Origin of the sequence: Pseudarthrobacter phenanthrenivorans (assembly GCF_000813845.1) — a bacterium.
GTDB lineage: Bacteria > Actinomycetota > Actinomycetes > Actinomycetales > Micrococcaceae > Arthrobacter > Arthrobacter phenanthrenivorans_B.
This window is the reverse complement of the sequence record NZ_JWTB01000023.1, coordinates 1-57671: the sequence shown is the minus strand read 5'-3', so window position 1 is coordinate 57671 and position 57671 is coordinate 1. Positions and strand designations below refer to the sequence as shown.

Annotated in this window: 57 protein-coding genes and 1 pseudogene (1 of these 58 running past the window's edge); 39 read left to right on the top strand and 19 right to left on the bottom strand. The window is 65.1% G+C overall.

The window, feature by feature from the left end; all coding sequences use genetic code 11:
• Positions 1-882, bottom strand: the start of a protein-coding gene (gene pknB / locus RM50_RS12485; protein WP_043453099.1) for a Stk1 family PASTA domain-containing Ser/Thr kinase. Its footprint begins 1221 nt before the window's first position; the window shows 882 of its 2103 coding nt (coding positions 1-882); it begins with the start codon at positions 880-882; its stop codon lies off the left edge, out of view.
• Positions 883-983: 101 nt separating this feature from the next.
• Positions 984-2381 (bottom strand): lytic transglycosylase domain-containing protein, encoded by a 1398-nt coding sequence (locus RM50_RS12480; RefSeq protein WP_043453097.1) that lies wholly within the window; start codon positions 2379-2381, stop codon positions 984-986.
• Positions 2382-2630: 249 nt separating this feature from the next.
• Here RM50_RS12480 and RM50_RS12475 point away from each other — a divergent pair, with 249 nt between their 5' ends.
• Complete coding sequence (locus RM50_RS12475; RefSeq protein WP_043453091.1) at positions 2631-2984, top strand: Rv2175c family DNA-binding protein; 354 nt, start codon at positions 2631-2633, stop codon at positions 2982-2984.
• Positions 2985-2995: 11 nt separating this feature from the next.
• Here RM50_RS12475 and RM50_RS12470 read toward each other — a convergent pair whose 3' ends face one another.
• Positions 2996-4090, bottom strand: coding sequence for a polyprenyl synthetase family protein (locus RM50_RS12470; RefSeq protein ID WP_043453088.1), 1095 nt, complete (start codon positions 4088-4090; stop codon positions 2996-2998).
• Positions 4087-4605, bottom strand: a complete 519-nt coding sequence (locus tag RM50_RS12465; RefSeq protein ID WP_043453086.1) for a hypothetical protein — start codon at positions 4603-4605, stop codon at positions 4087-4089. The genes RM50_RS12470 and RM50_RS12465 overlap by 4 nt, the downstream gene beginning before the upstream one ends.
• A gap of 175 nt (positions 4606-4780) precedes the next feature.
• Here RM50_RS12465 and dinB point away from each other — a divergent pair, with 175 nt between their 5' ends.
• The 23 genes from dinB to dnaE all read left to right on the top strand — a co-directional run bounded on the left by dinB (position 4781) and on the right by dnaE (position 31642).
• Complete coding sequence (gene dinB, locus RM50_RS12460; RefSeq protein ID WP_156133881.1) at positions 4781-5962, top strand: DNA polymerase IV; 1182 nt, start codon at positions 4781-4783, stop codon at positions 5960-5962.
• A gap of 252 nt (positions 5963-6214) precedes the next feature.
• Complete coding sequence (locus RM50_RS12455) at positions 6215-6586, top strand: DUF3040 domain-containing protein (protein WP_043453082.1); 372 nt, start codon at positions 6215-6217, stop codon at positions 6584-6586.
• Between the two features lie 348 nt (positions 6587-6934).
• Positions 6935-7363 (top strand): division/cell wall cluster transcriptional repressor MraZ, encoded by a 429-nt coding sequence (gene mraZ / locus RM50_RS12450; protein ID WP_018763545.1) that lies wholly within the window; start codon positions 6935-6937, stop codon positions 7361-7363.
• 165 nt (positions 7364-7528) lie between these two features.
• On the top strand, positions 7529-8521 hold the full coding sequence (gene rsmH, locus RM50_RS12445) for a 16S rRNA (cytosine(1402)-N(4))-methyltransferase RsmH (RefSeq protein WP_043453079.1): 993 nt from the start codon (positions 7529-7531) through the stop codon (positions 8519-8521).
• Positions 8518-9234 carry a hypothetical protein gene (locus tag RM50_RS12440; RefSeq protein WP_043453077.1) on the top strand — a complete coding sequence of 239 codons (717 nt, stop codon included), beginning with the start codon at positions 8518-8520 and terminating at the stop codon, positions 9232-9234. The genes rsmH and RM50_RS12440 overlap by 4 nt, the downstream gene beginning before the upstream one ends.
• 48 nt (positions 9235-9282) lie before the next feature.
• Positions 9283-11088, top strand: a complete 1806-nt coding sequence (locus RM50_RS12435; protein WP_043453075.1) for a peptidoglycan D,D-transpeptidase FtsI family protein — start codon at positions 9283-9285, stop codon at positions 11086-11088.
• Positions 11089-11182: 94 nt separating this feature from the next.
• Entirely contained in the window at positions 11183-12814 is a 1632-nt protein-coding gene (locus RM50_RS12430) for a UDP-N-acetylmuramoyl-L-alanyl-D-glutamate--2,6-diaminopimelate ligase (RefSeq protein ID WP_043453073.1), read from the top strand.
• Positions 12815-12820: 6 nt separating this feature from the next.
• Positions 12821-14284 (top strand): UDP-N-acetylmuramoyl-tripeptide--D-alanyl-D-alanine ligase, encoded by a 1464-nt coding sequence (locus tag RM50_RS12425; RefSeq protein ID WP_043453072.1) that lies wholly within the window; start codon positions 12821-12823, stop codon positions 14282-14284.
• Positions 14281-15390 (top strand): phospho-N-acetylmuramoyl-pentapeptide-transferase, encoded by a 1110-nt coding sequence (gene mraY, locus RM50_RS12420; RefSeq protein ID WP_043453069.1) that lies wholly within the window; start codon positions 14281-14283, stop codon positions 15388-15390. Before RM50_RS12425 ends, mraY begins: the two co-directional genes overlap by 4 nt.
• On the top strand, positions 15372-16949 hold the full coding sequence (gene murD, locus RM50_RS12415) for a UDP-N-acetylmuramoyl-L-alanine--D-glutamate ligase (RefSeq protein ID WP_043453066.1): 1578 nt from the start codon (positions 15372-15374) through the stop codon (positions 16947-16949). The genes mraY and murD overlap by 19 nt, the downstream gene beginning before the upstream one ends.
• A gap of 2 nt (positions 16950-16951) precedes the next feature.
• On the top strand, positions 16952-18277 hold the full coding sequence (gene ftsW / locus RM50_RS12410; RefSeq protein ID WP_043453063.1) for a putative lipid II flippase FtsW: 1326 nt from the start codon (positions 16952-16954) through the stop codon (positions 18275-18277).
• A 6-nt stretch (positions 18278-18283) separates the two neighbouring features.
• A complete protein-coding gene (gene murG, locus RM50_RS12405; RefSeq protein WP_043453060.1) occupies positions 18284-19384 on the top strand; it encodes an undecaprenyldiphospho-muramoylpentapeptide beta-N-acetylglucosaminyltransferase in 1101 nt (366 codons plus the stop codon).
• Complete coding sequence (murC, locus tag RM50_RS12400) at positions 19381-20757, top strand: UDP-N-acetylmuramate--L-alanine ligase (protein WP_043453057.1); 1377 nt, start codon at positions 19381-19383, stop codon at positions 20755-20757. The genes murG and murC overlap by 4 nt, the downstream gene beginning before the upstream one ends.
• Positions 20750-21667 (top strand): cell division protein FtsQ/DivIB, encoded by a 918-nt coding sequence (locus tag RM50_RS12395; protein WP_043453054.1) that lies wholly within the window; start codon positions 20750-20752, stop codon positions 21665-21667. Before murC ends, RM50_RS12395 begins: the two co-directional genes overlap by 8 nt.
• 184 nt (positions 21668-21851) lie before the next feature.
• Positions 21852-23102: a cell division protein FtsZ gene (ftsZ, locus tag RM50_RS12390; protein WP_043453052.1), complete on the top strand. Its 1251-nt coding sequence runs from the start codon at positions 21852-21854 to the stop codon at positions 23100-23102.
• Between the two features lie 8 nt (positions 23103-23110).
• Positions 23111-23800, top strand: coding sequence for a polyphenol oxidase family protein (locus RM50_RS12385; RefSeq protein ID WP_043453049.1), 690 nt, complete (start codon positions 23111-23113; stop codon positions 23798-23800).
• Positions 23793-24545, top strand: coding sequence for a YggS family pyridoxal phosphate-dependent enzyme (locus RM50_RS12380; protein ID WP_043453047.1), 753 nt, complete (start codon positions 23793-23795; stop codon positions 24543-24545). Before RM50_RS12385 ends, RM50_RS12380 begins: the two co-directional genes overlap by 8 nt.
• Positions 24546-24635: 90 nt before the next feature.
• Positions 24636-25166, top strand: a complete 531-nt coding sequence (locus tag RM50_RS12375) for a cell division protein SepF (RefSeq protein WP_043453046.1) — start codon at positions 24636-24638, stop codon at positions 25164-25166.
• Positions 25167-25301: 135 nt separating this feature from the next.
• Entirely contained in the window at positions 25302-25589 is a 288-nt protein-coding gene (locus RM50_RS12370) for a YggT family protein (RefSeq protein ID WP_043453045.1), read from the top strand.
• 175 nt (positions 25590-25764) lie between these two features.
• Positions 25765-26451 carry a DivIVA domain-containing protein gene (locus RM50_RS12365; RefSeq protein WP_043453043.1) on the top strand — a complete coding sequence of 229 codons (687 nt, stop codon included), beginning with the start codon at positions 25765-25767 and terminating at the stop codon, positions 26449-26451.
• 94 nt (positions 26452-26545) lie between these two features.
• Entirely contained in the window at positions 26546-27118 is a 573-nt protein-coding gene (lspA, locus tag RM50_RS12360) for a signal peptidase II (RefSeq protein WP_043453041.1), read from the top strand.
• Positions 27111-28037: an RluA family pseudouridine synthase gene (locus RM50_RS12355; protein ID WP_043453040.1), complete on the top strand. Its 927-nt coding sequence runs from the start codon at positions 27111-27113 to the stop codon at positions 28035-28037. The genes lspA and RM50_RS12355 overlap by 8 nt, the downstream gene beginning before the upstream one ends.
• A gap of 47 nt (positions 28038-28084) precedes the next feature.
• Positions 28085-31642, top strand: coding sequence for a DNA polymerase III subunit alpha (gene dnaE, locus RM50_RS12350; protein WP_043453039.1), 3558 nt, complete (start codon positions 28085-28087; stop codon positions 31640-31642).
• 84 nt (positions 31643-31726) lie between these two features.
• Here dnaE and RM50_RS12345 read toward each other — a convergent pair whose 3' ends face one another.
• Entirely contained in the window at positions 31727-32227 is a 501-nt protein-coding gene (locus tag RM50_RS12345) for a flavin reductase family protein (protein WP_043453036.1), read from the bottom strand.
• A 127-nt stretch (positions 32228-32354) separates the two neighbouring features.
• Between RM50_RS12345 and RM50_RS12340 the strand changes: the two genes are divergently transcribed.
• The 3 genes from RM50_RS12340 to nrdR all read left to right on the top strand — a co-directional run bounded on the left by RM50_RS12340 (position 32355) and on the right by nrdR (position 34898).
• A complete protein-coding gene (locus RM50_RS12340; protein ID WP_043453035.1) occupies positions 32355-32888 on the top strand; it encodes a hypothetical protein in 534 nt (177 codons plus the stop codon).
• A 4-nt stretch (positions 32889-32892) separates the two neighbouring features.
• Positions 32893-34266: a histidinol dehydrogenase gene (hisD, locus tag RM50_RS12335; RefSeq protein WP_043453033.1), complete on the top strand. Its 1374-nt coding sequence runs from the start codon at positions 32893-32895 to the stop codon at positions 34264-34266.
• 137 nt (positions 34267-34403) lie between these two features.
• The gene (gene nrdR / locus RM50_RS12330) at positions 34404-34898 is read left to right on the top strand and encodes a transcriptional regulator NrdR (RefSeq protein ID WP_043453030.1); all 495 of its coding nucleotides are present in this window, start codon (positions 34404-34406) and stop codon (positions 34896-34898) included.
• A gap of 51 nt (positions 34899-34949) precedes the next feature.
• Here the strand turns inward: nrdR and ppgK are convergent, their stop codons facing one another.
• Together ppgK and map are read right to left on the bottom strand one after the other, a co-directional pair.
• Positions 34950-35753 carry a polyphosphate--glucose phosphotransferase gene (gene ppgK, locus RM50_RS12325; RefSeq protein ID WP_043453142.1) on the bottom strand — a complete coding sequence of 268 codons (804 nt, stop codon included), beginning with the start codon at positions 35751-35753 and terminating at the stop codon, positions 34950-34952.
• A 110-nt stretch (positions 35754-35863) separates the two neighbouring features.
• Positions 35864-36742, bottom strand: coding sequence for a type I methionyl aminopeptidase (gene map / locus RM50_RS12320; protein ID WP_043453027.1), 879 nt, complete (start codon positions 36740-36742; stop codon positions 35864-35866).
• Positions 36743-36861: 119 nt separating this feature from the next.
• On the opposite strand from map, the gene RM50_RS20695 reads away from it, so the two are divergent.
• Positions 36862-37026, top strand: a complete 165-nt coding sequence (locus RM50_RS20695) for an SPOR domain-containing protein (protein ID WP_156133879.1) — start codon at positions 36862-36864, stop codon at positions 37024-37026.
• 181 nt (positions 37027-37207) lie between these two features.
• Here RM50_RS20695 and panB read toward each other — a convergent pair whose 3' ends face one another.
• A complete protein-coding gene (gene panB / locus RM50_RS12315; protein ID WP_043453023.1) occupies positions 37208-38116 on the bottom strand; it encodes a 3-methyl-2-oxobutanoate hydroxymethyltransferase in 909 nt (302 codons plus the stop codon).
• Between the two features lie 278 nt (positions 38117-38394).
• Between panB and glnA (RM50_RS12310) the strand changes: the two genes are divergently transcribed.
• Genes glnA (RM50_RS12310) through RM50_RS12300 form a run of 3 tightly spaced genes read left to right on the top strand, consistent with a single transcriptional unit; the run spans position 38395 to position 43285 of the window.
• The gene (gene glnA / locus RM50_RS12310) at positions 38395-39735 is read left to right on the top strand and encodes a type I glutamate--ammonia ligase (protein WP_043453139.1); all 1341 of its coding nucleotides are present in this window, start codon (positions 38395-38397) and stop codon (positions 39733-39735) included.
• A 9-nt stretch (positions 39736-39744) separates the two neighbouring features.
• Entirely contained in the window at positions 39745-42756 is a 3012-nt protein-coding gene (locus tag RM50_RS12305) for a bifunctional [glutamine synthetase] adenylyltransferase/[glutamine synthetase]-adenylyl-L-tyrosine phosphorylase (RefSeq protein WP_043453021.1), read from the top strand.
• Positions 42746-43285: a GNAT family N-acetyltransferase gene (locus RM50_RS12300; protein WP_043453019.1), complete on the top strand. Its 540-nt coding sequence runs from the start codon at positions 42746-42748 to the stop codon at positions 43283-43285. Before RM50_RS12305 ends, RM50_RS12300 begins: the two co-directional genes overlap by 11 nt.
• Positions 43286-43721: 436 nt before the next feature.
• Here RM50_RS12300 and RM50_RS21270 read toward each other — a convergent pair whose 3' ends face one another.
• Both RM50_RS21270 and RM50_RS12295 read right to left on the bottom strand, forming a co-directional pair.
• A complete protein-coding gene (locus RM50_RS21270; RefSeq protein ID WP_156133878.1) occupies positions 43722-44021 on the bottom strand; it encodes a helix-turn-helix domain-containing protein in 300 nt (99 codons plus the stop codon).
• 9 nt (positions 44022-44030) lie between these two features.
• A complete protein-coding gene (locus RM50_RS12295; RefSeq protein ID WP_156133877.1) occupies positions 44031-44171 on the bottom strand; it encodes a hypothetical protein in 141 nt (46 codons plus the stop codon).
• 151 nt (positions 44172-44322) lie between these two features.
• Here RM50_RS12295 and RM50_RS20690 point away from each other — a divergent pair, with 151 nt between their 5' ends.
• Positions 44323-44943, top strand: a complete 621-nt coding sequence (locus tag RM50_RS20690; protein WP_156133876.1) for a hypothetical protein — start codon at positions 44323-44325, stop codon at positions 44941-44943.
• 60 nt (positions 44944-45003) lie between these two features.
• Here the strand turns inward: RM50_RS20690 and RM50_RS12285 are convergent, their stop codons facing one another.
• From RM50_RS12285 to RM50_RS12270, 3 genes are all read right to left on the bottom strand, one after another.
• A complete protein-coding gene (locus RM50_RS12285; RefSeq protein WP_043453012.1) occupies positions 45004-45624 on the bottom strand; it encodes a hypothetical protein in 621 nt (206 codons plus the stop codon).
• Positions 45625-46918: 1294 nt separating this feature from the next.
• Positions 46919-47326 (bottom strand): hypothetical protein, encoded by a 408-nt coding sequence (locus RM50_RS12275; RefSeq protein ID WP_043453007.1) that lies wholly within the window; start codon positions 47324-47326, stop codon positions 46919-46921.
• A gap of 313 nt (positions 47327-47639) precedes the next feature.
• Complete coding sequence (locus tag RM50_RS12270; protein WP_043453006.1) at positions 47640-48263, bottom strand: hypothetical protein; 624 nt, start codon at positions 48261-48263, stop codon at positions 47640-47642.
• 104 nt (positions 48264-48367) lie between these two features.
• Here RM50_RS12270 and RM50_RS20685 point away from each other — a divergent pair, with 104 nt between their 5' ends.
• From RM50_RS20685 to RM50_RS12255, 4 genes are all read left to right on the top strand, one after another.
• Entirely contained in the window at positions 48368-49171 is an 804-nt protein-coding gene (locus RM50_RS20685; protein WP_156133875.1) for a hypothetical protein, read from the top strand.
• Entirely contained in the window at positions 49161-49409 is a 249-nt protein-coding gene (locus RM50_RS12260; protein ID WP_043453003.1) for a helix-turn-helix domain-containing protein, read from the top strand. Before RM50_RS20685 ends, RM50_RS12260 begins: the two co-directional genes overlap by 11 nt.
• A gap of 76 nt (positions 49410-49485) precedes the next feature.
• The gene (locus tag RM50_RS20680) at positions 49486-49896 is read left to right on the top strand and encodes a hypothetical protein (RefSeq protein ID WP_156133874.1); all 411 of its coding nucleotides are present in this window, start codon (positions 49486-49488) and stop codon (positions 49894-49896) included.
• Positions 49897-50038: 142 nt separating this feature from the next.
• Entirely contained in the window at positions 50039-50641 is a 603-nt protein-coding gene (locus tag RM50_RS12255) for a hypothetical protein (RefSeq protein ID WP_167562166.1), read from the top strand.
• 147 nt (positions 50642-50788) lie between these two features.
• Here the strand turns inward: RM50_RS12255 and RM50_RS12250 are convergent, their stop codons facing one another.
• Positions 50789-51505, bottom strand: coding sequence for a hypothetical protein (locus RM50_RS12250; RefSeq protein ID WP_043452998.1), 717 nt, complete (start codon positions 51503-51505; stop codon positions 50789-50791).
• Between the two features lie 160 nt (positions 51506-51665).
• Between RM50_RS12250 and RM50_RS20675 the strand changes: the two genes are divergently transcribed.
• Positions 51666-51974 carry a hypothetical protein gene (locus tag RM50_RS20675; RefSeq protein WP_156133873.1) on the top strand — a complete coding sequence of 103 codons (309 nt, stop codon included), beginning with the start codon at positions 51666-51668 and terminating at the stop codon, positions 51972-51974.
• A complete protein-coding gene (locus tag RM50_RS12245; RefSeq protein ID WP_082007071.1) occupies positions 51937-53022 on the top strand; it encodes a tyrosine-type recombinase/integrase in 1086 nt (361 codons plus the stop codon). Before RM50_RS20675 ends, RM50_RS12245 begins: the two co-directional genes overlap by 38 nt.
• A 116-nt stretch (positions 53023-53138) precedes the next feature.
• On the opposite strand, the gene glnA (RM50_RS12240) is transcribed toward RM50_RS12245, so the two are convergent.
• Entirely contained in the window at positions 53139-54563 is a 1425-nt protein-coding gene (gene glnA, locus RM50_RS12240; RefSeq protein WP_043452996.1) for a type I glutamate--ammonia ligase, read from the bottom strand.
• Between the two features lie 286 nt (positions 54564-54849).
• On the opposite strand from glnA (RM50_RS12240), the gene RM50_RS12235 reads away from it, so the two are divergent.
• Entirely contained in the window at positions 54850-55287 is a 438-nt protein-coding gene (locus tag RM50_RS12235) for an RDD family protein (RefSeq protein ID WP_043452993.1), read from the top strand.
• On the opposite strand, the gene RM50_RS12230 is transcribed toward RM50_RS12235, so the two are convergent.
• From RM50_RS12230 to RM50_RS21090, 4 genes and pseudogenes are all read right to left on the bottom strand, one after another.
• Positions 55284-56192, bottom strand: coding sequence for a DMT family transporter (locus RM50_RS12230; protein WP_043452989.1), 909 nt, complete (start codon positions 56190-56192; stop codon positions 55284-55286). The genes RM50_RS12235 and RM50_RS12230 overlap by 4 nt on opposite strands.
• A gap of 39 nt (positions 56193-56231) precedes the next feature.
• The gene (locus RM50_RS12225; RefSeq protein ID WP_043452987.1) at positions 56232-56585 is read right to left on the bottom strand and encodes a DUF3817 domain-containing protein; all 354 of its coding nucleotides are present in this window, start codon (positions 56583-56585) and stop codon (positions 56232-56234) included.
• A gap of 112 nt (positions 56586-56697) precedes the next feature.
• The gene (locus tag RM50_RS12220) at positions 56698-57450 is read right to left on the bottom strand and encodes a DUF4191 domain-containing protein (RefSeq protein ID WP_043452983.1); all 753 of its coding nucleotides are present in this window, start codon (positions 57448-57450) and stop codon (positions 56698-56700) included.
• A gap of 85 nt (positions 57451-57535) precedes the next feature.
• A pseudogene (locus RM50_RS21090) lies at positions 57536-57671 on the bottom strand (lipoyl synthase); the annotation flags it as partial.

The window sequence follows — 57671 nt, the reverse complement described above, 5'->3', positions numbered from 1 at the left end:
GGCGGCCGCAGCTGCGGGCGGCTGCAGGTCCAGTTCCGCGTCGGTAAGGTGGGTCCGGATGTGGCGCAGTTCCTGAAGGAGCGCGCTGGCATCCACCGGCCGGTTTTCCGGATCATTGGCCGTGCACCACTGCACCAGTTCGTCCACTTCCCCGGCCAGTCCGGGCACCAGGTCCGAGGGCGGCCCCACGGTGCCATTGACATGCTGGTACGCCACCTGGATGGGGACCTCGCCCTCAAACGGCTGCCGGCCGGTCAGCATCTCGTACAGCATGATGCCCACGGAGTAGACGTCACTGCGTGCGTCCGCTGGCTTGCCCAGCACAAGCTCCGGCGAGATATAGGCCACCGTGCCAATCAGGGCGCCGGTGCTGGTTGAGCTGGTGACGGCGCGGGCCAGCCCGAAATCGCCGATCTTGATCCTGCCGTCGTCGGCGATCAGGACATTCTCGGGCTTCACGTCGCGATGGATGAAACCGGCATCGTGGGCGGCGGCAAGCCCCTCCACCACGGGATCGATCAATGCCAGGGCCAGCCGCGGTGGCAGGGCACCCCTGTCCTTGAGGACATCCCTGAGCGTGTGTCCCTTGATGTACTCCATCACCAGGTAGGCGGTGTTGCCGTCATTGCCCTGGTCCAGGACACCCACCACGTGCGGATGGGACAGCCGGGCAGCGGCCTTGGCTTCGCGGCCCAGCCGTCCGAGGAAGTTTTCGTCAGCCGCGAGGTGCGGATGCAGCACTTTCAGCGCCACCTCGCGGTCCAGCCTCTGGTCCACCGCCAGGTAGACGGTGGACATGCCGCCACGGGCAAGCCTGGAGGTGACGGCATAGCGGTTGTCCACCAGCGTCCCTGCTAGGGGGTCTGACACGTGTTCCTGCACCTTATGATCCTAGTCCCGCAGCAAAACGCGCCTGAAATGGAAACGGGCCCGAACCGGTAACGGTTCGGACCCGCCCTCGTGCACAGCCCGGGGCCGGTGCCTTAGCTGAAGTTCTTCTGGTGTGCCTTGATGGCCGCCACGTACGCCTTGGTGTCGTCGTACATGCCGTACTTGCTCACCGAGTACTGGCCCTGGTAGTAGCCGGCGATGGCGGTGTCCTGGTCCTTGCTGGTAGCCAGGAGCTGGCGGATGATGGCCACCCCTGCCGCGGCGTTGTCATACGGGTCCAGGAGGTTCAGCTTCCGGCCCACGAGGTCGGACGCCCACTGACCGGAGCTGGGGATGACCTGCATGGTCCCGATCGCGTTGGCGGGGGAAACAGAGCGCTGGTTGAAGCCGGATTCCTGGAATGCGAAGGCCAGGGCCAGCGAGGTGTCCACTCCCATGCGGCGTGCCGTGTCCGCGACGATGTTCTTCATTTCCTCGCGCGAAGGGACTGGAGACGCGTTGAGCAGGGCCTTGTTTTCGTTGGCGGAGCTCACCACGGCAGCGGGGTAGCTGAAGCCGAGGAAGGAACTGGGCACCAGTGGAGCGGGCGCCGGCTGCGGTGCTGCAGCGGGCTGCGGATCAGGCTGGCCGGAACCGCCGGGAATCACGAGTTTGCTGCCCGGATAGATGATCGAGTTCATGCCCAGCTTGTTGGCCGAAAGCAGGTCCGACAGCTTGACGCCATGGCGGGAAGCGATGGCGGACAGCGTGTCGCCGGCCTTGATGGTGTAGGAGCCGCTGGCCGGGGCCGACGTGGTGGCAAGCACGGGGGCCGGCGCAGCCGGTGCCGGCGCCGGCGCCGCGGGGGCAGGTGCGGGGTCACCGGCGCCCACCTTGATCTTCTGTCCCGGGTAGATGATGGAGCGCATGGAGAGGTTGTTCCAGCTGAACACGTCGGAGAGTGCCACGTTGTGCTTTGCCGCGATGGCGCCGAGCGTATCGCCGGCCTTTACGGTGTAGGCAGCGCCGCCGGAGGGAGCGGGCGCCGCCGGCGCAGCAGCTGCGGGGGCAGGTGCCGCCGGCGCCGGCGCGGGCGAACCGGACAGCTTGAGCTTCTGCCCCGGGTAAATGATGGTGTTGGCCTGCAGGTTGTTCAGTTTGAGGATTTCACCCGTGTCCAGTCCGAACCGGCCTGCGATCGCGCTGACGGTATCGCCCCGGACAATCGTGTACTCGGCCGGGGCCGCGGGCTGCGCAGGCTGGAACGCCGCCGGAATGGTGGTGGAGACAACGGCGGCGGGGATGACCGTCCCGGCTGCCTTCGCAGCAGCCTGTGCCTTCATCGCTGTCGCCAGGCTGCTGGGAATGGTCCGCGCCGGCTGTTGGGCGGCCGCGGCGGGCTGGGCCAGGGCCAGGGATGACATTACGACCGCTGGCAGTGCCGCAGTGGTGGCGGCGATCATCGGCAGGCTCGGCTTGGGGGGCTGCTTAGGCGAGCGGGACATCGTCATCGGAAAGAATCCTCTTCTCAACTGCGGGTGCGGACGCGGACGGGGATGCCGCTATCAATCTTGATACTACTGTGACTCAAGTTATTAGTGATACAACTGTGATGCATGTGAATCTCTCATGAATTCGCGAATAGCACAAGAATTTTGGGATTTGCGGGAATGGCCTCTTTTTCGGAGTGTCCGCAGGCCAGGGGCAGAATCAATTGGCCCGACTAGGCGCCGGGGCAGGCAGCGTGGCAACCTTGATCCGTGAGTAATGTAGAAAACCTGGTGGGCGAATGGTTGCCGCTGCCCGACGTCGCCCGTTTATTGGATGTTTCCGTAACTAAGGTCCATAGCCTGATTGATGAACACGCGCTGGCTGCGGTGCGCGTCGGGGAACGGAAGATCCGGTCTGTCCCGGCGGAATTCATCCAGGACGGCCAGGTGGTGGACAGCCTCAAGGGAACCATCGTGGTGCTGGCGGATGCCGGTTATTCGGACGAGGACCTCATCGGGTGGCTCTTTACGGCTGATGAGTCGCTGCGTGGACGTCCCATTGACGCGCTGCGCGAAGGCCGCAAAACGGAAATCAGGCGCAGGGCGCAAACGCTTGCCTGGTAATTGCTTCCTGTTTAAGAGGCGCGGCTGACGGCGGCCTCCGCCAGTTTCCGCAGCGCTGTCTTGGACAGGTCCTCCAACTCAAGGCCGTCCAGGGCGGCGAATGCCGCCGCGCTGAATTCGCTGATCAAAACTTCCGTCGCCTGCAGGGCCCCCGAATCTTCGATGATCGCCCGAATATCCGTGATGTCAGCCTCCGACAGGTCGGGGCTGCCGAGGCTGGCATCAATGAATGCAGATTCTTCCGGTGATGCCTGGTCCAGGGCGAGGGCTATCAGGACCGTACGCTTTCCTTCGCGCAGGTCGTCTCCTGCCGGCTTGCCGGTGGTGAGGGGATCGCCGAACACCCCCAGGACATCGTCGCGGAGCTGGAAGGCCTCGCCCAGCGGGAGGGCAAAGGCGGAATAGCCGCGGAGCAACTCATCGGACGCCCCCGCCAAGGCGCCGCCCAGGGCCAGCGGATGCTCCGTGGAGTATTTTGCGCTCTTGAACCGGATGATGGATTGCGCCCTGCCAACTGCACCGGCCCTGTCCCGGACCGGGCCGGCCACTTCCTCCAGGATGTCCAGGTACTGGCCCGCCATCACCTCTGCGCGCATCAAGTTGAATATCAGCCGGGCGGTGCTGCCGGACGCGGCCCGTTCGCCGATATCGGTAAACGCCTCCTCGCTGAAGGAGAGGCACAGGTCGCCGGTGAGGATCGCTGCGGCCTGGCCAAACCGTTCACTGTCCAGGGCCCATCCCTGGGCGGTGTGCAGTTGGCTGAAGCGGCGGTGGACGCTGGGGCCGCCACGCCGGGTGTCCGAGCGGTCAATGATGTCGTCGTGGATCAGGGCGGCAGCCTGGAACAGCTCAAGCGCGGCGCCGGCCGTGACCACCTGGCCGGCTCCCGCCTCGCCGCCGGCACCCCGCCAGCCCCAGTAGCACATCAGGGCACGGAGGCGCTTGCCGCCGGTGACCAGGTTGGAGATGGAACCCATGATGGGTTCGATGTCCGGTGAGATGCCGGCCATCACTGCCTGCCGGGCCGTCAGGAACGCGGTCAGCTCGCCGGCCACACCTGCGACAAAATCAGCCTGTTCATTCCTCAGCTGCTCGGCGACCGTCACTTGGCTGACTCAGCTGCAACGTTGGCACCGATCGTGAAGGTGGAAACACCCGCTGCTTCGACCACGGAGAGATTGACGGTCTCATTGTCGCCGCGCACAAAGTCCTTCGAGGCCACTCCGCCAACGCTGTCACCGGGCACTGCCTTGAAGCCTTGCCCTTCCAGTGCCTTCGTGTAGAAATCGATGACGGCGGCCGGAGCCGCCTTGGCTGTCCCCACAAGCGCGGCGGTCGCAGGTGCGGAGGCCTTGTCAAAGCTGCTGGAGACAACGGTTGCCCCGGGCATCAGTGGGAGGAGCTGCTGCGGGAAGCCCGCCACCAGGGCACCTACGGTCGCGGATGTATTGGGCGACGGCGACGGGCTGGGTGCGGCGGTAAGCGCAGGTTGTGGGGCAGCAACGGAAGCGGACTCTGACGGCTGTCCGGACGCCGTCTGGCTGCACGCGGCAAGCGACAGCGCGGCAACGGCGGCAAGCGCGGCCAGGCCGGCGGACTTCAAGTTTCCTATAGCCGTCACAGAGACTTTCCTCCTGGAGTTGTTGGCGGAACCAGCCTCCAGTTTAGCCAGCCTCCCTATATGGCCCGGACAAGCTGTCCACGCCCGGCAAGCCGATAGGATTGCAGGCGTGGGGCCCGCAGGAACACATCAGCCATCCGCCGCGCGCCTTCCCGGCGGCCGGCGGACGTGCATCATGCACGTGGACATGGACGCGTTCTTTGTCTCGGTGGAGCTCCGTACCCGCCCCGAGCTGCGCGGTAAGCCCGTGATTGTCGGCTTCCCGGGGGAGCGGTCAGTTGTCCTGTCGGGATCTTACGAGGCCCGGGCATTCGGCGTTAAGTCAGCCATGCCCATGGCCGTAGCCATGCGAATGTGTCCACAGGCGGTGATTATCGAACCGCGGCACAAGCTGTATTACGAGGTGTCCGGGCAGCTGATGGCCATTTTCGAATCGATCACCGGCCTCGTGGAGCCGCTCAGCGTCGACGAGGCCTTCCTGGACGTCACCGGGGCGCTGCGGCGGCTTGGTCCGCCCAGGGGAATCGGTGAATTGATCCGTCGCCGGGTGGCAGCGGAACTCGGCATCACTGCTTCCGTCGGCATCGCCGAAACCAAGTTCGTTGCCAAGATCGCTTCCACCCGGTGCAAGCCCGACGGGCTCCTGCTGATCACCCCGGACGAAACCGTGCCGTATCTTCACAGCCTCCCCGTAGGTGCGCTGTGGGGTGTTGGGGCCAAGACCGGGGAAGTTTTGGCCAAGATGGGCATCAGGACAGTGGCGGACGTCGCCGCCACTCCCGTGTCCGCACTCAAGAAGGTCCTCGGTGCCACGGGGGAGCATGTTCACCGGCTGGCCTGGGGCATCGATCCCCGTCCCGTCACTCCAGTCCGGCTGGAGAAAAGCATCGGGGCGGAGGAGACGTTCGCCACGGACACAGCCGACGAGGACCTCCTTCGCCGGGAACTGCTGCGGCTTTCGCACCGGACCGCCGGCCGCCTGCGGAGTTCCGGAATGGTGGCCCGGACGGTGGCACTGAAACTGCGCTTCGCCGACTTCTCCACTGTCACTCGCAGCAGGACCGTCCAGACCCCGGTGGACAGTGCCCAGCTGATCTACGCCGTGGCAGTGCAGCTCCTCGAGTCCCTGGGGACAAGGACCATGGCCGTGCGCCTGGTGGGCGTGCGGGCCGAGCAGCTCGAGGAGGCGGCCCGGACGTCCCTGCAGCTGAGCATCGACCGCAGGGATGAGAACTGGCGGGCGGCCGAGCAGGCCCTGGATGAAGTGGCCCGCAAGTTCGGCAACAAGTCCGTCCTGCCGGCCCGCCTGATGGAGCCCGAAAACCGGCCCGGCGACGGGGCAGGGCGCCCTTCCTGACGGGGCCGCCGAAGTCATTGCCGTCTTTCAGATCAGCCCTCAACAATCTATCCTTAGAGATACATAGTTTTTGAGTGAATGGACTTACTGCCGGACCCTCTTGGACATGCTCCCGCTCCCGCGGACGCGTGCTGGGTTTCCGTTTTTGCCATCGACGGTGGAGCGGGAACTTTCCAGCAACAGCAGGCGTTTTACGGAGCAGTAGTAGTGGCTGGGATCAGCCCGGACGTTGGCCTACAAAAGGAGGTCGTGATGCCGCTGTCGGAGCACGAACAGAAGTTGCTTGAGCAGCTTGAAAAGCAGCTTCACGAGGACGACCCGAAGTTCGCGAACTCAATGGGTTCGGACCCCGGTCGTTCATGGTCCACAAGGCATGTGGTTATTGGGGTCCTGTGTGCACTCGCCGGCGTCTTCCTGCTGCTGGTCGGGGTCACCCTCCAAAACATCTTTGTTGGCGTGTTGGGCTTCGTGGTGATGGGCGGCGGAGTGTACTTCGCCACCATGCGAAGTTCCCGCGGAAAGACAGGAGTCAAGGCGGCCGGCGGAAAACCGGGTAAGCCGCGCAGTTCGTTCATGAGCAGCCTCGAAGAGCGCTGGGACGAACGCCGCAGAGGCGAGCCCTAGCCACTTCCCGTTCGCACCTGCCTCCTCCACTCCACTCCCCGTGGACAGGGGACGCGACGAAAAGACCCGCTTCGGCGGGTCTTTTCGCGTTTAAGGGCCTCCGTCGGCGCGCCTGCCAATTCTTTCGGCTGCCGCCAGGGCCGATAGGGGCTGCGCAGGCGAAAAGTCCTCCACTTCCCACCACGGCCGCAAAAGGGCGCCATTTCACGGAAGTTTTCCCACAACAACCCTGCCCACAGGGCGGTTTTGCGTTGACTGTGGTGGAAAGTGGAGTAATGTGGAGGACATAAGAGGGTGGTTGCAACATAGGGGATGTGCAGTTCCTGACGGCGGACAGGCGGTGGGCCAGTGTTTCTGGGCACTCACTCGCCACGTCTGGATGAAAAGGGACGGATCATTCTCCCCGCTAAGTTCCGGGAGGAGCTTGCCAGCGGTCTGGTGCTCACAAGGGGCCAGGAACGTTGCATCTACGTCTTCAGCGAGAAGGAATTTGCACGGGTCCACGAGCAGATGCGGGAGGCACCAATCTCCTCCAAGCAGGCGCGTGACTATATCCGCGTATTTCTCTCTGGAGCCTCGGACGAGGTACCTGACAAGCAGGGGCGCGTGACCATTCCACCGGCGCTCCGGGAGTACGCAGGACTCGGAAGGGAACTTGCCGTTATCGGCGCCGGTACCCGCGCCGAGATCTGGGACGCCCAGGCTTGGAATGAATACCTAGCGGAGAAGGAAACAGCCTTTTCCGAAACTGACGATCCCATTCCGGGAATTCTCTGAATTCCAGGAGCGGGGCAGCAGGGTTTCCTGGATGAGATCTCCAGCCGGCCCACCGGCTGCCAACCTGGCTCACCTTCCCCGGAGCCAGGCGGGCGGAACGGTAGGCGCGGATGGGGATCTGGTCCCGGAAACAGCAGGTGACAACGACGGCGGGAAAGGACAGGCATGACCGACCAGCCCAAACCCACGTCCGAACGCCATGTGCCGGTCCTTCGCGACCGGTGCATCAATTTGTTGGCCCCTGGATTTGAAGCCGCGAGGCTCCGCGGCGAAACCCCCGTGGCAGTGGACACCACGCTGGGCATGGGCGGCCACTCCGAGGCAATGCTGCAGCGGTTTCCCGACCTGCACCTCATCGGCATCGACCGTGACGAGGAAGCGCTGGCCCTCGCCGGCGAGCGGCTGTCCCCCTTTGCTGCCCGCACTGACCTGGTGCATGCCGTCTACGACGAAATCGCGGACGTCCTGGCAGATCTCGGCGTTAACGAAGTGCACGGGATCCTGATGGACCTCGGCGTTTCTTCCCTCCAGCTGGACGAACGTGGGCGCGGTTTTGCCTATTCTTTCGACGCACCCCTCGATATGCGGATGGACACGAGCCGCGGACAGACTGCCGCAGATGTTGTTAACACCTACAGCGAAGAGGACCTGGTCCGGATCATCCGCAAATGGGGCGAGGAAAAGTTCGCGGGGCGCATCGCGAACCGAATCGTCGCAGCACGTGCTGTCAAAAAGTTCACCACGACTGGCGAACTGGTGGAGCAGATCCGTTCCGTGGTCCCTGCCTCCGCTGCCAAGTCCGGCGGCCATCCCGCCAAGCGGACCTTCCAGGCACTGAGGATCGAAGTCAACGAAGAACTCGACGTCCTGGAGCGCGCCGTTCCAGCGGCCGTGGACTCCCTGGCCCTCGGCGGGCGCATCGTCGTCATGTCCTACCACTCCCTGGAAGACAAGATCGTCAAAAGCGTCTTCCAGGCGCGCTCCAGGTCTTCCGCTCCGCTCGGCTTCCCGGTTGAGCTGGAAGAACATAAGCCTGAACTCAAGACCCTGACCAAAGGCACCGAGGTGCCAACCGCCGCCGAAATCGCCGAAAATCCCCGCGCTGCCTCCGCCAGGCTCCGCGCGGCAGAACGAATCAGAGCCAGGAGAGCTGCATGAGCACCGCCGCCGTCAAGAACTTTCCCGTCGTGCCCGGCAGTTCGGCGGCCGACAGCAGGCCTGCAGGCGAGCCCGGTGGGGGACGGAAGGAACGTACACCGCTCTCCGTGGTCCGCACTGCGCCGCGCAAGCGCCGTGCACCCTTCGTGGTGCTGTGCTTCGCCATGCTCGCCGTGGCGCTGATCGCTGTCCTGGTGCTGAATATCTCCGTATCCACAGCGCAATACCAGTTAGTGGAACTGCGTGCCAAGCAGAGTTCCCTGACCAAGGCGAACCAGGACCTCACCCAGCAGGTGCAGAACTTCGAGGCTCCGCAGAACCTGGCGGCCAAGGCCACGGAGCTGGGAATGGTGGCCTCCACCGTCAAGGGCCAGATCGACCTCTCTACGCTTTCGGTCACCGGAAAGGCCACCCCTGCCGTCAAGGGGGCCTCGACGGGAGCCGTGATCCCTTCACCCGCCGTGGCCGGACAGCTTATTGTGCCGCCGGCGGCCAAGGATGCGGGTGCGGACAAGTCGGCCACGGCCGCGGACAGGTCGGCCACGGCTGGCGACGCCGGCAAGGCGGCGGCAGACGCCGCCTCCGCCAAAGCGGCCAACGACGCAGCGAAGGCTGCCGCCGACAAGGCGGCTGCCGCGGCCGCAGCCGCACCGGCGCCCGAACTTCACGGCGGATCCATTCCGGCACCGCAGCAGAAGGTCCCCGGACAGTAGGCCGTCAGGCAGGACAGGCAGCAGCGTCGAGCAGCAAGGAATATCACGGTGGCGGAGACGACCGGCAAGGCAGGAAAAAGCAAGGCACCCAACGCCACGAAGCGCTTGCGTTTGGGGCTGGGCATCATGCTCACGCTCCTGCTGGTGGTGGGCGGGAAGCTCTTCCTGGTCCAGGGGCTGGACGTCGGAGGGATGGCTGAAGCGGCTTTGAACAGCCGGATGACGTCGGCGATCCTTCCCGCTGAGCGGGGCAGCATCCTGGACTCGCGCGGCACCGTGCTGGCCAACAGTGTCATCCGCTACAACATCGTGGTTGACCAGCGCGTTAACACGAAGACGGACTCCTACAAACGGCTGGAGCCCCAGGCCGATGGCCACGACAAGCTGGTGGACGTCAGCCGCGACCAGGCCATCTCGGAGCTCGCTTCGGCGCTTGGCATGGACACCAACGCCGTACGGGACGCCGTTACGGGTGAGAAGCCGTACTACATTGTGGCCAAGGAAGTGAAGCCCGATGTGGAGGACCGCATTTCCAAGCTGCAGGTGCCTGGCATTGTTGCGGAGGGTGTCAGCAAGCGCGTCTACCCGAACGGCGCCGTGGCCGGGGGCGTGGTGGGGTTCCTCCAGGACGGCACGACGGGGCAAGCCGGCATCGAGCAGACCCAGGATGACCAGCTCAAGGGCAAGGACGGCAAGCGCCTGTTCGAAATCGGCGCCGACGGACTCCGCATTCCCGTTGGCCTTGACGAGCTGACGCCGCCGCAAAACGGCAAGAACGTCAAACTCACGCTGAACTCGGACCTGCAGTACTTTGCGCAGCAGGCCATCCAAAGCCAGGCGGACAAGCTCAGCGCCGAATGGGGCGTCATCATCGTGATGGACGCCAAGACCGGGAACCTGCTCGCGCTGGCGGACACCAACGCCCCGGACCCGAACAATCCAGGGCTGGTGGCCGCCAAGGACCGCGGCGTGCGCTCGGTGACCGCCGCCTACGAGCCGGGTTCGGTGGAAAAAATGATGACCGCTGCCGCCGTTATCGACGAAGGGCTCGCCAGCCCCCTGGACCACTTCACGATTCCACCCACGTACACCGTGGATGGGCAGACATTCAGCGACGCCTTCACCCACGGAACCGAGGAACGGACACTGGCCGGAATCATCGGCTATTCCATGAACACGGGAACGGTCATGGCCGGCCAGCGGCTCAGCAAGGAACAGCGCTACGACTGGTTGAAGAAGTTCGGCATCGGCGAGGCGCCCGACATCGGGCTTCCGGCAACCGCATCCGGCATCCTCACCCCGCCGGACCAGTGGGACGGACGCCAGCAATACACCGTCCTGTTCGGGCAGGGCGTTTCCCAGTCCACGCTCCAGACGGTGCGGGCGTACCAGAGCATTGCCAACAACGGCGTCATGCTGCAGCCAAGGCTCATCGATTCGTACATCTCACCGGACGGCACAGAGGAGAAGGTCCCGGCCCAGCCCTCACGGCAGGTTGTCTCCGGGAACACCGCCCAGCAGGTCCAGGACATCCTGGAGAGCGCCGTGACTGAGGGTGAAATCAAGGACGCGGGCATCGATGGCTACCGGGTGGGGGCCAAGACGGGAACATCCGAGTCACCATGCGACGACGGCAAGAGCGGCTACTGCGGCTACACGGCCTCCATCGTTGGAATGGCGCCGATGGATGATCCGCGGTTTATTGTTGAGGTGGTGCTTCAGCGGCCCAAGGGCAGCATCTACGGCATCACCAACGGTCCGGTGTTCCGGTCCGTCATGAGCCAGACGCTTCGGACCTACAACGTCCAGCCGTCAACCGGCGAGCCGGCCCGAATGCCGCAGTACGCCAAGTAGCCGCTGCGCCGCCGCGAGTACCAGCAGCATCCAGCGCATCACAGTGCCCGGCGCGAACCATGCCGGGCACGCACTAGCACCATCGGAGATCCCCTTGTCAGAGTTCAGCACGCCCGGCAGCGACACGGCCCGGGACGAAAACCCAGCCCGCTTCCGGCCCTCAGCCGTGGCAGCGGTCCCGCTGGCCGCCGTCGGGCAGGCCCTTGGCGTTGCCGTGCCTGCTCCTGCCGCCGACGTGGAGATCACCGGCATCTCAATCAACTCCCGCACCGTCGAACCCGGCGACCTGTACGTCGCCCTGCCCGGAGCGGTGCGGCACGGAGCCGACTTCGTCACCGACGCCGTCGGTTCCGGGGCGGTTGCCGTCCTCACCGACGACGCCGGTGCGCGCCTTCTTGCCCTGTCCGCGGACACCCCCGTGCCCGTCCTTGTCGTGGACAAGCCCCGCAACGGCGTGGGGCCGCTGGCCGCGATGATCTACCGGAGCCAGTCCGCCGGCGGCACCCCGCTGCAGCTCTTCGGCGTTACGGGAACCAACGGGAAGACCACCACGACGTACTTCATTACCTCGCTGCTGCGCGCATTGGGCCGGAAGACCGGGTTGATCGGCACCATCGAGATCCTCGCCGGCGGGGAGCCGATCCCCAGCCTTCTCACCACCCCCGAATCGCCCGAGGTGCACGGGCTTCTGGCCCTCATGCATGAGCGGGGACTGGATGCGGCAGCCATGGAAGTGTCCTCACACGCCATCTCATACCAGCGGGTGGACGGTCTGGTCTTCGACGTCGCGGGGTTCACCAACCTCACCCAGGACCACTTGGACCTGCACCACACCATGGACGGGTACTTCGCCACGAAGGCACAGCTCTTCACGCCGGAGCGGGCCCGCTGTGCAGTGGTGACGGTCGACGACGAGTGGGGCCAGCGCCTGGCCGGCACCAGCCAGGTGCCCCTCACCACGCTCAGCACCAGTGGCCGGGCCCCTGCGGATTGGGCAGTGACCCGGTCTTCGCCCCGCGGGCTGGGCACGGACTTCACCCTCACCGGGCCAGGCGGGATCACCCTGGACATCCACACCGGGCTGCCCGGAAGCTTCAACGTGGCCAACGCAGCCCTGGCAGCGCTCATGGTGCTCGCCTCCGGCGTGGACCCGGCAGAACTGCAGGCAGCCCTGGACACCGCCGACCCATTCACCGTCGCCGTACCGGGACGGATGCAGCTCGTCGCGGAGAAACCCGCTGCCGTTGTCGACTTCGCCCACAACACCGACGCCCTGGCCCGCGCGCTGGAAGCCGTACGGTCGCCGGAACCGGGCTCGCGGCTGATCGTCGTGTTCGGAGCCACCGGCCAACGGGACCAGGGCAAACGGCCGGCCATGGGCGCCATCGCCGCGAGGCTCGCGGACACCGTGATCATCACCGATGACGATCCGCACGACGAGGATGCGGCGGCCATCCGGGCAGACGTGCTGGCCGGGGCGCGGGAAGCCATCGACAAGGAGTCCCTGGGTGCCGGTCTGCTGGAAGTCTTCCCGCGGGACGAAGCCATCCGGCACGCCGTAGCCCTGGCACGCCCGGAGGACACGATCCTGGTGGCGGGCCGCGGCCACGAGGTCTGGCAGGAAGTCAAAGGGGTCAACCTTGCCCTGGACGACAGGGTGGAGCTGCGCACCGCCTTGACAGCCAGGGGATTCAACGTTCTCCACGACGACCGGATAGAGTCCTAGACCGAGATGATTGCATTTACTGCGGCGGAAATCGCCGAAATCACCAGCGGGCGCCTGGACGCCGATCCCGGAATTACGCCGCTCTCGGTGGTGACGGATTCACGCGAAGCCACCCCGGGCTCGCTCTACGTCGCAAAGCCGGGCGAGCACGCCGACGGCCATGACTTCATCGGCGCAGCCTTTGCCTCCGGTGCGGTCCTGGCGCTCGTGGAGCACCCGGTCGCCGCCCCTGACGGCGCCTCTTACCCGTCAGTCGTGGTCAATGACGCCGTCCTGGCGATGGGTGCACTCGCGGCCGAGGCCGTCCGGCGCATCCGTGCCGCCCGCGCCGACGCTGGAGACAAGCTCACCGTTGTGGGCATTACCGGTTCGGCCGGCAAAACCACCACCAAGGACCTGCTGGCCGGAATCCTGGCCACCCAGGGCAACACCGTGGCACCGCGAGGCTCTTACAACGGGGAGGTGGGTGTTCCGCTGACCGTGTTCCGCGCCGGCACCGACACCCGTTACCTCGTCATCGAAATGGGCGCCACCGGAATCGGCCACATCCGGTACCTGTCCGACATGGTCAAGCCGGACATCGGCGTCGTCCTGGCAGTGGGGACCGCCCACGCCGGCGAATTTGGGGGAGTGGAGAACATCGCGCTGGCGAAGGGCGAGATGGTCGAAGGGCTGTCCGCCGCCGGCACCGCCATCATCAATCTCGACGACGAACGCGTCGCCGCCATGCGCAGCCGCACGCAGGCTGCCGTCCTTGGTTTCTCCGCAGAGGGGCGCCAGGACGCGCAGGTGCAGGCACTGAAGGCGGACACCAACGCCGAAGGCAGCCCCGAGTTCGATCTCCAACTGCCGGACGGCGCCGCGCCACGCCACGTGGCCAGCCGGCTCATTGGAGCCCACCACACCGGCAACCTGCTGGCAGCAGCCGCAGCGGCATGGGCGGCAGGAGTCCCGGGGGACCAGATCGCTGATTCATTGAGCAACCAGGCTGCCGCGAGCCGCTGGCGCATGGAACGGACCGAACGGCCGGACGGCGTCACCGTGATCAATGACGCCTACAATGCGAATCCGGAATCCATGCGTGCCGCGCTGCGCACCCTTGCCGATCTTGGCCGCGGCCGCCGCACCTGGGCCGTTTTGGGCGCCATGCTGGAACTCGGTGAGGATTCCATCCGCGAGCACACCGCAGTCGGCACCCAGGTGGTCCGCCTCAACATCTCCCGCCTTCTGGTGGTGGGCCGGGAAGCACGGGCCCTCTACGTCTCCGCCGTGCAGGAGGGATCCTGGGGCGACGAATGCATCTTCGCCGAGACGGTGGATGAGGCCTTCCAAATCCTCGACGTGGAACTGCAGCCGGGCGACCTGGTGCTGTTCAAGTCCTCCAACAGCGTTGGACTTCGCCATTTGGGCGATCGGATAGCATTACCCCCAACCCCCACCCCCGCCGGCGAAAGGAGCACTCTGCCGTGATTGCTCTATTGATCGGCGCAGGCCTTGCCCTGCTGTGCGCCCTTGTGGGTACGCCGTTGTTCATCCGGCTCCTTGTCCACCGGGGCTACGGCCAGTTCATCCGTGATGACGGCCCCACGTCGCACCACACCAAGCGCGGAACACCCACCATGGGCGGGACCGTGGTGGTGGCCGCCGTACTGCTCAGCTACGGGCTTACCCACCTCATCATGCTGATGATGAACCCCGATTCGCCCGGCCCTTCTGCCTCAGCCCTTATCCTGCTGTTCCTCATGGTGGGCATGGGCCTGGTCGGATTCCTGGACGACTTCATCAAAATCTCCCGCCAGCGCAGCCTGGGGCTCAATGCCAAGGCCAAGCTGATCCTCCAGGCAGCCGTGGGGATCGTCTTTGCCATCCTGGCGCTGAACTTCCCCAACGACGCCGGACTGACTCCTGCATCGACCAAAATCTCCCTCGTCCGCGACCTGCCCTGGCTTGACCTGGCCTTCGGCGGCACCGTGCTGGGCGCCATCCTTTTCGTCATCTGGTCGAACCTGATCGTCACCGCAGCCACCAACGGGGTGAACCTCACCGACGGCCTTGACGGCCTGGCAGCGGGAGCCTCCATCATGGTTTTCGGTGCATATACCCTCATGGGCATATGGCAGAGCAACCAGGCCTGTGGCTCACCCCGGGAAGCCGGCAGCGGCTGCTACTCCGTCCGGGACCCCCTGGACCTGGCACTGCTTGCCGCGATCCTGAGCGCCGCGCTGGTCGGTTTCCTCTGGTGGAACACCTCCCCGGCAAAGATCTTCATGGGCGACACCGGCTCGCTGGCCATCGGCGGTGCCGTGGCCGGGTTCGCCATTCTGTCCCGGACCGAGCTCCTCCTGGGCATCGTGGGCGGCCTTTTCGTGCTGATCACCCTGTCCGTCATCATCCAGGTGGGCTACTTCAAGGCCACGGGTGGAAAGCGCGTCTTCAAGATGGCGCCGCTGCAGCACCACTTCGAATTGAAGGGGTGGGCCGAAGTCACCGTGGTGGTTAGGTTCTGGATCCTGGGCGGACTCTTCGTCGCCGTGGGCCTGGGCATCTTCTACGCAGAATGGGTTGTACTGCTGTGACCGTTTCCCCCCGACTGGCAAACCTCGTTTCGTGGGACTCCGACTGGACCGGCCTGCGCGTCGTGGTTACCGGCATCGGTGTCTCCGGCTTCGCGGCCGCCGACACGCTGATCGAACTGGGCGCACGCGTGGTGGTGGTGGATGCCGCCACCAGCGACACCGCCCGCGCCCACGCAGACACCCTCAAAATCGTCGGCGCCGCGGACGTGCTGCTGGGCCCCGACGCCGTCACCCACATCCCGCGCATCGACGGCGGGCTCCCGGAACTGATCGTCACTTCGCCCGGCTGGCGTCCCGACCAGGCACTGCTGGCCGCTGCCGCACGGGCGCACATCCCCGTGTGGGGCGACGTCGAGCTCGCCTGGCGCGTCCGCATCCGCGAAGGCCGGAAGACCGCGGACTGGCTCGCCATCACCGGCACCAACGGCAAGACCACCACCGTGGGTCTCACCGAATCGATGCTGCGGGCCGCCGGACTTAAGGCGATCGCCGTCGGCAACGTAGGGACCCCGATCCTTGATGCCCTCCGCGACCCGGTGGACTATGACGTCTTCGCGGTGGAGCTGTCCAGCTTCCAGCTGCACTGGGCGGAATCCGTCTCGCCGGTGGCGAGCGTCTGCCTCAACGTGGCCGAAGACCACGTGGACTGGCACGGCTCCTACGATTCCTACCTGGCGGACAAGGCCAAGGTCTACGAGCGGACGCAGAAGGCCTGCATCTACAACGCCGAGCAAGTGGAAACCGAGCGCATGGTGGAGAACGCCGACGTGGTGGAGGGCTGCCGCGCCGTAGGATTCACCACGGTTACACCGGCCGTCAGCATGCTCGGTGTGGTGGAGGGGCTGCTGGTGGACCGGGCCTTCATCGAGGAACGCCGCAACAGCGCTGCAGAGTTGGCCTCCATGGCCGATCTTGGGCCGCTTGCCCCGCGGCACATGGTGGCCAACGCCCTGGCGGCGGCTGGACTGGTACGGGCCTACGGCGTCGATGCCAAGGCCGTACGCCAGGGCATCCTCGACTACGTGCCGGGCGACCACCGCATCCAGCCTGTGGCCCGGATGAACGGCGTGCTGTGGGTCAACGACTCCAAAGCCACCAACCCGCACGCAGCGGCGGCCTCGCTTTCGGCCTTCAGCAATGTGGTCTGGATCGCCGGCGGCCTGTCCAAGGGCGTGAGCTATGACGACCTCGTCAGGGACCATGCAGCCCGCCTCAAAGCGGTGGTACTGATCGGAACCGACACCTCGCCGCTCCGGGAAGCCCTCCGGCGACACGCGCCCGATGTCCCGGTGATCGAACCGGGAGCGGGTGACACTGAAGGAATGCAGACTGCTCCGGCGGCCGATGGCATCCCGGCCGGTTCACCCGGCCATGGAGAACAGGTGATGTCCTGGGCGGTGGCGTCAGCAGCACGGCTCGCCGAATCCGGCGATACCGTGCTGATGGCTCCGGCAGCTGCTTCCATGGATCAGTTCTCTTCCTACGCTCACCGTGGTGGTGCTTTCATCGACGCTGTCCGCGAGCTGGTGGAAGGGCAGGCCCAGACCGGCGAGGAGTAACAATGGTCAGCACGCCCACCCGGGCCAAGGGTGGCAAGCCGCGCCCCGGCTCCACGGCCACGGCAGCACGGCGGCCCGCCACGGCCGGAGCCAGGCTGCGGTCCGCGTACCGCGGTTTCTGGTCGGCGCTGGAAGGCACCGGTACCTCCCGGAACGGCTCCACGTACTACCTCATCCTCGGCGCCACGCTGGCCCTGACGGCGATCGGCATCATGATGGTCCTTTCCGCCTCCAGCGTGGAATCAATCGCTGCCGGAAAATCCCCATACGGCGATGCCCTGAAGCAGGGCGTCTTCGCCGCAATCGGCATCTTCACCATGTTCGTGCTGTCACGGATCAATGTCGTATGGCTCAAACGGCTTGCGTGGCCCGCCGTCGGCATCGCGGTCCTGCTCCTTGGGCTCGTGCAGGTTGTGGGCGACGAGGTCAACGGCAACCGCAACTGGATCGACCTGGGCGGCATCACGTTCCAGCCCTCAGAGGCTGCCAAGCTGGCCCTTGCCCTGTGGCTGGCGACGGTGTTGGCCCGGAAAGGGCGACTGCTCGGCCAATGGCAGCATGTGCTCATCCCGGCCGTGCCTGTGGCGGCGGTCGTCATCGTACTGATCCTTGTGGGCAACGACCTGGGCACCGCCATGATCATCATGATGATCATGGCCGCTGCGCTCTTCTTCGCAGGGGTTCCCCTCTATCTCTTCGGCATCGCCGGCATCATCGCCGCTGCCGGCACCGCGGTCATGGCCGTCACCAGTTCCAACCGCATGTGCCGCATCACGTCCTGGTGGACCGGCCAGTCCTGCGCCGACGGCATCGACGCCAACTACCAGGCCACCAACGGTATGTACGGACTGGCATCCGGCGGCTGGCTGGGCGTGGGACTGGGGCAAAGCCGGCAGAAGTACAGCTGGATCCCCGAAGCCCACAACGACTTCATCTTCGCCATTATCGGTGAGGAACTCGGCCTGGTGGGGACCGTCGTCGTCCTGATCCTTTTCGCTATCCTCGGTGCAGCCATCTACCGCGTGGTGGTGGCCCAGGAGGATATGTTCCACCGGGTCCTGGCCGGAACCATCATGGTCTGGCTGCTCGGCCAGGCCACCGTGAACATGTCGGTCGTCACCGGCCTGATGCCCGTTATCGGCGTGCCGCTGCCCTTTATTTCCTACGGCGGTTCGGCCCTGCTGATGTCGCTGTGCGCCGTGGGTGTGGTCCTCTCACTGGCCAGGGAACAGATGGCACCGGCAATGCGCCCCAAGAAGATGCTGAAGTTCACGGCCCGGACAGGGCGGGACAAGAAGAAACCAAAGAATTCCAGAAAGCGTGCCTAACCCCAGATGACTGCGACCCACCCTTCCATCGTCCTCGCCGGCGGCGGCACCGCGGGCCATATCAGCCCCCTGCTCGCCATCGCCGCTGCGCTCCGAAGTGAAGCCCCCGGGGCCTCCATCCTGGCGGTCGGGACACCCACGGGAATGGAAACCCGGCTGGTCCCGGCTGCCGGGGTGGAACTGGCCACCATCGACCGGGTTCCGTTTCCGCGCCGGCCGTCCGCGGACCTGCTCCGCCTGCCGGCCCGGCTGGCCGGCGCCGTCCGCCAGGCAGGGGCCATCCTGGACCAGGCGCAGGCGGATGTGCTGGTGGGCGTGGGCGGATACGTCTGCACCCCCATGTACCTTGCGGCGCGGAAGCGCGGTACCCCTATCGTGATCCATGAGGCCAACGCCCGTCCGGGCCTGGCCAACCGGGTAGGCGCGCTCCTGAAGGGCCGCGTCGCCGTGGCGTTCGAGGGTACCCCGCTGCGCAACGCGGTCCACGTGGGCATGCCCATGCGCAAGGAAATTTCCGGCCTTGACCGCAAAGCCGCCCGTACCGCCGCCCGTGAGGCGCTGGGGCTGGATCCCAGGCAGCCCACCCTGATCGTCACCGGTGGGTCCTCCGGTGCGCAAAGCATCAACCGCGCCATCGCCGCCGCCGTCGAACAACTTTCTGCTGCCGGAATCCAGACCCTCCACATCACCGGCCGCGGCAAGACCGTACTGGACCAGGCGGGCCAGCCGCTCGCAGCCAAGGGCTACCGGCAGGTTGAGTACATCGACGGCATGGAACGTGCCTACGCCGCGGCCGACCTTTTGCTGGCCCGGTCGGGCGCCGCCACGGTCAGCGAGGTTGCCGCCGTTGGCGTCCCGGCAGTCCTGGTGCCGCTGCCCATCGGCAACGGGGAGCAGGCGCTCAACGCGGCCGGCCTGGTGGCGGCAGGCGGCGCGCTGCTGGTCGCGGACAGGGACTTCACCCCGGAGTGGATTGCCCGTGAACTGATTCCGCTGATCACCGATAAAGCACGGCTTGCCGAAATGGAAGCCAAGTCCTACCGGCTTGGCATCCGAAATGCCGACCAGCGCATGGCTGGTCTTGTCCTGGAAGCGGTATCTGCATGAGCCCCCACAGCACGCCCGGCCTCGAATCCCTTGGCAAGGTGCACTTCATCGGCATTGGAGGAGTCGGCATGTCCGCCGTGGCCCGCATCATGCTGGCGCGCGGCGTTCCCGTGAGCGGATCGGACGCCAAGGACCTGCCCGTCATGGCCGACCTCGCCGCAGCCGGTGCCCGCATCGCCGTCGGCTACGCTGCAGCGAACCTCGACGATGCGCAGACCGTGGTGGCCGGGTCGGCGATCCGTGGGGACAATCCGGAGCTGGCGGCCGCCCGGCAGGCAGGCCTTCCGGTGCTGCACAGGTCCCAGGCCCTCGCGGCCACCATGGGGGAGGACACCGTCGTGACGGTCGCCGGCACGCACGGCAAGTCCACCACGACGTCGATGATCACCGTACTGCTGAAGGCCGCCGGGCTGGACCCGTCCTTCGCCGTCGGCGCCAACATCCCGGCGCTTGGCGTCAACGCGGCCCATGGCACGTCGGGCATCTTCGTCGCCGAGGCCGACGAGTCCGACGGCTCGTTCCTGAACTACCGGCCGCGCATCGCCGTCGTCACCAACGTCGAGCCCGACCACCTGGACTACTACGGCACCGCCGAGGCCGTCTACGAGTCCTTCGACCGCTTCACCGGGCTGCTGCCCGCCGACGGGCTGCTGGTGGCGTGCGCGGACGACGCCGGGGCGCTGGCTCTGGCGGAACGGACCCGGGCGCGGGGGAACACCAGGGTGGTCCTGTACGGGACGGACGGGCGTGCGGACATCCGGCTTGACGACGGCGGCCCCGGCCACGTGGCCGTGTCGGCGGCGGGGGTGGGGTACGGGTTGTCCCTCCAGGTCCCCGGAAGGCACAACGCGCTCAACGCCGCGGCGGCCTTCGCCGTTGCGCTGGAACTTGGCGTTGCCCCGGAGGCCGCGGCGGCAGGGCTGGCCCACTTCTCGGGCGCCTCACGGCGGTTCGAACTGAAGGGCTCGGCCAGGGGCGTGCGGGTCTTTGACGACTATGCACACCACCCCACTGAGGTCCGTGCAGCCCTCACCGCGGCCCGCTCCGTGGCGGGCGGCCACAAGGTGCACGTGCTGTTCCAGCCGCACCTGTTTTCCCGCACCAGGGAATTCGCGGCCGAGTTCGCCCAGGCCCTCAACCTCGCAGACACCGCCCTGGTCCTGGACATCTACCCCGCCCGGGAGGACCCCATCCCCGGCGTGACCAGCCAGCTCATCGCCGACCACCTCGACAAGGGCGGCCGGCTGGTCAGCGCCGCCGACGCCGTCGATACCCTTGCCGGAACAGCAGCGGACGGGGACGTGGTCCTGACCGTGGGCGCCGGCGATGTCACAGCGTTCGGCCCCAGGATCGTGGAGGCGCTGCGTGCCTAGCTCCCGCCGGCCCACCTATGCTCCGCCCAAGCGGTCCGGCCGGCCCGGTGCCGGGAACGGGAGCAGCGCCGAGCCCCGGAAGGGCGCCGGGAACCCGGCCCCTTCCGACGGCGATGTGATCACCGCATCCCGCAGCATGACGGATCCTTCGGAGCCGAAGCCGGCGAAGCCGCGGGAAACCTCCGGGGCAACGGTCCTGGCGTTCCCCGAACCCAGGGGGCGGCGGCGCCGCAAGCAGGTCGTGCTGGCACTGGGTGCCGTCATCGCGCTGGTGGCGGGGCTGCTGGTGGCCGCGGTCTACTCGCCTGTCCTTGCCCTGCAGACCATCACCGTCACGGGCACCAAAATCATCACGCCCGCCCAGGTCCAGGCCGCGCTTGAACCACTGCGCGGCAGGCCGCTGCCCCAGATCAGCGACGCGGACGTCAGCGCGCTCCTGGGGTCCCTGGTCCAGGTCAAGTCCGTTTCCGTTGAGGCCCGGCCGCCGTCCACCCTGGCCGTGGCAGTGCACGAGCGGGTGCCGGTCGCCCTGGTCAAGCAGGGGGAGCAGTACCAGCTGGTGGACGTCGACGGCGTCCAGCTCGCAACAACCGACGACCCTGCGTCCGCTGCGCTGCCGGTCATTGACGGCGGCGCCGGGGCGATCGGGCAGGACCTGTTCCGCGCCACGGCGGCGGTCCTGGGAGCCCTGCCGGCAGATGTGCTGGCGAAGCTGTCGAACGCCTCCGCGCAGTCCGTTGACGCCGTAGAACTGAAGCTGGTGGACGGCCAGACCATCGTGTGGGGAAACGCCTCGGAGAAGGAACTCAAGGCCAAGGTCCTGGCCGCGCTCCTGAAGGCTCCGGCGGACCCCAAGAACCCGGTCAGGGTCTACGATGTCAGTGTGCCCCGGCACCCCGTGACGCGCTGAGCGCTTTCTTTCCCGGTATTAATCCGACACGCGGACCCGGTTATTGAATGTGTGCACCAGAGGAAATACCGTCACAGACAAGAGTTACTTGACATAACTATAACCTTCAACTCGAAGGTTAAAGTTGCAGCCTTCAAGCTCTCCATCAGTTTTCGCAATAAGACACGAACAAGGGACACGTAACGTGGCAGCTCCGCAGAATTACTTGGCCGTCATCAAAGTCGTCGGCATCGGCGGCGGTGGCGTGAACGCAGTCAACCGCATGATCGAGGTCGGCCTCAGGGGTGTTGAATTCATCGCCATCAACACCGACGCCCAGGCCCTGCTCATGAGCGACGCCGACGTGAAGCTCGACGTCGGACGCGAGCTGACCCGCGGCCTCGGCGCCGGCGCCAACCCCGAAGTGGGCAAGCAGGCTGCCGAAGACCACGCCGACGAGATCGAGGAAGTCCTGCGCGGTGCCGACATGGTCTTCGTGACCGCCGGCGAAGGCGGCGGCACCGGCACCGGCGGCGCGCCCGTCGTGGCCCGGATCGCGCGCTCCCTCGGCGCCCTGACCATTGGCGTGGTCACCCGCCCCTTCACCTTCGAAGGCCGCCGCCGCGCCGGTTCCGCGGAGGCCGGCATCGACGCCCTGCGGGACGAGGTGGACACCCTGATCGTGATCCCCAACGACCGCCTGCTCTCCATCAGCGACCGCAACGTCTCCGTCCTGGACGCCTTCCGCTCCGCCGACCAGGTCCTGCTGTCCGGTGTGCAGGGCATCACCGACCTCATCACCACCCCGGGCCTGATCAACCTGGACTTCGCGGACGTCAAGTCCGTCATGCAGGGTGCAGGCTCGGCCCTCATGGGTATCGGCTCGGCCCGCGGCGAAGACCGCGCCGTGAAGGCGGCCGAACTGGCCATCGCCTCGCCGCTGCTGGAAGCCTCCATCGACGGCGCCCACGGCGTGCTGCTGTCCATCCAGGGTGGTTCCGACCTCGGCCTGTTCGAAATCAACGAGGCCGCCCGCCTTGTCCAGGAAGTGGCCCACCCCGAAGCCAACATCATCTTCGGCGCGGTCATCGACGACGCCCTTGGCGATGAAGCGCGCGTCACCGTGATCGCGGCCGGCTTCGACGACGTCAAGGCCACCTCGCCCTCCATGGACCAGTCGCAGCCGCAGGTGGCACCCCAGCGGCCGGCAGCGCCTGCAGCTGCTCCCGCCTCCGCCCACCAGCAGGGCGGAAACCACCAGGGCGGCAACCACCAGCAGAACACCCAGCCGGTCCACGCCGGCGTCGGCGCGGCCGGCCTCAGCAACTGGGGCCAGCAGCGTCCCACGGCCGTCCCTGCCGACTCGGGCTTCGACGTCGACCTGCCCTCCGTGGTGGAGCCGGACCTGACCGGAACCCACCCGGATGACCTGGATGTCCCCGACTTCCTGAAGTAGGCAGCCGCTTGTTCCATTGGCGGGCCGACATCCTTCCCGGGGTGTCGGCCGCATTCACCGATGCGCAGGCAGGGAACCTTGCCCTGCATGTGGGGGACGACCCCGCCGCCGTGCACATGCGCCGCGAACGCCTGGAGCACTCCATTGGACTGGCGTCCCGGTCGCTGCGTTTCATGAACCAGGTCCACGGCACCACCGTGGCCCTCATGGATGCGAAAACGCCTGCCCCGGAAGCCGACGCGATGGTGTCGCGGGGACTGCCGCTGGCGGTGATGGTGGCGGATTGCATTCCTGTGCTGCTCGCGGGCGAGTCCGGCGCCGGACCGGTCCTGGCCGCCGTCCACGCCGGCCGCCCCGGAATTGCGCAGGGAGTCATCCCCGCAGCCGTTGACACCATGGCATCCCTGGGCGCCACCCGGATCCGGGCGTGGCTGGGTCCCTCGATCTGCGGCGCCTGCTACGAGGTTCCAGCCGCCCTGCGCGATGAGGTGGCGGCCGCGGTGCCGGCTACCCGGAGCACAACCTCCTGGGGAACTCCTGCCCTGGACCTTCCCGCCGGCGCCCGAAGCCAGCTCGAGGCTGCCGGGGTGGAGGTCGAGTACACCGGTGGATGCACCCTTGAGACGGAAACCCTCTACTCCTACCGCCGGAATCCCACCACAGGCCGCTTCGCCGGCCTGCTCTGGTGCCATGACTGAGCCGTTGGGCGCCGGGCAGCGGCAGGACCTGGACCCGCGGACGGCAGAACTTGAGCAGCGGCTTGCGGCTGTGCGGAAGCGGATCGCTGCGGCAGCCGCCGGCGCCGGCCGCGGCGGCCGGCTTCCAGCCCTCATCGTGGTCACCAAGTTCCATCCGGCAGAGGACATCCGCCGCCTTGCCGGCCTTGGCGTCCGGGACGTCGGCGAAAACCGGGACCAGGAAGCCGCAGCGAAGGCCCTGGAACTGGCTGACCTGCCGCTGACGTGGCACTTTGTGGGCCAGCTGCAGACCAAAAAAGCCAAGTCCGTGGCCCGTTACGCCGCAGCCGTCCACTCCGTCGACCGTCCGCAACTGGTGGAAGCCCTGGCAAAGGCGGTCCGGGTCGGGATCGAGAGCACCGGCCGTGCCCCGCTGGACTGCTTTATCCAGGTCAGCCTCGAGGAGGACGCCGGCACGAACCGGGGCGGGGCGGCTCCCGCCGATGTCCCGGCCCTGGCAGAGCAGATCGCCGGATCGACCGGACTGAACCTCGCCGGCGTCATGGCGGTGGCACCGCTGGGGGCGCCGCCGGAACCGGCCTTCGAAAAACTGGCCGGGATCTCGGCCCTGCTGGTGGCAACGCACCCCGGGGCCACGGCAATCTCGGCGGGCATGAGCCAGGACCTTGAGGCGGCCATTAAGTTCGGGGCGACACACCTGCGAATCGGTTCCGATATTCTCGGTTCCCGTCCCGCCGTGGGGTAGCGTCGGTCCTATTGGAAGTGATGGGCGGGGGACTCCAGTGCTGTCAAGTCATTGGGCGGCCCGCTTACGGGACACGATTAGGAGTCGACCATGGCCGGCGCTCTGCGCAAGACAATGATCTATCTTGGGCTCGCCGACGGCGATGAGCATTACGAGTCCGAGCACCAGACCACACGTAAGGATGAGGACGAACCGATGGAAGTTGACCGCGAGGAACGCCGCGCTCCGGCACCCGTCCGCGAAGTCAGCCGCGAGGCGTCCTACGCCCCTGAAGAGGAATACCGCGCCCCTGTGACCCCCATAAAGCGCGCGGCCTCGAGCCGCGAAGAGAACACCGGCCTGCGCCAGATCACCACCATCCACCCGCGTTCCTACAACGACGCCAAGCTCATCGGTGAAAGTTTCCGCGACGGTATTCCGGTGATCATGAACGTCACGGACATGGGCGAGGCTGACGCGAAGCGCCTGGTTGACTTCTCCGCAGGGCTGGTTTTCGGCCTGCGCGGAAGCATCGAGCGGGTCACCAACAAGGTGTTTCTTCTCTCACCGTCCTACGTGGAAGTCATCGGTGACGATAAGAAGGCCAGCGACACGCAGGCCAGCTTCTTCAACCAAAGCTAAGCTCCAGGGCTGCTATCAGATGCCAGGCAGGGACACCTGTCTGGCATCTGTGCTGAAATAGACAAGACAACAGCGGTAGACGCAGCGGACTCCGCCACGGAGGCACCGCATGAACATGGAGATCTGGAATAAGTCATGGGAATTGTTTTCGGACTTCTCTATCTCGCCCTGCTGCTGTTCTTCGTAGCCCTCATTATCCGCCTGGTCTTCGACTGGGTGCAGATGTTCGCGCGGGAATGGCGCCCCCGGGGCGCGGCCCTGGTGGTGGCGCACGCCGTGTACTCCATCACCGACCCGCCACTCAAGGGACTGCGGCGGCTGATCCCGCCGCTCCGGCTTGGCGGCGTCTCCCTGGACCTGGGCTTCCTGATTCTGTTCATCGGTGTCAGCATTGCCATGAGCGTCACCAGGGGCCTGGCCTGAAACACCAATTAGACCCAGCAATGCAGTCCGATCCTTCCCGGAACAGCTACTGTAAAGCGAAGAACCCTCCCGTTTGACACCGCAGTGTTGAATTAGAGTAAGCAGACCAAATTTAGGTACCGTAGTTTTGACGGCCGGAAGGCCTACTGACTAACCAGACCAGTGAGGTGACCAGATGGCTTTGACGCCAGAAGACGTTGTCAACAAGCGCTTTCAGCCCACCAAGTTCCGCGAGGGCTATGACCAGGACGAGGTTGACGACTTCCTGGACGAAATCGTCGTTGAACTCCGCCGCCTGAACCAGGAAAACGACGAGCTCCGCAAGAAGCTCGCCGAAGCCGGTTCCAGCGTTCCGGCAAGCTCCGCCGGAGCCCCCGTGGTGGAAAAGGTCCCCGCGCCGGTCAAGGCCGACAAGGACGAGGCCCGCGAGAAGGCCGAAGCCGAGGCGAAGGCTGCCGAAGCCAACAAGAAGAAGGACGTCCAGCCGGCTGCTCCGGCTGCCGCCGCACCGGCCGCGCCCGCTTCCGTCGCCACTCCTTCCGCTGAATCCGCGGCCGGCCTGCTGGCCATGGCCCAGCAGATGCACGACCGCCACGTCGCCGACGGCCAGGCCCAGAAGGACAAGATCATCGCCGAAGCGCAGATCGAAGCCAGCAGCCTCGTCAACGACGCGCAGGAGAAGTCCCGCAAGATCCTCGGTGCACTGGAGCAGCAGCGCTCCGTGCTGGAACGCAAGGTGGAGCAGCTCCGCGGCTTCGAACGCGACTACCGCTCACGCCTGAAGGCCTACATCGAGGGCCAGCTCCGCGACCTCGAAGCCCGTGGCTCCGTGGCAACCCCGGAAGTCAGCGAAGCCAACTAAGCCTGGCAGCACGTATTCTGAAAGCCGGTGGCTGAGGATTCCTCGGCCACCGGCTTTTGGCATTGAACCCCAGTTCCCCCGAATTGAAAGCACCATGACTGACGAACTTGCCGCGGACGCGGCACGCCCTGTCCCACCCACGCACCGGCCCCGCCGGGCTGTGCTGCTGTCCCTGTTCGCGGGGTTCGCGGTCTTCGCCTATGTCCTGGACCAGCTGACCAAGCTGTGGGTGACTTCCACCATGGTGGAAGGGGAACGCATTCCCGTGCTGCCTCCACTGCTGCACTGGTATTTCATCCGCAACTCCGGGGCCGCGTTTTCCATCGGCGAGAACGTCACCTGGGTGTTCTCGATCATCATGGCCGGGGTCGCCATCGCGATTCTGTTCCAGGTCCGACGGCTCGGCTCGGCCTGGTGGTCCCTGGCCTTGGGCCTGCTGCTGGGCGGAGCCCTGGGCAACCTGACCGACAGGCTCTTCCGGGAGCCATCCTTTGGCATGGGACACGTGGTGGACTTCATCCAGCTTCCCAACTTCGCGATATTCAACATCGCAGACTCCGCCGTTGTGTCCGCCGTCGCCATCATCTGCATCCTGACCATCCGCGGGATCGCCCTGGACGGCACCCGGTTGGGCAGCGCGCACAAGGACAAGCCCGGCCATGAGTGAGCGGATCACCGTCTCCGGCGAGTACGCCGGAACCCGGGCCGATGCCGGGCTGGCCGGCCTGCTGGGGGTATCGCGCTCCGTCGCCGCGGCCCTGCTGGCCGAAGGCCACGTCCTGAACCGGGGCAAGGCCCTGGGCAAGTCGGCGAAGCTCGTGGCCGGCGACGTCCTGGACGTCACCATCCCGGAACGCCGGGACCCCCTGGAAGTCGTGGAGGAAGTTGTGGAAGGCCTGGATATCCTGCTCGACGACGATGATTTCGTCGTCGTCGACAAACCCGTTGGCGTCGCAGCCCATCCATCGCCCGGCTGGGTAGGGCCCACCGTGGTGGGCGGGCTCGCCGCCGCCGGCTACCGCATTTCCACCTCGGGCGCTCCCGAGCGTGCAGGCATCGTGCACCGGCTCGACGTCGGCACGTCGGGTGTGATGGTCGTGGCGAAATCGGAGCGGGCGTACACCGCGCTGAAGCGGGCCTTCAAGGAACGCACCGTGGACAAGGTCTACCACGCAGTTGTGCAGGGACTCCCTGACCCGCTGACCGGCACCATCGACGCCCCCATTGGCCGCCACCCGGGACATGACTGGCGCTTTGCCGTGATCGAGGACGGCCGCCCGTCGGTAACCCATTACGAAGTCCTGGAGGCCTTCGGCAAGGCAAGCCTGGTGGAGGTCCATCTTGAGACCGGCCGCACCCACCAGATCAGGGTCCACTTCTCCGCCCTGCGCCACCCGTGCGCCGGAGACCTGACCTATGGTGCCGACCCCCGGCTCGCGGCCAACCTGGGTCTTACCCGGCAATGGCTGCACGCCCGCCAACTGGCCTTCGACCACCCCGTGACAGGGGAGCGGGTGACGGTCACCAGCGGGTACCCGCAGGACCTTGCCTACGCACTGGAAGTGCTGGAATCGGGCCAGGCCTGACCCCCGGCTTGCCGGGTCCGGCCGCGTGCAGCGCTTAGAATGGTCCGGTGAGTTCCAGCAATGATTCGTTCGTCCACCTGCACACCCACACCGAATATTCCATGCTGGATGGAGCAGCCCGCCTGGGGGAGCTGTTCGACGAAACCGAACGCCTGGGCATGCCTGCCCTGGCCACCACGGACCACGGCTACCTGTTCGGCGCCTTCGATTTCTGGCAGAAGGCCCAGGCCAAGGGGATCAAGCCGATCATCGGCGTCGAAGCTTATGTGACCCCCGGCACCGCCCGGACCGACAAGGAACGCGTGCGCTGGGGCGACGAATCCCAGCGCAAGGACGATGTGTCCGGTGGTGGTTCGTACACGCACATGACGCTCCTGAGCTACAACAATGTGGGCATGCGGAACCTCTTCCGTGCCTCATCCATCGCGTCCCTGGACTCGGTCTTCGGCAAATGGCCCCGCCTGGACCGGGAGCTGCTGAACACCTACTCCGAAGGCCTGATCGCCACCACTGGCTGCCCGTCCGGGGAGGTCCAGACCCGCCTCAGGCTCGGCCAGTACCGTGAAGCGCTGGAAGCCGCGGCCGAGTTCCGGGACATCTTCGGCGCGGAAAACTACTTCTGCGAACTGATGGACCACGGGCTGGACATCGAGCGGCGGGTCACCGGCGACCTGCTGCGGCTGGCCAAGGAACTGAACCTGCCGCTGGTGGCCACCAACGACCTGCACTACACCCACGAGCACGACGCCAAGGCGCACGAGGCCCTGCTGGCCATCCAGTCCGGCTCCACCCTGCTGGAGCCGACCTACGACAACGGCGGCTCGCGCTTCGCGTTCTCCGGCAGCGGCTACTACCTCAAGTCGCCGCGCGAGATGCGCGAGCTCTTCCGCGACCACCCGGATGCCTGCGACAACACGCTCCTGATCGCGGAGCGCTGCGAGGTGTCCTTCAACACGGACGCCAACTACATGCCCCGCTTCCCCTGCCCGCCGGGCGAGGACGAGACCTCCTGGCTGGTCAAGGAAGTGGACAAGGGCCTGAAGTACCGTTATCCGGGCGGCATCCCGGACGAGGTCCGCAAGCAGGCCGACTACGAACTCGGCGTCATCACGTCCATGGGCTTCCCCGGCTACTTCCTGGTGGTTGCCGACTTCATCAACTGGGCCAAGAACAACGGCATCCGCGTGGGGCCGGGCCGTGGCTCCGGTGCAGGCTCCATGGTGGCCTACGCCATGCGCATCACTGACCTCGACCCCCTGCGCCACGGCCTGATCTTCGAACGGTTCCTCAACCCGGACCGCGTCTCCATGCCCGACTTCGACGTCGACTTCGATGACCGCCGCCGCCCCGAGGTCATCGACTATGTGACCCGGAAGTACGGCGACGAGCGCGTGGCCATGATCGTCACGTACGGCACCATCAAGACGAAGCAGGCACTCAAGGACTCTTCCCGCGTGCTGGGCTACCCCTTCAGCATGGGCGAGCAGCTGACCAAGGCGCTGCCGCCTGCGGTGATGGCCAAGGACATTCCGCTGGCCGACATCCAGAATCCTGAAGCCAAGCGCTACAGCGAGGCGGGGGACTTCCGCCAGTTGATCGCCACCGACCCGGAGGCAGCCAAGGTCTTTGAGACCGCCCTGGGCATCGAGGGCCTGAAGCGCCAGTGGGGCGTGCACGCCGCCGGTGTGATCATGTCCTCGGACCCCATCATCGACGTCATCCCGATCATGCGCCGTTTCCAGGACGGCCAGGTGATCACCCAGTTCGACTACCCGACGTCCGAGGGCCTGGGCCTGATCAAGATGGACTTCCTGGGCCTGCGGAACCTGACGATCATTTCGGACGCCCTTGAGAACATCAAGATGAACCGCGGCATCGACCTGGACCTCGAGAACCTCGAACTGGACGACGCCGCATCCTACGAGCTCCTTGCCCGCGGCGACACCCTGGGCGTCTTCCAGCTCGACGGCGGCCCCATGCGGTCGCTGCTGAAGCTCATGAAGCCTGACAACTTCGAAGACATCTCCGCCGTGCTGGCGCTCTACCGTCCGGGTCCCATGGGCGCCAACGCCCACACCGATTACGCGCTGCGCAAGAACGGCGTGCAGGAAGTCATTCCGATCCACCCGGAGCTGGAGGAACCCCTCAAGGAGATCCTGGGCGGCACCTATGGCCTGATTGTGTACCAGGAACAGGTCATGGCCGTGGCGCAGAAGCTGGCGGGCTACTCGCTGGGCCAGGCAGACATCCTGCGCCGCGCCATGGGCAAGAAGAAGAAGTCGGAACTGGACAAGCAGTTCGCCGGATTCTCCCAGGGCATGCAGGACAACGGCTACTCCATGGAGGCGGTCAAGACCCTCTGGGACATCCTGCTTCCGTTCTCCGACTACGCCTTCAACAAGGCCCACTCGGCCGCGTATGGCGTGATCTCCTATTGGACCGCGTACCTAAAGGCGCATTATGCGCCTGAATACATGGCCGCTCTGCTGACCTCCGTGGGCGATGACAAGGACAAGTCCGCCATCTACCTCAACGAATGCCGCCGGATGGGCATTACGGTGCTGCCGCCGGACGTCAACGAGTCCGCGCTGAACTTCACCCCCGTGGGGAACGACATCCGCTTCGGCATGGGTGCCATCCGCAACGTGGGTGCCAACGCGGTGGAGGCCATGGTGGCCGCCCGCGAAAGCGAGGGTGCGTTCACATCCTTCAAGGATTTCCTGATGAAGGTTCCGGCAGTGGTGTGCAACAAGCGCACCATCGAATCCCTTATCAAGTCCGGCGCCTTCGATTCACTGGGCCACCACCGCCGGGCCCTTGCGATGGTCCATGAAGAGGCCATCGACTCCGTCATCACGCTCAAGCGCAACGAGGCCATCGGCCAGTTCGACCTCTTCGCCGGGTTCGAGGAGGCGGAGTCGGAGGCCTCGCTGAGCATCGAGATCCCCGACCTGCCCGAATGGGAGAAGAAGGACAAACTCTCGTTCGAACGGGACATGCTGGGCCTGTACGTCTCCGACCACCCGCTGCAGGGCCTGGAAGGCCTGCTGAGCCAGCACGCGGAGATGAGCATTACCACGATCCTGGGCGAGGACGGGCCGCAGGACGGCGCCATTATCACCATCGCCGGCATGATCACGTCCCTGAGCCGCCGCATCGCAAAGGCCAGCGGCAACGCCTATGCCCGTGCCGAGGTGGAGGACCTGGGCGGTTCGATCGAGGTGATGTTCTTCGGCCAGGTCTACGGACCCATCGCCTCCGTGCTCGCCGAGGACCTGATCGTGGTGGTCAAGGGCCGCCTGCAGAAGCGCGACGACGGTGCCATCACACTGAACTGCATGGAACTGTCCGTTCCGGACCTCAGCGAGGGCCTGCACGGACCACTGGTGATCACCATGCCCACCCATAAGGCCACCGAGGCCGTGGTCACGGAACTTGGCGACGTGCTGCGCACCCACCGCGGCAACTCGGAGGTCAGGCTCCACCTGCAGGGCGATACCCGCACCGAAATCATGGGCCTGCCGGTGCACCTGCGGGTGAACCCCAGTCCGTCGCTGTTTGGCGACCTCAAGGTCCTGCTGGGACCTGCCTGCCTGGACGCCTAGGACGGCTCCACGCGAAAGGCGGACGACGGCGGGAAGCACCTCCCGCCGTCGTCCGCCTTGTGGCTTCCTGCGGTAAGCCGGGGCCTAGATTTCGTAGTCCAGCGGCATCGGCTGCCCGTAGGCGCCGCCATGGTAGAGCAGGGGCGTTCCTTCACCGCCCACCTGGCCGTCCACCACCTGGACCACCACCACCGCGTTGTTTTCGAACGAGAGCCGCATCTGAACCTCCCCGATCAGCCAGCCCGCCACGTCCTTGAGGATGGGGACGCCATGCGGGCCAACCTCCCAGTGGTTGCCTTCGAACCGGTTGCCGGGGCGGGCGAAGCGCGCCGCCAGTTCCTGGTTCTCCAGCCCCAGCATGTGGACCCCGAGGTACTGGGTGTTGGCGACCGCCGGCCAGGACCTGGAACTGCGCGCCATGTTGAAGGTGAAGCGCGGCGGCTTGGCGGACAACGAGGCGACGGAAGTGGCGGTGAAGCCGTAGGGCTCGTCCTGGTAGTTCACGGTGATGATGGCCACGCCGGCGGCGTGCCGGCGGAACATCTCCCTGAACGTCTGCTCGAACGGCTCGCTGTTGTCGGTCACCGGGGACTCCTGCACTAGGTGGTGTAACTCTTCCTCCAAGCGTATTGGTCCATGGTCGCGGCAGGAAAACCTGCCGCTGCCGCAGTAGTTGGGATATCCCGCAGGAAGCTTTGTTAAGGTGTGTTGCATGACGAACTCTGCCCGCCCCGCCAGGCGGCTGCTGCCCTGGTCCCTGCTGCTGGTACCCGCGGCGGCGGGCATCCCGGCCGGACTCCTGTGGTGGATCCTGGCTCCAGGCGGCCTGAACCTTGTCACGCGGGATCCCGCACTGTCCTCGGGCACCGTCCCCTTGGTCTGGCTGCCCCGCGACCTGACGCTTGCTGGGATCCTGGTGCTGGCCGGTTGCCTCCTTGCGGTGTTCCTGGCGGATGGAAAGCGGCCGGATCCGCAGGCCGCACTGTTGACGGGGCTGGCCGGAGCGCTGGCCGGCAGCGCCGTGGCATGGGGGACAGGGGTCCTGGTGGCCCGGTTATGGGGCCCGGCCGTCGATGCCTCGGCGAATGCCAGCATCGCCTTTTCCCTCCGGGCCTGGCCGGTCCTGCTGCTGTGGCCCGCCGCCACGGCGGTGTCCGTCTTCATCCTGGAACTCGTAGGCGCCGGCGGCAGGAAGCCGCACGCGGGCGGCACCGGAACAGCCACAGGGTTCAGCCCCCTAAAATAGACCGGTGACCACTTCCCCGGATCTTCCCGCCTCCGTAACCGCCGCCGTCGATTTCCGCACCATCGACCTTCGGGGCCGCAGCATGACCCTTGCGGCCCTGCGTGCCGCCGTTCCCCGCGCCCAGGGCCACACCATGGCCGACGCGGAGGAGAAGGTCCTGGCCATCATCGCGGACGTCCGCCAACGCGGCGTTGCCGCGCTGGCTGAGCTGGCGGAGAAGTTCGACGGCGTGGCGCAGGAGCATCCGCTGGTCCCCAGGGAGGCGCTCGCCGCCGCCCTGGACGGGCTGGACCCTGCCGTGCGGGCCGCCCTGGAGGAATCCATCAGCCGGGCCCGGAAGTTCGCCGACGGGCAGCGCCCCCGCAACGTCGACGTGGAGCTCGGTGACGGCGCCGTGGTCAGCCAGAACTGGGTGCCTGTTGGGCGTGTCGGGCTCTACGTTCCCGGCGGGCTCGCCGTGTACCCGTCCTCCGTGGTCATGAACGTGGTGCCGGCGTTGGCGGCCGGCGTGGAGTCCATTGCCCTGGCCTCGCCGCCGCAGAAGGAATTCGGCGGCCTCCCGCACCCCACCATCCTCGCTGCGGCGGCACTGCTGGGCATCACCGAGGTCTATGCCATCGGCGGCGCACAGGCGATTGCGGCTTTCGCCTATGGCATCGAGGCAACGGAGGCCGGTCCTGCCCTGGAGCCCGTGGACGTGGTGACCGGCCCCGGCAACATCTTCGTCGCCACGGCCAAGCGCCTGGTCAAGGGCGTCGTGGGCATCGACTCCGAGGCAGGAACCACGGAGATCGCCATCCTGGCCGATGATTCCGCCCAGCCCGCGCTGGTGGCCGCAGACCTGCTCAGCCAGGCCGAGCACGATCCCAAGGCGGCATCGGTCCTCATCACCGACTCCGAGGAACTGGCCACGGAAGTCCGTGCGGAACTGGAACGGCAGGCCGCTGCCACCAAGCACTCGGACCGGGTCCGTGAGGCGCTGTCCGGGCCGCAGTCCGGCGTGGTGCTGGTGGACGGCCTGGACCAGGGGATCGCTGCCTGTGATGCCTACGCGGCCGAGCACCTGGAGATCATGACCCGGGACGCTGCAGGTGTGGCAGCGCGCATCCGTAACGCCGGAGCCATCTTCGTCGGCGATTACAGCCCGGTAAGCCTGGGGGACTACTGCGCCGGCTCCAACCACGTGCTGCCCACCAGCGGCACCGCTGCCTTCTCCTCGGGCCTGAACGTGACCACGTTCCTGCGGGCCATCCAGGTCATCAACTACAGCCGGGAAGCCCTGGAACAGGTCAGCGGGCACATCGTCAGCCTCTCCCGGGCCGAGGACCTGCCGGCGCACGGCGACGCGGTCACGGCCCGTTTCCCGGCCAACGGGTGACACCACTACATGTAGTAATTACAGGATTGTTATTACCCCATATCTGGCCGTAAACTGGGAGACGCCACGGCAGCGCCCCCCGGCGGTGCCCGTGGCTTCCAAGGCACCGCAGACCACGAGCGTGAAGGGGGACCGCCATGTACTGTCCGTTCTGCCGCAACCCCGATTCCCGCGTGGTTGACAGCCGCATGGCCGATGACGGTTCAGCCATCCGGCGCCGCAGGCAGTGTCCCGAATGCGGCCGCCGCTTCACCACGGTCGAAACCACCAGCCTCTCCGTCATCAAGCGGTCCGGCGTGGGGGAGCCGTTCAGCCGCAGCAAGGTCATCAACGGGGTGCGCAAGGCGTGCCAGGGCCGCCCGGTGAGCGAGGACGATCTCGCCATGCTGGCGCAGGAAGTGGAGGAACAGATCCGTTCCTCCGGTGCAGCCGAAATCGACGCGCACGAGGTCGGCCTGGTGATCCTGGGACCCCTGCAGAAACTCGACAAGGTGGCCTACCTGCGTTTCGCCAGCGTCTACCAGGCGTTCGAATCACTGGAGGATTTCGAAACCGCTATCGCGTTGCTCCGCCACGAGGCGGAGGAAGACGCCAAGGGCGCTGCCAAGAGCTCCGAGAAGAGCCCGCTCTAGACTCCGGTGGCGGCAGCGGAGGGGAAGCCGCAGCCGCCACCGGCACCACTCCTACTTGGCCAGTTTGTGCTTCAGCGCGATTTCCAGCGCCGCTCCCACGATGCCTGCCTCGTTGCGCAGGACAGCCGGGACGATAGGCGTGCGGAGCTTGAGGTTGGGAAGGTACTCATCCGCGCGCTTGGAGATGCCGCCGCCCACAATGAACAGTTCCGGTGAGAACAGGAACTCGACGTGCGAGAAGTAACGCTGCAGCAGCACGCTGTACTCATCCCAGGACAGCCCGTCGCGTTCACGGGCAACGGCGGACGCCTTGGATTCGGCATCGAACCCGTCAATTTCCAGGTGGCCCAGCTCCGCGTTGGGAACCAGTTTGCCGTCGAAAATAAAGGCCGAGCCAATGCCCGTGCCCAGGGTGATCACCAGCACCGTGCCGGAAACGCCGGCACCCGCGCCGTACCGGGCCTCTGCCAGGCCGGCCGCGTCGGCGTCGTTGATGACCTCTACCGGCCTGCCAAGCCGGGCGGTGAGGAGCGCGTCGATGTCGGTGTCCAGCCAGCTCTTATCCACATTGGCGGCCGAGTGCACCACGCCATGCTGGATGATGCCGGGGAAGGTCACACCCACGGGGGAGCCGGCCTCGGGAGCCTCCGGGCGTGCCGAAAGCTCGGCCACCACCAGCGCCACGGCCTCGGCGACCGCCTCGGGAGTGGCAGGCTGCGGGGTGGGTACCCGGAAGCGCTCACCGAGGAGCTTGCCCTTCTTCAGGTCGACAATGCCGCCCTTGATGCCTGTTCCACCGATGTCGATGCCGATCAGCGGTGCATTCTTGTGCGACTTCTCGTCCTTCTTGGCCAATGGGATTCCGTTCTTGACAGGGGCGGGCAGGAAAAGGGGCAGCCACTGGCAGCCCGTAAAGAGGGTCCGGTCTGCGGCGGCGGCCATGCCCTGTGCGGGCATGGGCCAGCCTACGGCAGGGTGAGGATTTCGGCGCCGGTCTCCGTGACCAGCAGGGTGTGCTCGAACTGTGCGGTGCGTTTGCGGTCCCGGGTGACCACGGTCCAGTCGTCGCTCCACATGTCCCACTCCACCGTGCCCAGCGTGAGCATCGGCTCGATGGTGAACACCATCCCCGCCTCGATCACGGTGTTGTAGGCGGGGGCGGCGTCGTAGTGCGGAATGATCAGCCCGGTGTGGAATGCTTCGCCGACACCGTGGCCGGTGAAGTCACGCACCACACCGTAGCCAAAACGCTTGGCATAGGACTGGATGGCGCGGCCGATGACGTTGATCTCGCGTCCCGGGGCCACCGCCTTGATCGCACGGTTCAGCGATTCCTGGGTGCGTTCCACCAGCAGCCGCGACTCCTCATCGACGTCGCCGACCAGGAAGGTGTAGTTGGTGTCGCCGTGGACGCCGTTGATGAAGGCGGTGATGTCGATATTGAGGATGTCACCATCCTGGACCACGGTGCTGTCCGGGATGCCGTGGCAGATGACCTCGTTCAGCGAGGAGCACAGCGACTTGGGGAATCCGCGGTAGCCGAGGGTGGAGGGGTAGGCGTGGTGGTCCAGCAGGAATTCGTGCCCCACCCTGTCCAGCTCATCGGTGGTGACGCCGGGCTGGATGTGCTTGCCCACTTCCACGATGGCCTGGGCTGCGATTTTCCCCGCGACCCGGATCTTTTCGATCGTCTCCGCGGACTTGACCTCGGAGCCGGTGAATTTGGCGGGTGCAGGCTTGCCGACATACTCCGGACGGGGGATGGACGCCGGGACGGGACGCTGCGGACTCAAGGTACCCGGGGTGAGGGTGCCAATGGGTGCAGTCGAGGCAAGGGAAGGCATAGATTGATCATATAAGGCACCACAGAACGCCTAACAACCGACAAGCGGCGGAGGGCACGCGTAAGTGTTTGTGTTACGTGGGTCACCCGGCATTCCTGTCGCCGGAACGAGGAGCAACGATGACTGAGTACTGGTTCAACGTCAAGACCCACGAGGTGGAAGAGGACCGGCTGTCGGACTGGAGCCAGCTCATTGGGCCGTACAAGACCCGGGCCGAAGCGGAGCACGCCCTGGAAAAGGTGAAGGCGCGCAACGAGGCCTGGGAAAAGGGTGACGACGACTGAACAGTAGGGTGGGCCGGCGTCAGGGCGGCAGGGCGTTGTGACGGCATTCCTCCGCGGACTGCCTCGCCCGCTGGCGGCCTCACCTTGACGTCCGCTTCCGGAATACCGCCCGGACGCGGAGGTCCCGGGCATTTGTGTCAGTGTCCCAGTTCCGCGTGGCCGTTGGGCCGAAGCTGAAAGTTTAGAAGGAATGCTCCGGGCCGGGGAACGTGCCGGACCGGACGTCGTCCCCATAGGCGGTAGCGGCGTCGAGCAGCGTGTTGCGCAGGTCCGCGTACTGCTTCACGAACTTGGCCATCCGGCCGCCCCTGAGACCCGCCATGTCCTGCCAGACGAGGACCTGCCCAGTGGTTTCCTTGCCGGCGCCGATGCCCACGGTGGGTACGTCCACGGCTGCATCAACGGCCGCTGCCGTCTCTGCGGGCACCATTTCCATCAGCACGCAGAATGCACCGGCGTCCGCAAGGGCGCGGGCATCCTCGATCAGCCGCTGGCCGTCGTCGCCGCGGCCCTGGACCCGGTACCCGCCCAGAGCATGTTCGCTCTGCGGGGTGAAACCGATGTGCGCCATGACCGGGATGCCCGCCTGGACCATGGCGCGGACCGTGGGGGCGTAGTACTTCCCGCCTTCGATCTTGACCGCGTGTGCCAGTCCTTCCTTCAGGAACCGGACACCGGCGGCCACGGCCTGCTCCGCACTGACCTCATAGCTGCCGAACGGCAGGTCCGCCACCACCAGGGCCCGTTTTGCGGTCCTGGCCACGGCCCGGCACAGGGGGAGCAGCTCATCCACGGTCACCGGAAGGCTGGTTTCGTTGCCGAATACGTTGTTGGAGGCCGAATCACCCACCAGGAGCACCTCGATCCCGGCTGCATCGAAAATCTCGGCCGTGTACTGCTCGTAGGCGGTGAGCATGGCGAACTTCGTGCCGTCGCGCTTGGCCTGCTGCAGGTGGTGGATGCGGACCCTGGCCGGCTTCCGGACGGCTGTGGCGGCGGCGTCGGCACTGGCCGGGGTGCCGGGGCCGGTGCCGTACGGTGCGGGTACTTCTGCGGACGCGCTGGAGTCTGAGCTGTTGCTGGAAGCCATGGGATGAGCGTAGTGCGGTACCCGCCGTACTAGCTACCGCGCGCATTGCGCGAGGACGGTGATTACCGTCATAGCCGCGGTGCGCGCGGGGTCATCCTGAAGCGGTAAGGGACGGATACCGCCGCGGGGCCGGGCGCCGCGCCAGGTTAATGCTGTGTTACGCGGGGCGCAGGCTCAAGCACGACGGCCGAATGATTAGTACAGTGATGATGAACTGCTGCCGGTTCTCCCCATTGCGCGGACCCGGAGCATGGACGTTGACCGGAGAAGAGGCCTTCATGGACCGCCAGCAAGAGTTTGTCCTGCGCACAATCGAAGAGCGCGACGTGCGTTTCGTGCGCCTGTGGTTCACCGATGTGGTGGGTTCGCTGAAGTCCGTGGCGCTTGCGCCGGCCGAAGTCGAGGGAGCCTTCGAGGAAGGCCTGGGCTTCGACGGATCTTCGATCGAGGGCCTGGCGCGTGTCTTTGAATCGGACATGCTGGCCCAGCCCGATCCTGCCACCTTCCAGATCCTGCCGTGGCGCGGTGAAACGGAGCAGACCTCCCGGATGTTCTGCGACATCCTGACCCCGGACGGGGAGCCCTCGGCGGCGGACCCCCGCAACGTGCTGAAGCGGACCCTGGCCAAGGCCGCGGACATGGGCTTCACCTGCTATACCCATCCCGAGATCGAGTTCTACCTGCTGAAGTCGAGCGAGCCGGGCCCGAACGGCGCTCCTGTTCCGGTGGATGAGGGCGGCTACTTCGACCACGTCCCCGGCGGCGTGGCCCAGGATTTCCGTCGCACGGCGGTGACCATGCTCGAGTCCGTCGGCATCTCCGTGGAGTTCAGCCACCATGAGGCCGGCCCGGGCCAGAACGAGATCGACCTCCGCTACGCCGACGCACTGCAGACGGCGGACAACATCATGACCTTCCGCACCGTCATCAAGGAGGTGGCGCTGCAGCAAGGCACGTACGCCACCTTCATGCCCAAGCCGTTCACGGACCACCCGGGCTCCGGCATGCACACCCACTTCTCGTTGTTCGAAGGCGACAGCAATGCGTTCTTCGAGGCGGGCGCCGAGTTCCAGCTGTCCAAGACAGCACGCCAGTTCATCGCCGGCATCCTCAAGCACGCTCCGGAGTTCACCGCCGTCACCAACCAGTTCGTCAACTCCTACAAGCGGCTCTGGGGCGGCGGCGAAGCACCGAGCTACCTGAGCTGGGGCCACAACAACCGTTCGGCCCTGGTCCGCGTCCCGCTCTACAAGCCGGGCAAGGGCCAGTCGGCCCGCATCGAGTACCGCGGAATCGACTCTGCCGCCAACCCGTACCTGGCCTACGCCGTGCTGCTCGGTGCGGGCCTGAAGGGCATCGAGGAGGGCTACGACCTTCCGGCCGCGGCAGAGGACGATGTCTGGTCGCTGAGCTCGGCGGAACGCCGGGCCATGGGCCACGATCCCCTTCCGGCCAGCCTGCACGACGCCATTCGTTCCATGGAGGACTCCGAGCTCATGCCGCAGATCCTGGGTGAACAGGTCTACGAGCACTTCCTGCGCAACAAGCGCGCGGAATGGCAGGACTACCGGCTGCAGGTGACGCCCTACGAGCTGCAGCGCAACCTCGGCATCCTCTAGGTGCCCGGCGTGAGCCTGGCACGCCGCCTCATCGCGGCCGGATTCAGCGACCTGGAGAAGGGCGAACGGTTCCTTGCCGCCCGCGAACTCGAGGGCCTGGACCAGGACGCGCTCTTCGCCGGACTGCAGCTCGCGGCCAGCCCGGACACAGCACTGCAGTCGCTGGTCCGGCTGATCGAAAAGCATCCCCAGCTGCGCGACCTTGCTGCTGCCGACCTTGAGGCCAGTGAACCGATGTTTCGGGTCCTGGGCGCCTCGGAAGCGCTGGGGGAGTTCCTGATCCGGCATCCCGAGCACCTGGACGCCTTCCAGGTCCGTGCCAGCCCGGAGCCGCTGCCTGCCGACCCGGCCCGCCTCCGCGCCACGCTCCTCCAGTCCGTCGGCGCGGACCCCCGCGCTGCCCGCCCGGTCGCCGCGGCCACGGGCGTGGAGGCCTATGCGGCCCTGCGGACGGCGTACCGGCGTGGACTGGTGGACCTTGCGGTCAAGGACCTTTGTGCCGCCGATCCGCTGGATTTCCTGCCCTCGGTGGGCGGCGAGCTGGCGGACCTTGCCGCGGCTGCCATCGATGCTGCCCTCGCCGTCTCCCGGGCTGAGGCGGCAGGGCAATACAGCGCCGCCGACGTTGCGGACGTCGGCCTTGCCGTGATTGGCATGGGCAAGTGCGGCGCGCGGGAGCTGAACTACATCTCCGACGTCGACGTCATCTACGTGGTCGACCCCGGCAGCCTGGCCGACGCGGACGCCAACACCATCGGCACCGCCCTGGCCAGCGGCATTTCGCGGGCCATCTCGTCGGTGGCCAGGGAACCGGGCCTGTGGGAGGTGGACGCCAACCTCCGGCCCGAGGGAAAGTCCGGCCCGCTGGTCCGCACCCTCGCCTCGCACGAGACGTACTACGCCCGGTGGGCCGAGAGCTGGGAGTTCCAGGCGCTGCTGAAGGCACGTGCCATCGCCGGCGACGCCGCCCTGGGGCGGGCCTACGAGGACGCCGTGTCGCCCCTGATCTGGAGTTCGGCCGGGCGTGAGGGCTTCGTGGAGTCCGTTCAGGCCATGCGGCGCCGGGTGACCGAGCATATTCCGGCCGCAGAGGAGCAGCGGCAGATCAAGCTCGGCCGCGGCGGCCTGCGGGACGTCGAGTTCACCGTCCAGCTGCTCCAGCTGGTGCACGGCAAGGCAGATGAGTCATTACGACGGCGGGACACCACCTCGGCGATCGCCGCCCTGTCTGCGGGTGGTTACATTGGCCGTTCGGATGCCGCGGCGTTCGACAACGCCTACCGCTACCTGCGCCTGCTGGAACACCGGATCCAGCTCTTCCAGCTGCGCCGCACCCACCTGATGCCGGTGGCCGACCCGGCGCTGCGGTCACTGGCGAAGGCCGTGCTGGGCCCGTTCTCCAACGAACGGCCCAGCCCGGATTCCCTGCTGTCTGCCTGGCACCGGACCAAGCGGTCCGTGCGAGAACTGCACGAACGGATCTTCTACCGGCCACTGCTGAACACTGCGGCCAAGCTCAGCAGCGAGGACGCCAGGCTGACCCCCGAGGCGGCCCAGGGGCGGCTGGCGGCGCTTGGATACCGGGACCCGCAGGGGGCCATGCGCCACATCGAAGCGTTGACGGCAGGGGTGAGCCGGCGCGCCGCACTGCAGCGGCAGCTCCTGCCCATCCTGCTGGACTGGCTTGCCGAAGGCGTTGATCCCGACGCAGGGCTCCTGGCCTTCCGCCGCGTCAGTGAAGCGCTGGGTACGACGCACTGGTACCTTGGCCTGCTCCGTGACTCCAATGCCGCCGCCGAGCGTTTGTGCCACATGCTGTCCAATTCCCGGCTGATCGCGGACCTCCTGGAAGTCTCGCCCGAGTCCGTTGCATGGCTGGGACAGGACAAGGACCTGGTTCCCGTGGGCTTTGAGGCCCAATGGCAGGAAATCACGGCGAAGATGTCGCGGCACGCCGATCCGGAGAGTGCCATGCGGCTGATCCGGCTGATCCGGCGGCGCGAGATCCTGCGCATCGCGATCGCCGATTCCGCCGGGCTGCTCGGCCAGGAGCAGGTGGGCAGGGCCCTGGCGGACACGGACCGGGCCGCAGTCCTGGGCGCCCTCCGCGTTGCGGAAGGCATCGTGGCCGCCGGGGGCCCGCTGAAGACCACGGTGCTGGTGGTGGCGATGGGCCGGCAGGGCGGCCGGGAGATCGGCTACGGCTCCGACGCCGATGTCATGTACGTCCACCGGGCCCTCCCCGGATTCACCGAAGCGGAGGCGCAGGAACAGGCTGCCCGGATCGTGTCCAAGGTATCGAGCCTGCTGACCCAGCCGTTGAAGCCCGCCATCATGGCCGAACGGGTCCTCCAGATGGACGCAGACCTGCGGCCGGAGGGCAAGAACGGGGCCATGGTCCGTTCCCTGGACTCCTTCGCCGAGTACTACCGCCGCTGGTCCCTGATCTGGGAGGCGCAGGCCCTGCTGCGGGCCCGCCCCATGGCCGGCGACGATACCCTGGCCGCAGATTTCCTGGAGCTTATCGACCCCATCCGGTACCCGGAGACAGTCTCGGAGCAGGACGTGCGCGAGATCCGCCGTATCAAAGCCCGGGTGGAATCCGAGCGGCTGCCCCGCGGCGCGGACCCCGCCCGCCACCTCAAGCTGGGCCGCGGCGGACTCAGCGACGTCGAGTGGCTGGTGCAACTGCTGCAGCTGCAGCATGCCGGCAAATACCCGGAACTCCGCACGACGTCCACGCTGGAGGCCCTCAACGCCGCAGCGGACCTGCGGCTGCTGGATACCGCCGACGCCGGCCTGCTGGCTGAGGCCTGGCGGCTTGCCAGCCGCATCAGGTCTGCCAACGTTATCTGGAGCGGCAAGGCATCCGACCTCCTGCCCTCCTCCCGCCGGGACCTGGAAGCCGTGGCACGCTGGTGCGGCTACGAACCGGGCAACGCCGCTGCCCTGGAGGAGGATTACCTGAGGGTGAGCCGCCGGGCCCGGGCGGTCTTCGAACGGGTCTTCTATGGAAACTAGGCCGGCCCCGTGGGTGTGGCTTATTCCGCTGCGTGACCTCGACCGGGACGCCCGCGCCATCCAGTTCGGCGCCGTCGCCGCCATGTCGCTGCTGCCCGGCCAGGAGCGTTTCGTCGGCGACCCGCTGCGGATGGCACTGGCCGGACTGGCGGAGGAATCACGGCATCCGTACGTGGTGGAAGCCAAAGGTGAACCGGTCGGCCTGCTGACCCTGCAACGGGGCGCGGCTTGCCTTGCCGGCTGGCCGGATGAGCACTCAGCGTGGCTGCTGCGCGGGTTCCTCATCGACTGCCGGCACCAGGGCTTAGGACTGGGCACGGGGGCGGCCGCCGCGGCCGTGGAGGCAGCGCGCAGGCTTACGGCCAGGCACTCAACCGGTGAGTCCGGCGTCGTCCTTTCCGTCAATGAGGAAAATCCGGCGGCGCTGGCTGCCTACCGCCGTGCCGGTTTTGTCGACGCCGGGCGCTACTTGGGCGGCTCCTCCGGCCCCCAGCGCACGATGTTCCACAGCTTCGCCGCTGCCTGCTGACGTAACCCGCCGGACGGGCATTGCGCTTGGCATCCAATTGCCCGAGTATGTGGATTGGCGGTGTTCTCCAACCTTGTTGGGGGGAAGGCTGGACAGAGTCTTCGTCTCGGGGGGCATTCGTCAGGGGGTCCGGTTCCCGGTCTCAGCACGTCAGGAAGCGGGCCCCCACCTTAGGCTTTTTGTTCCCAAGGGCCCGCAGCCCCGGAACGCCAAAGGCGGCCACCGGAATGATCCGGTGGCCGCCTTTGCTGCTTCAGTGGTCCTGCCAGGCAGGCCGCAGGCTAGACGCCGTAGTAGAGCTCGAACTAAGCAGGCTTGCTTGCGGGGGGTTGGGTGACGTTGAGACCCTTGATTTTCTGCGGTTTTCGTATTGGGTGAGTTTGGCAGGCGCGGGCATTTTTTGCCTCTCCCGCGGACTTTCCGCGGACTCGGGCCACTAATCCGTTGATGGCCAGGTAAGGCCGTTCCGCCGGTTGAAGTTTTCAGACCGTCGCCGGGATTGCTTCGTCCCAATATTCGTGGGTCTTGCCTTCAAAGACACGTCTGCTCTGTGCATCGCCCGTATGGCGTCAACGTCGGACTGCTCGAAGCGGATTCTGGAGCCGTACTTTGAGTGGGGCCATCGCTCCTTCTTCATCAGTCCGCGGACACCCTCGGGGCTCATTTGCAGTAGCTTCGCCAAATCACTGACGGTGAGCAGCCGGTCGCTTGGGACCTGAGCTTCTTCGGATTCCACGGACACATGCTAACCGGGCATGTACTCGTAATCCGGTTCCTGGTCCTCGTACGGCGAGCGCAGCGTGTGCTGCTGCCGTTCCTTCTCGCGTTCTTCCGCTTCTATACGGGCCATCATCGCCGCGAACCCATCAGGGTCAAACTTCACCATCCCAAGACCGTAAAGCCGGGCCCTGACACTGGCGACGTTACGGCGAATCACACCATTGTTACTTGTTGACTCGAGGTCCCGCTGATGGAATGACGGCCCCTTCATTTACGCTAATCGAACTCGCACAAATCTCACCTATGGGGGGCAACAATTGAAGAAAGCACTACTCACCCTGCCTGTCGCGGCGCTGCTTCTTGCAGGGTGCGGCGGTACGCCGCAGAGCACGCCCACTGCGCCGACGGTGGAACCAGCGACAGGGTCGGCCACTACCGCCTCAGCTAGCCCTTCTGCGTCGGCCCTTGCCGCTTCAGGGGCCAAGTCCAGTCGGGGAAACATCGTCAAGAAGGTAGGCGAAGGGGCTTCCGTCACCGATAAGGACAAGACGGTAGCCAGCTTCGTTATCAACTCAATCACTGTCGATCCGAAGTGCACCGATCCAAACGCCATGCCATCAAATAATGGCCATCTCGTAGCCCTCAACGTCTCGATGGAAACGACACCTGACCTCGCTGCCTCCGTGAACCCTCAGTTTGGGCTTGCGGGTTACGCCTGGAAGGCGGTGGCCGATAACGGCACCACCTTCAACGGTGACCTCAGCACCTATCCCGCATTTACGTGCTTCACTGCCGCGGAACGGTTTCCCTCAGCGCTCGGGCCGGGTGAGAAAGCTACTGGGATGCTAGTTGTCGATGTTCCCACGGCAACGGGTGTTCTGGTCCACAAGCAGGGATTCATGCCCTTGGGCTGGGAGTGGGAATACCCAGCAAAGTAGTAGTTGATTTTGCAGAAAGCCCCGGCCAGTCGCAATGACCAGCCGGGGCTTTCTACTGTTCTAGCGGGAGCGTCCGTTGGCTACGGTTGCGACCCGCTCCATGCCGGATCCAACGCGGCCATCCACATATGCCGTGAACTCGTGTCCGTCCACTACTAGGCGTAGTGAGGACGGGAACGCCGGCGCCGCGACACTCACCCCAGCCTGAACAGCACCAACCCTGCCGCCTTCCGCATAACCACGGAACGTCCCAGCATTGATCGCAGCCAACACCCCGTCATACCGCCTGGACGACTTCTCGTTGATAATCCACTCACCAGAACGGACCTTCAACGGCTGACCATTCACCATCGCCAACACGTTGTCCTGAGTCGGATCAGACGGCGCAGTGCCAGGAACAATGCCACCCTCAGCGAAACCCATAATGTCCCGCACCCGGCCACCAGTCACACCAGCGACAGTTGCAGCGCCAAAACCAGCAACAACAGCGCCGGTCTGCTCCCACGCATCCCGGTTCTGCGTGGCAGACTGAACAAGCTTTCCCATATGAGTGTCGGCGGTCTTTCCCGCGTCCTCAGTCGCCTTCTTGGTCTTCTCCGTTGCCGCTGCGGCTTCAGCCATGGCGGCCTTAAAACCCTGAATTTCGGCCGTGAACCGGACCGCGACATTTCTTTGGGCCATATGCCCACCTCCTGTTTTTGGGTACAAAAAAGCCCGCCATAAGCGGGCTGCGATGTTGTGAAGCTATTCAGTTATGAGATGCATAGGCGCCGGGCCGAAATCCCCCCATCCCGTACAGAACTAATTCAGCCTCCCCGGCGGGAAAATTTCGGAGGCCCCTGCTGCGGGGATAGGCCCCAGGGTACTTACCGATGTCCGCGCGGTCTGAAGGTCCGGTCAATAAGTGAGGCCCATAAAGCGGGTGCGTCCTCCCAGCCGTACATGCGGCCATCCTGCCCTCTTACGCGCCGACACGCGCCGCCCCTGAACCAGCCGTGGAACTCGCCCCAAGGTGTTTCGATGAGCTGCTGCGTCACACGGTTCGGATCCTCAGAGCCTTTGAACACCGGCGCCACCGCGGCACGTCTGGCCTGCCTCCTACTGCTCATGGCGGACTACCCAGCCAAGGGCCAGCATTCCAGCGGGTGTAAGCCCTAGCTGCCCGCCTAAGTGCCGCATTTCCTGGGCCTGCCATGCTGATGCTATACCGTCGTATACGGCCACAGCGTGGCATATGTAGGCCGCTACAGCGGGGATAAAGGAGTCGTCCCACTCGTTAGCCTGCGGGCTTTTCCATAAATTCCGCCACAATTTCTTCTCCTCCGGAGCCCAATTACGTGTTTTTGGCAGCGAAGGGATAGGAAGAGAACACCCTTCAGCGGGTAGTTCAATCAGCCCAGAACGCACGCTGGGGCTGCGATGCCGGGAATTTGGCTTAACGGGATTTGCCTTCGGACCAGGCATAAACGCTCCTTTCTGTTGGGTCTATCTGCTTGCAAAACATCCTTTTCACCTCACCGGCGGTTCCGGAAGGGGCCTGGGGTCCGGGACACCCCCTGGCATGTGGGGGCTAGTCGTATTGGTGTGCTGCTTTGCCGGCGGCGCTGAGGTTGCAGTGCGCGTGACTGGGCCCGAGGTAGCTGGTGCGCTGGTCGTTGTGGTCTAGATGCCACGGATCGCCAGCGGCTATGAGCTGGCCGCAGCGCACGCATGGGACTGTGCCTGTTGCTACCTGTGGTGCGAGGGCTGCGCGGGCGTTGATGTGGTGCGTTCCGTAGCCGCGTTGGGTTGACGTGCCTCGGGCTTTGTCTGCTTCGCGTGCGTGCTGTGGGCACAGCCTGTTGGTGGTGATGGTGGGGCAGCCTTGTCGGGCGCATACCTTCTTGGCTCTTGACATGTTGTCCTTTGGTCGATGTGTGCTTGGGGGTGGAGGTACGTCCTAAACCCGTCCTCCACCCCAAGCGGCTTGTGGCCTCTATGCTCCGTAGAGGGATTCGTAGAAGTCGTTGTTCTCTTCCTCGGAAAGTGGCTGGTCTTTGGGTCGATTCTTACCGGAGAGCCAGTTGTTGACCCGTTCGCGGTAGTTGCGGAGGCCTTCGTGTTCTTCTTCGGTGTGCAGGGATTCGAGGCCGGCGCCGTCCTCGACCATGGCTAGGACTTTGGCCCGGTCGGGTTCGAGCGCGGCTGCGTGGCGGATCTGCCAGGGGACCATGGCGAGGAGCTGCGGATCTAAGCCAGAGGCTGTGAAGGGCGGGAGGTCGCCTGTTGCCCACATTGTCGGGGGCGTTTCTTCGGCCTTGGCTACCTCCACGAGCACGGGACGCTGTTGCGCTTCGATGTCAAGCAGTGGATTGAGAGCGTATTCAGGATTGATATCAGTCATATCTACTGTTTCCTTCTAATTGGATTGGTAATGATTAGCTGGCTATTGATTCATTAGTTTGAATTGCCGCTAACATTTGGGCCTCTGTACAGGGCGATTTTGCTCTGCCTACCGTTGAGGCATGGAGATAAAAATCAACTACACATATGGTCCAAAGCACGGCGAAACCGCTGTGAAGGACTTGGCCAAATTCTCAGAGCGTGGCGACGGCGGGGTTGTACAGACACACCGGGAGCCATGGTGTCGGTGCCTGCGCTCCTGAGGGGCCGTATCCACCAGTAACGTCGGCAACCGTTATGTGGGTGCCTATGCGCTAGACGTTTGCTTCTGCGATCTGTTCAATCTGGCTGTCGTAGTTGAACCTGCTGAGTTCTGCCGGGGTGTCCACCGCGAACGCGCCGGCCTCGATGATGATTTCTTTGAGGCCGGTGACGTGGTCGTCTGTGGGTGGCTGCATCTCCCAGAGTTTTTCGAGCTTCTGCCCTTCGTAGGGGTGAGCTTCGATGTAGCTGTTGGCGACGTTGACCCAGCCTGCTTCGACTGCCCGGCTGATGAGGGCTTTGACGAGGATCTGGTCACCTGCGAGTTCAGCACGGTCCAAGAGTGCCAGCGCTTTGCTTTCGTCGCGTACACCAAGGCTGGAGACTCGTTCGTGCGCGTCTCGGTAGGAGATGGCGTGCTGAGGGTCTGTGGCTGTGTTGCCGAAGAGTTGCCGGCGCAGGTCGTTGGTGCGGGTGGTGCGCGCCTGGAGTTCAGCGGCTTTGAGGTCGTTGATCGACTTTTTGGTGTTCAGGTAGGTCCGGGCAATCTTGGAGAGCTTTCCCTCGGGGGTCAGCTTGCGGTCGTTGCGGACGGCTTCGGTGGTTTCGCGGAGGCGCTGGCGGAGGGTTGCGGCCTGGTTCGCGAGGTCTGTGTTGGCGGCGTTGTATCGTGCCACAGTGTTTCTCCTTTGTCGGGGAAGGTCTATGTGTTGATAGTCCCGCGGCTTCCGGCGTGTATACGAGGGCGCTTCCAGTAACGGAAGGTCTGTAGGGTGATGATGTGGCACGAGAAGCGAATCCTTCCCCCTCCGATCCCGTCAGTGGGCCCGCCAGCAACCTGCTGGGCTCCCTAACTGGAGTCATTGCAGGATCTGTTGTTGGTGGGGTTGAGGGCTCCATTACGGGGGCAGTGGTCGGGCCGATAATTGAAGAGGCAGGGCGTACTGTCCTTTCTCGGCTAATCGGGGCCAGGGAACGGCGTCGTGTTGAAGCTGTAGTTACCTTCACGACACAGGCTGTTCGGCGCAACCTCGAAGCGGGCATGACTATTCGAAGCGATTCTTTTTGGGAACCTCGGGGCGGATTCGCGCCCGATGCCCAGGAAACCTTTGAGGCGGTGCTCCTTGCGGCCCAACGGGATCCGGAAGAGCGCAAGCTTCCCCACATGGGCAGCTTGTACGCGTACATTGCCTGCGACCCAGCAATGACAGCCACTGCTTCTCACTGGCTGATCAGGACCGCGGAATCTTTGACGTGGTCACAGTTCCAACTTCTTGCGCTTGTTGGTAGATCAGACGAATTTGACCTTGAAGGGATAAAGATTGGGCAGTCGGCACGCAACTGGGACAGTGTCGCACTCCATAAGGAACTGAGTGATCTTGGCTTAGGCGGACGCTACCTGATCCATGGGGGCATGGAGGAATTGCCCAACAAGATCCAGGTCCCGACAGGGATGCTGCACCGTTACAAACTGCCGAACCCCGGCTCCATTCTTTATGGCGCTCTGGGTCTGGCTGAAATACCCACCGAAGAGCTTGAAGACATCGTGCACAGACTGAGAAAGCCCGTTGAAAGTGACGACTGAGAACACGCCCAAACGCCGTTTCCTAACTTTCAGTCAGGTCGCGGAGGAATTGAACGTCAACGCGCCTACCGTGAGGGCCCTCCTGGCCGGTGGCGACTTGCGCGGGAATCAGATTGGTGGCCGCGGACTCTGGCGCATCGGGGTCCAGGACCTTGAAGACTACATAGAGAAGACCTACCGCGATACCGCTGAGCGGATAGCTTCTGGAGCCGTGCTTGAAGAGGACACGGCGCCGTAACACTTGCAGGTTCAACAGTGTTGTCGTTGCTTGGTTGTACCGTTTTCCCTGGTTCTATTAGAAATGGGGATTTTTCATGCAGTTCAAAAACTCGGCAACCATAGCGGTAACAGGCTTCGTGCTGTTCGTCATTGGTGGCTTCATCAATTCTCTGGGTATTGCTGGTTCGATCGCGTACAGCCTTACCCCTCGTAGTATTTATTCTTCGAGCAGCAATGATGGCGCGATTACGATGACCCTTATCGGGTCGGTGCTCGCCCTTATTGGTCTTATTCAGATGTGCATGGGGGCGTATCGTGCGCTCAGGAAGATTGACGCGTTGCCCGTGCCGGTTGCGGCACTATCAACCGCGCCTGAAGCTCCGGCTGCACCTGTGAACGCTCCGGGCTATGGCGCGTCCCAGGCTCAGCCAGCACCTGCATCGCCGCGGCAGACACCGCAACACCTGATGTACAACGGAAGCGAGCAGCAGCCGCCCGTCGAATAGGCAGAGACTGCATCAGCGAGACCCAGGATCCCCTCCGATCAGGAAGGACCCTGGGTCTCATGCGTTAGGGAACTTAACCGTGTCCTTCATAGCCCTAAGATTGGCATTGATCGTGTCACCGAGTTGGGGGGAGTTTTTGGAAATGGCGAAACAATCCACGGATGAATTGCTGGAGCACCTTGAAGAGCAACGAGACTGGCTTAGGGCCTCAGCCGAGCGCTTCGACCAAGGCGTTGTCTCCGAGTCCAAACGGATGGCTTCCGTGGTTCGCACCCTGCTTCAGAGCGAAGGGGCTCTACTTGCACAGCTTGGTGTCCGGGAAACAATGCCGTTTGAAGACTCGGTGGGCGGCGATGTTTCCAACGCTGCGTTCTCTACCGGAATCGTAGGGATGAAGGGCGTTGAAGGCGGCTTTGAATACACGGCCTCACTTGATCCCATCAGCGACACCTGCTCGTTTGATGCTTGGTGGAACAACATGGTGTTCAAGACGACGCAGTTTGGCGGCCTCCGCCGGCGTGACATCATACTAAAGCTCGCCAACAAGGACGGCGGGAGCCATGTCGACCCGACTCTCCCACAGGCATATCGGGCAATAACTCGCGAAAATGGCATGGACTGGGTGGTCTGGACAGCCGACGGCGAAGCGCTGGAGCATCCGGGAAATCCAGTTCCTTGGGCGATGCGGCAGATTGCGCACGAAGTGTTGGCCACCCTGGACAAGTACTACCCGCAAGCCCCGTGAGCGACTCCTTTGTCGTGGCAATCCTGCTGCTCCTTCTGGTCGGCCTCCTGCAACGTGCACAAGTTGATCGAAGTGCCAAGCATCGCTCGTGCGCGGGAGCTAACCAAGCGGAAAGCTCCCGTGCACACAGCCTGATCACTCCTGCTCTTATGCAGGCCCGAACAATGTAGCCGCGGGGATGCCAGCCGACATCGGGACGGTTCCTGTGGATCCAGGGTGCGTGCCGTCAGTGGTGTAGCCCGTCTTCCAGATACCCGAGTTTCGGGCTGTCTCGGCAAGATCAGCAATTTCCAGTACACCCACAAGAGGGTGACCGGCCTGTCCTGCACGGATAATGTTCCCACCCGTCGCGCCTACGGCGGCCGGCGATGTGGTTCCTGCCGTCATAGGTGCCCCGTCGCGGAGCCAGGTGTTGAACGCGATCCGGTTGGCGTTACTGCTGACCGGGGTCTGATTCGTGGTGGTAGTCCACCCGTCGGTGCTTGTGGTCTGCGGTGTGATGGTGGTCTGCCACGTCGGTGCGATGGCGGCGAGAGCGTTCCAGTATTTGATGACCAGCGGCTGCAAGGTGGCAAGGGTAGTGCCGATGCTGTTTACGCCGTGTTCGCTGATGATATGCGTGACACCCACGGTATGCAGGAGCTGGACGCGGCGGAACCGCTGGGTGCCGTCAAGATCCATCCAGGCGATGGGGCCCTCCCCGGAGAATGTCACCTTCTGGAACGAGTAGTTTCCGCCAAGGGCGCGTTCCACGAAGCCGCGCTGGCTGTCGTTATCGCCGGCCCCGATGGAGTCCCCGACGATTCCGACGACCGCCTTGCCGGTGTCGATGGGCTGGCCCAGGATCGCTGCTGGGGCGTACATGCGAACGGAACTGCCGCCCGTGAGAGTCCCAGCCCCCAGCCCTGTCAGGTTCGCGCCGGCTGGGTTAGCGTAATTCGACGCGAAAGCTCCGTGGCCACCCCTAGGAAACTTCTCGCCAGACGCTACGGACACAAAAGTGCGGGTGTAAAAGGTGGCACCCTTGACGACATTCAAGTTAGTAAACCGGCTTTGGAAGTTCGAGCACGATCTATCTAGTTCTGAGCAGGAATTGGCCGCAGCGGTTCGCGACTATGAAGACAGGAAATGGGCCCTGCACTTCGTTGTAGAGGACATGAACAAGCGACTGCCGGAGATGGACAGTGCGATGCGACCCAAAGTGCAGCTAAAGCTTTCTAGCGCGAAGCGGCTACTGGAGGGCTCTGCGGAAAAGATCGTTGCAAGCGAACTGGCGAGCTATGAATCTCTGTCTGATGGAAGTGAAGAACGTGTCGAGCATCCAGAAGCGTGACAACGGTTCGTGGAGGGCCCGCTATAGAGACGAGGCCGGCAAGGAGCATGCCCGACACTTCTCGCGGAAGGTAGACGCCAAGCGTTGGCTTGACGAGGTCACGGCTTCTGTCGTGGCGGGGACTTACGTGGATCCCAAAGCGGCTCTTACAACAGTGGAAGAATGGTCCGTCATCTGGCTTCGGGGATATGAGAACAACCGCCCCTCGACTGTCCGGGAGGCAAGGACCCACCTGAAACGTATAAACGAGGCATTCGGGCATCGCCCATTGAAGAGCGTCAGGCCGTCAGAAGTGAAGGCATGGACTGCGAAGCTGAGTGACGAGGGTCTGGCGGACTCCACTGTTTATGCCCTGCATTCGATTATGGGACAGCTCTTCAGCGACGCTGTGCATGATGGTCTGCTGCCCAAGTCGCCGTTGAGTCGGCGCACGGCGCCGAAGGCTGGTAAGCAGCGGCCATACGTTGCAACTACAGAACAGGTATGGGCCCTCCATGACGCAATGCCGCCAGGTCAACAGCCAGCGGTTCTGCTGGCAGCCTTCGCAGGTCTCCGCATTGCTGAAGCGGTGGCCCTTCGTGTTTCCGATGTTGACTTCATGCGCGGCATCATCAAGCCGGCTATCCAGTATCCGGGAGTAGATCTGAAAACCGAAGAGTCAAAGACGCCTATCCCAATTCCGCAAAACCTCTGCCTGGAACTGTCTATGAATCACACCAAGTGGGGGAGTGAAACCCTCGTTACCAACGAGTGGGGCCGGAGCATCTCCCCTCATAGGCTAGAACACTACTTCCGGGAGGCTCGTGAAGTTGTGGAGGGGCTGCCAGAGGGCTTCCGATTCCATGACCTTCGACATTACTTCGCATCGTTGCTGATAGCTCAGGGACTTGACGTGAAGGTGGTCCAGAAGAGCCTGAGGCACTCGTCTGCTAAGACGACCTTGGACACGTACGGGCACATGTGGCCGGACAAGGAAGAATCAGCAAGGGCGGCAGTTGCCCGCGTGCTGGACGAGCGATTGGACGCGCGGACTGAAAAAGAAGCGTAGGTATTGGGCAGCAAAAAGGCCGGCCTTCGGGTGTAAACCCAAGAGCCGGCCTTTTCTTGTTTGAAGATTCTTGCGGACTGCTGGCGGACTATGCCCGCCTCAGCCGCATGAATTAGCTAGACGCCGTAGTAGAGCTCGAACTCGTAGGGGTTCGGGCGCAGGGACAGCGGGCGGATCTCGTTCTCGTACTTGTACTCGATCCAGGTGTCGATCAGGTCCTGGGTGAAGACGCCGCCGGCCTGCAGGAACTCGTTGTCCTCGCGCAGGGCCTCCAGTGCTTCCTCAAGCGTGCCCGGAGCCTTGGGGATGTCCTTGGCTTCCTCGGCGGGGAGCTCGTAGAGGTCCTTGTCGATCGGGGCGGGGGGCTCGATGCGGTTGCGGATGCCGTCAATGCCGGCCATCAGCTGGGCAGCGAAGGCCAGGTACGGGTTGGAGGAGGGGTCGGGAGCGCGGAACTCGATGCGCTTGGCCTTCGGGTTGGAACCCGTGATCGGGATGCGGATACCGGCGGAGCGGTTGCCCTGCGAGTACACCATGTTGACCGGAGCTTCGAAGCCCTTGACCAGGCGGCGGTAGGAGTTCACCGTCGGGTTGGTGAAGGCCAGGACGGCGGAGGCGTGCTTGAGCAGGCCGCCGATGTACCAGCGGGCGGTGTCGGACAGGCCGGCGTAGCCCTTCTCGTCGTAGAACAGCGGCTCGCCGTTGTTCCAGAGCGACTGGTGGCAGTGCATGCCTGAGCCGTTGTCACCGAAGACCGGCTTGGGCATGAAGGTGACGGACTTGCCCCAGGCGTCAGCCGTGTTCTTGATGACGTACTTGAACTTCTGCAGGTCGTCCGCAGCGTGGGTGAGGGTGGTGAACTTGTAGTTGATCTCGGCCTGGCCGGCGGATCCAACTTCGTGGTGGCTGCGCTCGACCTCGAGGCCGGCTTCGTCCAGGGCCACGCACATGGCGTCACGCAGGTCGGCCTGCTTGTCCGTGGGGGAGACCGGGAAGTAACCGCCCTTGACGGGGGTCTTGTAGCCCAGGTTGCCGCCCTCTTCCTCGCGGCCGGTGTTCCAGTGGGCTTCCTCGGAGTCGATTTTGTAGAAGCTGCCCTGCGGGGAGGACTGGTACTGGACGTTGTCGAACACGAAGAACTCGGCTTCGGGAGCGAAGAACGCGGTGTCGGCAATGCCCGTGGAGGCCAGGTAGGCTTCGGCCTTCTCGGCAACGCCGCGGGGGTCGCGGTGGTACGGATCGCCCGTGCGGGGGTTGACGATCGAGAAGTTCAGCGCGAGGGTCTTCTCCATGCGGAAGGTGTCCAGGAACGCGGTGGTGACGTCCGGGATCAGCTGCATGTCGGATTCGGCGATGCCCTGGAAGCCGCGGATGGAGGAACCGTCGAAGAGCTGGCCGTTGACGAAGAAGTCAGCGTCAACGCTCTTGGCGGGGACGTTGAAGTGCTGCTGGACGCCCGGAAGATCGGTGAAGCGGATATCGACGAACTTTACATCTTCGTCCTTGATGAACTTGAGGACTTCGTCCGCAGTCTTGAACATCTATGCTCCTAACGCATATGTAAATATCTGGCATGCAAGCCATGTGATCCAGCGCAATCCAAAAGCAGGGAGAACCCATGGTCTTCCCTGCTGCGGGTACCTGCCGGGGGATTGCTTGAAACTGCTAACAGACTATGGATGCGGCATTTCCCGTCCGTGTCCGCATTGTTTCGGGCAGGTTACAGAATGCCCTGCTATGACCACGCTATCCTCCGTCCACACTATGGTCGAGTCCTATCCACACTGTGGGCGCGCCGCGCGTCCCGGGGATCGGTAAGCTTGGACGGTGGTAGATCGCAAAGACATTGGCTCCTGGCTCAGCGGACCGGACACCTCAGGCATCTCGAAGTATCCGGGGGAGCGGCTGGGCCTGCCGGAGTCCGGTCCCGGCTCCATTGCCCGTGCTGGGCGCAGGATCGCCGCGATCATGATCGACTGGGGAATCGCCCTGCTGATCAGCAACTTTGCCTTTAACGGCGACTCCTGGGCCACCCTGGCCGTCTTCGCCATCGAACAGATCCTCCTGGTGGGGACCCTCGGCTACAGCATCGGCCACCGGATCATGGGTATTGCCGTGGTGAAACCGGGAGGCGGCACCCCCGGACCGCTCGCGGCCCTGGTGCGGGCGGTGCTGCTCTGCCTGGTGATCCCCGCCGTGATTTTCGATCCGGACCAGCGCGGCCTCCACGACAAGGCCATGAACACGCTCCTGGTCCGCCGCTAGCCCTTCAGTCCGGAGGGCCCCTGCGCCTTCCGGCGCTGCCCCGCAATCGCCGGCGCGTTCGTGGCCACCACCCCGCCGATGACGATGGCGCCGCCCACCAGCTGCGCCGTTGTGGGAACCTGGCCGGCAACGACGGTCAGGACCGCCGTGAAGACGGTGATGAGGTTGAGGAATACCCCGGCGCCGCCCGCGGGCAGGACCGCCAGGGCGCGGTTCCACAACAGGTAGGACAGCACTGACGGGAAGATGGCGATGAACAGCAGCGATGCCAGCCCGCTGCTTGTCGCAGGAAGAGCCAAACCGCCCGTTGCCAGCCGCACGGGGGCCAGCACGGCGACCGCCACCGCAGCCTGCACTGCCGTTGCCGTCACCGGCGGGACCTTCGGCGCCAGCCTGCCGGTTACCGTGTAGGCCGTCCATGCAACAATGGCGCCCGTCATCAGCAGTTCCCCGGTACCGAAGCCGGCTGTGAGCAGCCTGCCCACATCACCACCGCTGATGACAACCAGGACACCGGCCAGCGCCGCGACGATACCAGCCACTGACAGGGGAGCCAGCCGTTCGCGCAGGAAGACGGCGGCAGCCAGCGAGATGAGCGCGGGGTTAAAGGCGTTGATCAGTGACGCGTTGAAAGGGCCCGTGTGTTCCAGCGCGAAGTACAGCAGGAGGTTGTAGCCCAGGAGTCCACACAGGCTCAGCGCCAGCAGCCACGGCCATGCGGCAAGGACCGAGCGCCAGCGGGGCCGCTCGACGAGGTGGGCAATCACCAGCAGGGGCCCCAGGGCAAGGGCCCACCGCAGGACCACCAGGCTGAGCGGGTCGATGCTCTGGACGGCCGCGGCCCCCACTACGTAGTTCCCGGCCCAGAACAGCGTTGCCCCCAGCAGCGAGAGCAGTGCGACCATCCGTCTCCGGCCCGGGCTGCCTTTCACCGGTGCCGCCTGCTACGAACGGCTGGCCGCAAGGGCGGGAACAGCGGGTTCGGCGGAATCCGCGCTGAGGTAGCCGCGGCGGCCTGCCCACCGTTCGAACAGGACAGTGGCGAAGGGTAAGACGGCGGAGGCGCCGGCCAGCGCTGCCACAAGGAACGGCCAGCGCTGGACACGCCACAGCGTGAGTGCGGCCATCGCGTATCCGATAAACAGCGCGCCATGGATGGGCCCTGCCACCTGGACCCCGAGCTCGGTGCTGCCCGCAATCCACTTGAAGTACATGCCGGCCAGGAGCGCGGCCCAGCTGCACGCTTCGGCGACTGCAAGGATGCGGAAGACGCGGATCGATGTTGTCCTAAGGGGCATGGTCAGGTCCTGTCACAGGTGAAGCGCAGTCCGTCGTGGCCGCGCAGGCATGGTCAGGGGCAAGAAAAAACGCCCTGGAACCGGATGTGCCGGCTCCAGGGCGTTCCACCAGCTATCGTCCGCGGTTGGGACGGGCCTTGTAGGGGTCAATTCCCTTGGGGATGGGCAGCCTGGTGCCCATGGAAGCAATGCGCTTTGAAACCGTGCTGACCTCAAGCTTGGTTAGTTCGTTCTTCATCTTGCCCATCTGCTTGGCCACCTGGCTCAACGGCACCTGTCCTTCGCCGCGGCCGGTCTGGATGGTGTGTACCGGAACGTTGGGCAGGATGCGCGCCAGGCGCTTCCGTTCAGCATCGAGCAGCGGCTTGACGCGGTGCGACGGGCCTTCGCTGACCAGAACGACACCGGGACGTCCAACGGCGCGGAACACCGCGTCCTGCGTCCGCGGGTTGACGGCGACCGGCTGTTCCTCGGTGATCCAGCCACGCCGCAGCGTGCCAAGGGCGGCACCGGAGGCACCGGGCTGGTTCTCAATCTGCGAGAAGGCCGCGCGTTCTGCACGGCGGGAAAGAATGAACGTGGCACCCAGCAGTCCCAGCGGAATGCCGATAATCAGGCCGGTGATCCAGTTGTCCAGCCAGAAACCCACCAGGAAGCTGACGGCCACAATCCCCAGGAACACCAGCAGCATGAGCCACGGAACCATGGGGTCGTGGCGGCGGGTCATCGTGAAGACCTCGCCTATCTGCTTGAGCCTGCTGGGCTTCTTGGCCTTGGCTTCCTTGGGCTTGCGCTGGAACATGCCGCGCTTCACCGCACTTGAGCCCGAGGGGGTGGAGTTGCTGGAGTCAGGGGATTTCGCCATAGTGCCTCAATTCTACGTGACTTAAACCCCAGGGCCGGACGCCGGAATTGTTCCGGGGTCCGGCCCTGTGCAGGCGCTGGCGGGGTCAGGAATGGGCTGCCAGGAGGGTGGCGGCTTCCTGGCGGGTGGTTCCGGAGTCCTGGATGCCGTCGGCGATGTGGGCGAGTTCGGCGGGGATGTCGCGGCCTTTTTTGCGCATGGCGGTGGCCCAGAGGCGGCCT

Coding starts and splice junctions, on each gene's coding strand:
- glnA (WP_043453139.1), top strand. CDS start 38,395: ATGGACCGCCAGCAAGAGTTTGTCCTGCGCACAATCGAAGAGCGCGAC.
- RM50_RS20680 (WP_156133874.1), top strand. CDS start 49,486: ATGCAGTTCAAAAACTCGGCAACCATAGCGGTAACAGGCTTCGTGCTG.
- RM50_RS12480 (WP_043453097.1), bottom strand. CDS start 2,381: ATGACGATGTCCCGCTCGCCTAAGCAGCCCCCCAAGCCGAGCCTGCCG.
- panB (WP_043453023.1), bottom strand. CDS start 38,116: ATGGCTTCCAGCAACAGCTCAGACTCCAGCGCGTCCGCAGAAGTACCC.
- RM50_RS12365 (WP_043453043.1), top strand. CDS start 25,765: ATGGCTTTGACGCCAGAAGACGTTGTCAACAAGCGCTTTCAGCCCACC.
- RM50_RS12425 (WP_043453072.1), top strand. CDS start 12,821: ATGATTGCATTTACTGCGGCGGAAATCGCCGAAATCACCAGCGGGCGC.
- map (WP_043453027.1), bottom strand. CDS start 36,742: ATGCCTTCCCTTGCCTCGACTGCACCCATTGGCACCCTCACCCCGGGT.
- glnA (WP_043452996.1), bottom strand. CDS start 54,563: ATGTTCAAGACTGCGGACGAAGTCCTCAAGTTCATCAAGGACGAAGAT.
- murC (WP_043453057.1), top strand. CDS start 19,381: ATGAGCCCCCACAGCACGCCCGGCCTCGAATCCCTTGGCAAGGTGCAC.
- RM50_RS12375 (WP_043453046.1), top strand. CDS start 24,636: ATGGCCGGCGCTCTGCGCAAGACAATGATCTATCTTGGGCTCGCCGAC.
- nrdR (WP_043453030.1), top strand. CDS start 34,404: ATGTACTGTCCGTTCTGCCGCAACCCCGATTCCCGCGTGGTTGACAGC.
- RM50_RS12355 (WP_043453040.1), top strand. CDS start 27,111: ATGAGTGAGCGGATCACCGTCTCCGGCGAGTACGCCGGAACCCGGGCC.
- RM50_RS12370 (WP_043453045.1), top strand. CDS start 25,302: ATGGGAATTGTTTTCGGACTTCTCTATCTCGCCCTGCTGCTGTTCTTC.
- RM50_RS20695 (WP_156133879.1), top strand. CDS start 36,862: ATGACTGAGTACTGGTTCAACGTCAAGACCCACGAGGTGGAAGAGGAC.
- RM50_RS12225 (WP_043452987.1), bottom strand. CDS start 56,585: ATGCCCCTTAGGACAACATCGATCCGCGTCTTCCGCATCCTTGCAGTC.
- murG (WP_043453060.1), top strand. CDS start 18,284: ATGACTGCGACCCACCCTTCCATCGTCCTCGCCGGCGGCGGCACCGCG.
- RM50_RS12380 (WP_043453047.1), top strand. CDS start 23,793: ATGACTGAGCCGTTGGGCGCCGGGCAGCGGCAGGACCTGGACCCGCGG.
- RM50_RS12440 (WP_043453077.1), top strand. CDS start 8,518: ATGAGCACCGCCGCCGTCAAGAACTTTCCCGTCGTGCCCGGCAGTTCG.
- RM50_RS12220 (WP_043452983.1), bottom strand. CDS start 57,450: ATGGCGAAATCCCCTGACTCCAGCAACTCCACCCCCTCGGGCTCAAGT.
- RM50_RS12245 (WP_082007071.1), top strand. CDS start 51,937: ATGGAAGTGAAGAACGTGTCGAGCATCCAGAAGCGTGACAACGGTTCG.
- RM50_RS12455 (WP_043453082.1), top strand. CDS start 6,215: ATGCCGCTGTCGGAGCACGAACAGAAGTTGCTTGAGCAGCTTGAAAAG.
- RM50_RS12340 (WP_043453035.1), top strand. CDS start 32,355: ATGACGAACTCTGCCCGCCCCGCCAGGCGGCTGCTGCCCTGGTCCCTG.
- dinB (WP_156133881.1), top strand. CDS start 4,781: ATGCACGTGGACATGGACGCGTTCTTTGTCTCGGTGGAGCTCCGTACC.
- RM50_RS12250 (WP_043452998.1), bottom strand. CDS start 51,505: ATGTACGCCCCAGCAGCGATCCTGGGCCAGCCCATCGACACCGGCAAG.
- rsmH (WP_043453079.1), top strand. CDS start 7,529: ATGACCGACCAGCCCAAACCCACGTCCGAACGCCATGTGCCGGTCCTT.
- lspA (WP_043453041.1), top strand. CDS start 26,546: ATGACTGACGAACTTGCCGCGGACGCGGCACGCCCTGTCCCACCCACG.
- RM50_RS12275 (WP_043453007.1), bottom strand. CDS start 47,326: ATGACTGATATCAATCCTGAATACGCTCTCAATCCACTGCTTGACATC.
- RM50_RS12300 (WP_043453019.1), top strand. CDS start 42,746: ATGGAAACTAGGCCGGCCCCGTGGGTGTGGCTTATTCCGCTGCGTGAC.
- RM50_RS12230 (WP_043452989.1), bottom strand. CDS start 56,192: ATGGTCGCACTGCTCTCGCTGCTGGGGGCAACGCTGTTCTGGGCCGGG.
- RM50_RS12295 (WP_156133877.1), bottom strand. CDS start 44,171: ATGGTGAAGTTTGACCCTGATGGGTTCGCGGCGATGATGGCCCGTATA.
- ftsW (WP_043453063.1), top strand. CDS start 16,952: ATGGTCAGCACGCCCACCCGGGCCAAGGGTGGCAAGCCGCGCCCCGGC.
- RM50_RS12285 (WP_043453012.1), bottom strand. CDS start 45,624: ATGGCCCAAAGAAATGTCGCGGTCCGGTTCACGGCCGAAATTCAGGGT.
- murD (WP_043453066.1), top strand. CDS start 15,372: ATGGGTTGTACTGCTGTGACCGTTTCCCCCCGACTGGCAAACCTCGTT.
- RM50_RS12255 (WP_167562166.1), top strand. CDS start 50,039: ATGGCGAAACAATCCACGGATGAATTGCTGGAGCACCTTGAAGAGCAA.